Consider the following 57,671-nt stretch of genomic DNA (forward strand, 5'->3'; position numbering starts at 1 on the left):
CGGTGATAAAAGCATCGACTTTGATTATTTCTTTGTTCGTAAGGTAATGTTTGTGAAGTATTCACAAGGCTTTGTTGTACTTCCTGGAGGGTTCGGGACCTTAGACGAACTTTTTGAATCGATCACGCTTATTCAAACCCATAAAATTGATAAGTTCCCCATCATTCTTGTAGGTACTGAATATTGGCAAGGACTTTTTGATTGGATTAAAAATACATTGCTAGACAAATTCAATACGATCAGCCCGGGAGATATTGATCTCTTACATCTTGTAGATACCGAAGATGAAGTACTTGAGGTGCTAAACAACTTCTACAATGAATATGAGTTGAGTCCTAATTTCTAAATAGAAAAACCATAGCGCTTCTATTTGCGTTGGTATAGTAATTGATTCATTCTAAAGAAAAACTGCCCGCGTGCTCATCTCAACTTTTTTACGCCTACATATTCAATCGAGCTTATGAAGACGTTGCTTCAAGCGCTTCTTCTCTGTTTTGGCCTGTTTCCTTTTACAAGCGAAGCACAGAATCGTATTGAGATAACGGCACGCTTGGTAGAAGAAGAAAAGTCGCTCTTTATTCAGCAGGATATCTATTTTAAGAATACTTCAAAGGATACGCTAACGGAACTTTTCTTCAATGACTGGGCACATAGTTTTTCATCAAAACAATCTAAACTCGGCAGGCGCTTTGCTGAGAATTACGACCGAAGGTTTCATCTTGCGAGTGATGATGCGCGGGGCGCTTCAAAGATCAATTCTATAATTGGGGAAAGCTTCAGAAATCTAACATTTACGAGACTTGAAGACGCTGAGGACGTCATTCAAGTAACATTGATAAATCCACTAGCTCCGAGTGAAACTACGCAGTTAAAACTCAATTACAATATACGTATTCCTGATGCCAAGTTTACCGGTTATGGGGCGCTGGAAAACGGAGATTTTAATCTAAAATATTGGTTTATTGCACCGGCGGTTTACGATGGGACTTGGCATTATTACAGCAATAAAAATCTGGATGACCTTTATATGGCGCCCACAGATTTCTCTATTCAATTTTCGTTTAAAAAGAATTATCGATTTATCAATGAACTTGAGCAAACCAATGCTACTGTAAGTGCTCAGAATAATTACAAGACCGTTTATTTAGAAGGCAATTCCAGAAATAACACTACAATTTATTTACGGCAGATTTCTGAATTTCAGATCACTGAAACAGATGATCTGACGGTGGTTACCAATATCACAGACGATAAGGTTATTGCCGAAAGAGAAGCTTTGATAATTGACAAAATCAGTCATTTTCTTGTTGCCGAATTGGGCGAATATCCTTTTAAGCAATTGGTTATTTCAAATATAGATTATGCCGAAAATCCGGTGTATGGCTTAAACCAGCTACCTGACTTTTTGAGTCCGTTTCCTGAAGATTTTAAGTACGAACTTAAAATTCTAAAAACAGCTATAGATAATTTTATAGATCGCACCTTATTTATCAATCCTCGAGATGACCGTTGGATCGCCGATGGAATAAAAATGTACACCATGATGAAATACATGGATCATTTTTATCCTAATTTAAAAGTGGTAGGTACGTTGAATCGATATTGGCTGGCGCGGCAATTCCACCTTTCAGATCTTGAATTTAATCAGCAGTACAACTTGCTGTATATGCATATGGCACGTATGAATCTAGATCAGCCGCTGACTACGCCTAGCGATTCGCTGATAAAATTCAATAAAAATATCGCAAACGCGTATAAAGCTGCTGCTGGTATGAACTACCTCTCAGAATATTTAGGTAATACTTTGGTTGAACAAAGCATTGACCAATTCTATTTAGAAAATAAATTAAAGCTCACCTCTTCAACAGCGTTTGAACAAATTCTCAGAGCTAATACTTCAAAAGATCTCGATTGGTTCTTTAATGATTATGTGAATTCACGTAAGATTATAGATTATAAATTCAACGAAGTCAAAAGAGAAGGCGATAGCATTAAAATTGAACTGAAGAATAAGACCAAAAGTCAGATGCCTATTCCCATTTATGGGATGAATAAAGATAAGATCGTCTCTAAAACTTGGGTTGACGGTTTTGAGAAAGAGCAACACCTTAGTATTGCCGGTGATAGTATTGATCGCGTCGTTATCAATGCTGAAGGTTTTGTACCAGAATACAACAGACGTAACAATTACAAGAAAATCAATCCGTTTCTTGGGGTGAATAAACCGTTTCAGTTTAAGTTATTACAGGATCTTGAAGATCCTTCTAAAAACCAGGTGTTTTTTATGCCGGTAGTAGAATACAACTTTTATGACGGCTTAAAACTGGGCGCTAAAATGTATAATAAAACGCTGCTTTCTAAAGCGTTTAATTACCGCATAGAACCGCAATACGGGTTAAAATCAAACAAGTTGACCGGTAGCGCCGGCTTTACCTATACGCAAAACGTAAATGAAGGTAATCTATACGCGATACGCTACGGAATTTCGGGCTCACTTTCTTCTTATGCGCCAGATGCTTTGTACAAGTCCTACAGTCCGTTTATTACATTTGGCTTTAGAACAGACGATTTTAGATCAGACAAAAGGCAGTTTCTCACGGTAAGCAATATCAATGTTTATAGAGACGAGTCTGATGTGATCACCAATGACGACCCTAATTATAGTGTATTTAACGTACGCTACACCAATAGTGATCCGGGAGTGATCAATGCGTTTACTTATGATACAGATTTTCAGCTGTCGCAGAAGTTCAGCAAGTTTGCACTTACCGCTAAATACCGCAAAGTATTTTTAAACAACAGGCAGTTTGATTTACGCTTTTTCGGTGGAATCTTTTTATACAATGATACGCGTTCTCAGGGGGATTATTTTAGTTTTGCACTAGACCGCCCTACCGATTATTTGTTCAGATACAATTATTACGGAAGGTCTGAAAACTCAGGAATATTTAGTCAGCAATTAATTTTAGCCGAAGGTGGATTCAAGTCAAAACTCGACACCCCTTTTGGTAATGAGTGGCTAACTACCGTAAATACCAGCACCACACTTTGGAATTTCATTCACGGATATGCAGATATAGGTCTGGTGAAAAATCAAGGCAGTTCTGCACGTTTCTTATACGATAGCGGTATACGTACGGTGTTGGTTGAAGATTACTTCGAACTCTTTTTCCCGGTGTACTCTTCTAATGGATGGGAAATTGGTCAGCCCAATTATGATCAAAAAATTCGTTTTATCGTTACCCTAGACCTGCGCACCATGTTGAGCTTATTTACTAGAAAGTGGTACTAGACTAAACACCCCGACAAAGCTCCTTCCATTTAAAAATTATTAGCAGAACAGATAATTTTCGCCTTGTTTTTAACAAAAATTCAATCAAAACGATTTTTATTAAAAATTTATCATTTTTTAAAGAAATTATTGAATTGTGTATAACGTGAAATTTCCGTACTTTTACACAAACTGATTAAAAATTATGCACACGCAATCTGAGCCTACTTCTGAAATTTCATTTGATGATTTTAAAGCCACAGTCCTTAATGACTATAGAATTGCAGTCACCAGCCGTGAATGCAGTTTATTAGGTCGTAGAGAAGTATTAACCGGGAAAGCAAAATTTGGAATTTTCGGTGATGGTAAAGAAGTCCCTCAGTTAGCGATGGCTAAAGCCTTTAAAAAAGGAGATTGGCGCTCGGGGTATTACCGCGATCAAACCTTTATGATGGCGATAGATCACTTTACCATCGAAAACTTTTTTGCCGGTTTATACGCCCATACGAGTCTTGAAAATGACCCTATGAGCGCCGGAAAACAAATGGGTGGTCATTTTGGTACGCATAGTTTAGATGAAAACGGTAAGCTTAAAAATCTTTTAGAACAATATAACTCTAGTGCAGATATCTCGCCTACCGCCGGTCAGATGCCGCGCTTATTAGGTCTTGCGCAAGCTTCAAAATTGTTTAGACAAGTTCCTGAAATGAACACAGACGGACTTTCTAACGAGGGTAATGAAGTCGCTTGGGGAACTATTGGTAATGCCAGTACTTCTGAGGGGATGTTTTTTGAAACCATCAACGCCGCAGGAGTATTGCAAATCCCGATGGTGACTGCAATTTGGGATGATGACTACGGAATTTCAGTACACGCGAAACATCAGACTACCAAAGAAAATATTTCTGAGATCCTGAGCGGTTTTCAGCGTAATGAAGAAGAAAATGGCTTTGAGATCATTCGCGTCAAAGGTTGGGATTATCCCGCACTTATAGATGCTTTTGAACAAGCCGGAAAAATAGCGCGTGAACAACACGTTCCTGTACTTTTACACGTCACCGAACTTACTCAGCCGCAAGGGCACTCAACTTCCGGATCGCACGAGCGTTATAAAAGTAAAGATCGTTTGCAATGGGAAAAAGAACACGATTGTAATACTAAGATGCGCGATTGGATGATCAACAACCAGATCGCCACTGATGAAGAACTTACTGATTTAGAAAAAGACATCAAGCGTAAAGTGCGCGAAGGAAAACGCAGAGCTTGGGAGTCTTTCTTAAATCCGATTAAGGCAGAAAAAAAGACGGTTGTAAGCTTGATAGATACCATCATTTCTGAAAGTGAAAACGGTCAATTTATTAAAGGGATCAAGCAAACTTTAGTTGATGAGAAAGATCCGCTGAAGTCTGATGTACTGATCGCTGCACGCAAAACATTACGTTTTGTAGCCCAAGAACAAAGTGAAGCGATCTCAGCATTAAAAGATTGGGTGACTAAATTTATCGCTAAAGAACAGCCTAATTACAGCAGTCACGTGTTTAGTGAATTTGACTCTAAAGCCACTAATATTGCTGAAGAACTTCCGCAGTATGCTGATGATGCAAAAACAGTAGATGCGCGCATTGTACTGCGAGATAATTTTGATGCGCTATTCAGTAAATATCCTAACAGTGTTGTATTTGGTGAAGATACCGGTACCATTGGTGATGTTAATCAAGGTTTAGAAGGACTTCAAGATAAATACGGCGAATTACGTGTTGCTGATGCTGGAATCCGCGAAACAACGATCATTGGTCAAGGAATAGGTTTAGCCCTGCGCGGGTTACGCCCTATCGCCGAAATTCAGTATTTAGATTATATACTTTATGCGATGGCAACCTTGAGTGATGATTTGGCCACGTTGCGCTATAGAACTCACGGTAAACAAACGGCTCCATTGATCGTAAGAACACGAGGACATCGTCTAGAAGGGATCTGGCACAGTGGATCTCAGATGGGAGCGCTTCTAGGCTTACTTCGCGGAGTGTATATTTTAACACCGCGTAATATGACCAAAGCGGCCGGTTTTTATAACACTTTAATGCAAAGTGATGAACCTGCGGTGATCGTAGAATGTCTTAATGGATATCGATTAAAAGAAAAGCTGCCTACTAACTTGGCGGAATTTAAAACACCAATAGGTAAGGTTGAAGTATTACGAGAAGGAACAGATATTACTGTGCTTTCTTATGGAAGTACCCTCCGATTGGTAGAGCTTGCTGCTAAGGACCTACAAGCGGTAAATATAAGTGTTGAAGTAATCGATGCGCAATCATTACTTCCTTTTGATTTGAATCACGATACGGTAAAAAGTATTGCAAAAACAAACCGAATCTTGGTCGTAGATGAGGATATGCCCGGTGGAGCTTCGGCGTATTTACTACAGCATATTTTAGATGAGCAAAAGGCTTTTAGACATCTGGATAGTGCGCCACAAACTCTTGCTGCAAGACCACACAGACCGGCTTATGGTACTGATGGGGATTATTTCTCTAAGCCTTCCGCAGAAGATATTTTTGAGAAAATATATGAGATTATGCACGAGGTAAATCCTAATGCATATCCGCAAATCAGATAAGGTTTACATCCAGGCTTCTCGCGAAACTTCAACGCGATACAGCGCATAGTTGATGTATCGCTGTGCTTCAGCACTCGTTACCGGAAAAGATAAATCACCGCCTGCGGTATGAAACGTGTAATTATAAAGATCACGCTTTTTATACCACACCGGTTGACTAACGGTTACAGATTGTAGCTTGAATAGTTCTATAATCTCAGTTTTCTGATTCCATACGCCTTTCCTAAGAATTACAAATTCAGGTGTAATTTCGAGCGCCAAGGCCTTGTACCAATAATACTGATACGGAATGATTAGCATCCCAAAAATGATAAAGAGAATGCTGAGAATTTCGGTCATATAATTAGGTACCAAAAATGAAGCGACAAGCGCGGTTAAAAGAAGCGGCAAACCTGCTATAATAAGCAAACGCACATATAAAATGAATGCCGGTTTAAATATACGGCCGGGACGCATTTGATGACTGAACAAAAAGCGTTTTACTTTTTCTACTTGAGCCCGCTCCAACCCCGGAATCGCAATTTTAGCTTTATTGAGATCATCCTGACTACTGGCAATTGCGATTTGCGCCTCGTTAAGATTTAGTCTTTTTTGAATAGGATTAGTAACCACGCGCATCAATTGCACTCTGCGCGGTTTTAAACTCACCTTAGTATTGGTTTTAAGCCCCATTGCCAATTCTAAGCTTTCTTTGGTCTGTTTAAGATTAAGATCAAAGTATTTGATAAAAATCTCGATACAGGAGATGAGCATTCCCAAAATAAAAACGCCGACAAATACTAAGGCGGTAAGTAGAAAAAGTTCAATGGGCTTACTGTAAGCGTCAAAATAGCCCCTAATTCCTTCTGTATATTGATCATCTTGCAGCAACTCAAAATCTCCCAATTGTTGGTATAAAGACCCCACAAAAAGTAGAATGAGCCAAACCCCTCTAAAATAATTACTGGTGATGCCCAATTTCAATAAGGCTAGAGGACTTAAACGGTGCGTCCAGAGTGCTTCTGGCTGTTTGCTAGCAGTTTCTTCCGATTGTGGTTCATTTGATTCACTAGCTTCAGAAGTGCCGATTTCTTCCTTAACAGCCTGCATCAGTACCTGCTGCAACTCCTTACCATCTTCATCAGACAAGGCTTTAATATCAATTTCCTGAGCGCTGCTTCCTGCGGAATCCACAATGACACTATTTACGCCGATCACGCGCTGCAATAATGAACGCTTAAAATAAACCTGCTGGATCTTAGAAAATGGTATCGAAGTAACTTTTGTCGCAAATACGCCTTGCTCTAGAATGAATTCAGCATTCTTATAATCTATATAAAACCGAAACTTTTTATACGATAAAATGCTATATCCTAAAATGGCCAGAAGCAATACAACCAACCCTATACTTATGGGCAGTACAACTTCTGAAGGAAATCCTTTAATGAGAAAATAAAGAAATGCAGCGCCAAAAGCACGCAAAAATTTATAAGCCTGAGATAAAAAAATGAAAAGAATCCCAAGCTTTGATTGTAATTGTGGAGTCTCAAACGGTTTAGACATCGGCTTCGGTTAGATGTTGAGCCACTTTATCTTTAAGGCGTGCCGCCATATCGGGATTTAATCCGGGAATATTGATATCACTTCCTGATCCACCAGCTGTAAAAATATTCAGATTAGCGATTTTGAAAGCCTTGTCTAAAACACCTGCAGAGGTTGAAATATGCTGAATTCTATTAAATGGAATAAGCGTAATCTTTTCAAAGATCACTCCGCGCCGAAACGCTATATCGTGTTCTCGCAGCGCATAGCCTATCTGTTTTTGCAATAAAAACTGATAACCTGCCATCAGCATAAACACGAAAGTCACCCCAATAAATAAAGCGGGAATTAAATACTTTACGTCAGAAACCGTACGCAAAAGCAGAATACCAATGATCAAGACAATATAAAACAAACCTATAACGAGTAAGGCTTTATAAAGTCTAGCTTTTAAAGTGGGCGTATAAAATAGCTGTTGATGATCAGGTAAGGCATCTAGGTCTACCGGGGCATTTGTAAACTTATATTCCATTGAGAAGTTTTTGACTGCGTTCTTTTAAAAATACTAGAACGTGATCAATTTTTCTGCTATGGAATCCATTTTTTATCAAAATTGGGTTTTCTTTTTTCTAAAAATGCGTTTCTCCCCTCTTTGGCCTCTTCGGTCATATACGCTAATCGTGTGGCTTCACCTGCAAAAACTTGCTGTCCAACCATTCCGTCATCGGTTAAGTTCATAGCAAATTTGAGCATCTTTATTGATGTTGGTGATTTTGCTAAAATCTCTTGAGCCCACTCGTAAGCCGTGGCTTCTAATTCGTCGTGCGGAATTACAGCATTGACCATTCCCATTTCAAAAGCCTCCTGTGCTGAGTAATTTCGACCTAAAAAGAAAATCTCACGCGCTTTTTTCTGACCTACCATTTTAGCTAAATAAGCAGAGCCATAACCTCCGTCAAAACTAGTAACATCAGCATCTGTCTGTTTAAAGATCGCATGCTCTTTACTTGCCAAAGTAAGATCACAAACTACGTGTAAACTATGACCTCCTCCTACTGCCCAACCGGGAACCACTGCAATTACTGCTTTAGGCATAAAACGAATTAAACGCTGCACATCAAGAATATTCAGGCGATGATACCCATCTTCGCCTACATAACCCTGATCGCCACGCGCTTTCTGATCACCCCCGCTACAAAAACTATACACACCATCTTTTGGCGACGGTCCTTCCGCAGAAAGCAATATCACACCTACTGACGTATCTTCTTGAGCGATGTGAAAAGCATCTAATAATTCTGACGTTGTTTTGGGTCTGAATGCGTTGCGTACTTCGGGCCTGTTGAAAGCGATACGGGCTACTCCGTTTGCTTTTTTAAACGTAATATCTTGATATTCTTTAACCGTTTCCCAGTGAGGTTCTTGCATAATGATTTGCTATTTATATGGACTTGGAGTTGTAATATTTCACCTTGATTTTGTTTAAATACTAAGGCTAAGCGTCTTTGTTGGTCAACTCGATACCTTGATCTGTAATTTTAATTTGTCGGTCTTTATATAAGGCGCCGATGGCCTTTTTAAATAACTTTTTGCTGATACCGAAATACGCATTGATATCTTCAGGCGAACTCTTATCGTGTATGGGTAAACTGCCTCCGTTTGCTTTGAGTTCGTCGTAAATAAACTGTGCATTAGGCTCAATACTCTTATAGCCTTCAGGCTGAAGCAATACATCGATCTTTTTATCTTCTCGCACACGCTTAATGTATCCCGGAAGCCGGTCACCTACCCGAATGTCTTCAAAAATAGTATCCTTATGAATCAAGCCTTGATGGCGCTCGTTAATAATCACATGCGCCCCGTGTTCTGAAAAGTGCGAGATGATCAAGTCAACTTTATCGTGCTTCTGAACAGTAACATCAGTATTATCTAAAAATTTATTGAATTTCGATGACCCCACTAACCTATTCGTACGCTCATCTAAATACATATAAACTAAATACCAATTACCTTCGTGCATAGGTGTCACTTGGTTAGAAAAAGGCACAAACAACTCTTTATCTAATCCCCAATCTACAAAAGCACCTATCTTAGTCACCGAAGTACATTCTAAATAGGCAAAACCATTTTTTTCAATATAGGGTTTAAGCGTGGTCGCTACCGGTCGCTCCTCATTATCGAGGTAGACAAAAACTTCAATTTCATCATCTAAAGCGAAACCTTCGGGAGCATATTTACCGGGTAATAACACCTCATTTTCTTCTTCATCCCTCAAATATAAACCGGGACTTACGTCACGATCAATTATCATTTTATGGTATTCTCCCAATTCAAGCATAGTTGTTATTTAAGACTTCAAAAATAACAAAAATCGAAGGATTAGTTTTAACGAAATGCGCTCCTTTATATTTAAAATTAGCTCAGATCAAAGCATAAAAAAACCGCTTAATAGAAGCGGTTTCAATATTATTAGAAGTTGAGATTAACTGTAAACCTCTTCTTTACCAAAATGCTTTGTAAGTAAATAATACACAACAGCTCTATACTTGTTGCGATTAGATTTCCCGTAATCTTCTAAAACTTTATGTAATCCTTCCATCAAAGCCGGACCATCTTCAAGACCTAATTTTTTAATCAAGAAATTTTTCTTCACCGTTTCAAGTTCTGATTCGCTTCCGGCAGAAACCGTAGCAGAATCCTTATTGTAAATTGAAGGGCCACAACCAATAGTCACTTTAGTTAGCAGGTCCATATCTGCATCGTGTCCCATTTTTTCTTTTAGATCGGTCGCGTACTTTGCGATCATTTCATCTCTTTTACTCATAAGATATTCTGTTAATTAAGGTTTTAAATTTTAGCTCCTTAAATATACATAAAAATCAAAATTTTTTATCTATTTATCGCAAGTACTTAAAATACCCTAACAAAACCTGATCATTCTCGATACGTGGAGTCTTAATTTCAAGTAAACACGGGCGGTCGTTTTCGGCGTAAAAAGCGTCCTGAGCTTCAGCTAGCTCACTTTCATTTTCAGCTGAAAAATAGGCTAACCCATACATCTTGCATAAATGCGAAGCATCTAGATTATGAACCGTTTCAAAATAGTTTTCAAAGGCTTGAGAAGTTTTATCCCCGGGTAAAATCCTAAAAATCCCACCCCCGGAATTATTTACGACAATGATCTTAAAATCTTTTGGGAGGTGTGCATTCCAAAGGGCATTGCTGTCATAGAAAAAACTAAGATCACCTGTAATAAGTGTAGTGGGCATAGCACTTCCCACAGCAGCACCTACCGCCGTAGATGTGCTGCCGTCAATACCACTGGTTCCACGATTGCAAAAAACCTTTAGAGTTTTATCTATATCAAAAAGCTGCACATAACGCACGGTTGAACTATTACCTAACTGCAATTGGCTGCAGTGACGCAGTCGAGAAAGAATGCGATCAAAAGCTTTAAAATCGCACCAACCCATATTTTGTATGTACTCTTGATGTTTTAGATCTCGCTGAGTTCTCACCGCAAGCCACTCCTTCTGATAATCGCTGGCAACTGATGAAGTTTGTGGTAAAAATTGATTCCAGAAATAATTTACAGGAACTTTAAAATGCTTATTAAGACAGAAAAACGTATCATACGCTTTTTTAGGGTCAATGTGCCAATGCTGATCAGGTTGATATTCTCTCAAAAAAGCCTTGATCTTCTTTGAGATAATCATTCCACCGATGGTTACCAGTAATTCCGGCTGAAGGTTTTTAAATCCGTTATCGTCTAGCGAACCAATAATATTATCAATTCTTGTAAAAAAATTGGGATGATGCAGATTAGAGGTAGTTTCGGTAAAAACCAGAACACTAGGATCTTCTCCTAGAGTATCAAGAAATTGCTGTTCAATCGTATTGGGATGTAAAACGCCCACGATGACTAGTTTCCGCTTCGCGGTATTCCATTTTTTAACAAACGGCTGTAAATAATCCTCGGTCAACTCCATCGATTTTACCGGTTCTTCCACAATTATTGGATTTACCAGTTTTTCTTCGGTGGTATTGTAAAGCGGCTCGTAAAAAGGCACATTAATATGTACCGGACCTTGACCACTTAACGCTTCGTTTAAAGCTTTATTGATCTCCTGCTGGTTATGCTTAGTGGCCTCCCTCTGCTTCTGAATGAGTTTGGGATCGGTCAACGTGCTATCTGGTACATATTCAGAATATAAATTTGCCGAATACAAAATGTGATTTTCAAACACATTACGCTGCCTAATGGTTTGCCCATCGCCTATATCAATACGCTCAATTGGCCTATCTGCCGAAATTACCACCAAAGGAATATCGCTGTAAAAAGCCTCAGAAATCGCCGGGTAATAGTTTAAAACAGCACTCCCTGACGAACAAACCAACGCCACGGGCTTTTGAATTTGTTGCGCAATTCCCAATGCAAAAAACGCTGCTGATCGTTCATCGACCACGCTATAGGTTTTCATTTCAGGATGATGCGTAAAGCCGATTGTTAATGGGGCATTTCGCGATCCTGGGGAAATTACAATGTGGTTGATTCCTTTTTCTAAACAAAGTAAAACCACAGATTGAGCGACGGGGATACTAGAATATTTCATTGGAATTCAAAAATACGACAAAGGCCAAATCTTAGAGAATACTGGCAATAGTTTGTGCTTTATTAACAGTTTCTTGCCACTCTTGCTTGGCGTCAGAACCCGCAGTTATGCCACCGCCAACATAAAGCGATGCCATTTGAGGTTTAAACTGCATACACCTCAAATTCACATATAATACTGAAGTTTTCTTTACGGTTTTGTAGGCCAGATTCTCAACGTTTCTACGGGTTCGCCGTTTAGAATGATCCTGCAACTGATTGATCTCTCCTAAAAAACCTGTGTAAAACGCACGATCATAACTTTCGTGCTCTAGAATGAACAACTTTGCAAGATCGCGTGGCAATCCACAAACCGCAGGTGTGGGATGCAATGCACTTAGCAAAGCTTTAAGTGGGTTTTCAGTAGGTGCTAAATTCCCGGTAATTTTGGTTCGTAAATGCAAGAGTCCACCGGCTCTGTAAGTTTCCCTATCGTGAACTCTAAAGGACTTAAAGTCAAAGCCTGCAAGTTTACTCGCAATTTCATCGGTTACCATTTGCTGCTCTTCTTGCTCCTTAAAACCCCAAACGACATCTGTGGATCCAGAATAAGATTGAGTTCCCGCAAGTGCCATCGTTTCTAGACGTTGACCTTTTAACGCTAATAAGGTTTCCGGAGTTGCACCTAGCCACGTGCCAACCTCAGGATGATGCCATAAATAGGTAAATGCCGTTGGATATTTTTGATTGAGTCTAAAAAATAGCGGTATTGGCGACGAGGCTTCAATTGAAATGTTTTGCTTTCGCGAAAGCACAACTTTCTTCAAATCTGAATCAGTGATTGTTTCAATCGCTTTTTCAACTAATGCAATATGCTGATCAGCATCCTTGGTTTCAATAGTTTTTTCAACTGAATTGAATTCGACAGCAGCGCTAGAAACGATAATATCGTTGGGCTTACCTTTAATAAGAATTCCGGGCTGATTGCTATCAAACGGAGCAAACACAAAACCTTCTTCATCATAAGTCAAAGTGGTATGTAGCTTCTTATCCTCTTGAAAGATAACCTGAAGCGCGGCAGCACCAGGTTTGCTGTAAATAACAAAAGGCAATTGCTTTTTAAAATGATTTTCTAATTGAGATGCTAATTCTTCCTGAGACATTCTTACTTTTTTGGTAAAGCAATCGTAGTTAGCTTGACTAAGGATATTAGGTCACCTGCGGTATTGGTAATCTTTATTTGCCAAAGCTGAGTGGTACGCCCTTTATGCAAATAGGTCGCTTTTGCATACACATCACCTTCAGAAATACTTTTTACATGGTTTGCAGAAATCTCAATTCCTCTTACAAAAACTTTTTCAACGTCAAGAAACATCATACTTGCTGCACTCCCCACACTTTCAGCCAGAGCGACTGATGCACCGCCATGCAACACGCCATCCGGTTGATGCACTTTTGAAGTGACCGGCATTCTTGCGGTAAGAAAATCCTCACCAATATCAATAAACTCTATCTGAAGCGTTTCCATCAATGTATTTTTACAAATCGCGTTGCAACGTTTAAGCGCTTCTTCTTTATTATCTTGAAACATATCTATTTGTTTATCCTTCCTTTGCAGTACCTTAAGCAATACGTTTTATAAAAACTTGCTCAATGCTATAAAACAAGTAAAAAAAACTAAAATTAAGCTCCTTACAAACCAGTATTTGCTCTTCTAAAACATATACAATTAAGAGCAATTATCCCTTAAACTTTTCTTACTTTCTCACTGAGTAAAGATACTTAAAGCAAAATGATGAACGAAGAAAAAAGCGTTAGCTACACTACAACAAACACCTACCAGACCTTGAATACTTTAAATGATCAAACCAAGAATATTTGGATTGTTTGTCACGGTCTGGGCCATTTGAGCAGCTTTTTTATAAAGCATTTTGAAAGTTTAGCTCCAGACACAAACTATATAATTGCGCCACAAGCCCCAAGTAAATATTATCAGGATAAACGTTATAAATACATAGGTGCCTCGTGGTTAACTCGAGAAAATACTGAATTAGAGATTGAGAACGTGTTGAACTATTTAGATCAGGTATATAATAAAGAACTGAGCAGCATAGATCTTCAAAAGTATACTGTAGTATTGATGGGTTTCTCGCAAGGCGTTTCTGTAATAACCCGCTGGATTGCGCGTAGAGAAATCCCTTGTGATGTTTTAATACTGCATTCGGGGAAAATACCTGCTGATGTCAAGCATATTGCGAATCAACCTAAACGTGTCTTTTCTATTTATGGCAACGAAGATCCATTAATCAGTAAAGAAGCGTTACGCCAACAGCAGCAGTTAGCAAAGTCTTTATTTAACGCCTATATGGAAGGTGTGATCTTTGATGGTTCTCATGTAGTACACGAAGCTAGCCTTCAGCAAATTGCTACTACAGTATTGAACACGTTGTAATCAAATCTGCTTCATTCTAGATCAGCCAAGGCGACTTGATCAATGGGTTCCTTTAATATCTTAGTATTTAAAATATTACAACGCACTTTACAAAATCTATTTTTGTGTATTTCAACGAATTAATTTGTTTTTAACGGAATTAAATCGCTATCTTAGAAGAAGATAACACAAAGAGTCCCTTACTCAATTCTGAAATTCGAGCTGGTATTACTTGTCGAGTTAGTTTGTTGTTTGTTTATATATTAGTTTTTAGTTGGTAGAGAGTCTGATTTTATATAAGTCAGACTCTTTTCATTTAGACAAACTACCACAAACAACATAAATATTTGATTTAAGTAGGAATTAACTTACTTTAAAATAAGTTGCAACTAGATTTTGTCCTTAAAAGCACCATAAAACCAGCTTGCAACCCATTAATAAATTGTATAAAATCACTAATTTTTAATTGTACAAAACAACTATTTGGATGAAATCGGTATTTAATCGTGTATTTCAACGAATATAATTGCATTTAAAGGTTTAACTACACTATATTTACGTCGTTAAACCAATTAATCAACCCATATGAAATCAATTTTTACTCTTTTCGCAGTTGCATTTCTAAGCTTAACAGCTTTTGCAGAGGTTTCTAATACTCAGAAACAAGCTTTGATTGATTTATATAATGCCACTAACGGTTCTGAATGGAATACTACCTGGGATCTTAGCGCTGATGTTGCTACTTGGCACGGGGTACGCGTTGTAAATAACAACGTTGTTGGTCTTAACTTAAGTATGAATAACCTCAATGGTCAATTACCAGAGACCTTAGGAGATCTTGACAGCTTAGTGACTTTAGAGTTATTCTTCAATAGAATTCAAGGTGAGATTCCTGCTTCTATAGGAAATTTGAAAAATCTTAAAGTACTTGTTCTTAACGGAAATATGCTTGACGGTAAATTACCTAAGACTATTTACAACTTAACCAAGCTAGAGCAACTTATGTTGACCAGCAATAACTTAAGCGGAAGCATTTCAAATGAGGTAAGCAACCTTAAAAATTTAGAGATCTTAAATCTTTTCGACAATAACTTAAATGGAAACCTTCCTTTAGCAGTTTTAAAACTTGAAAATCTTAAAGAATTAAATCTATCAAACAATCAATTAGCAGGTACAGTACCAGCAGGTATTAAGAGTATGAAAAACCTTAAGACTTTGGCACTTGCTGCTAATAATTTTGAAAACTATAATGAGGGTGTAGCATTTAATGAAGATTTAAATACTACAAATCCTTTAGCATCAAACGAATAATTTATTCCCCAAATCATAATAAATTAGTTTTAAGTTGGTAAAAGGTCTGTGCTTCGGTGCAGACCTTTTTGTTTGTATTTGCTCGCAAAGGATAAGGAGCTATCTTTAATATAGTAAGACAATGCTATTACAGGACTTTTATGTATCCCAATAGATCATAAATAATTCTTAGGGAATAGAACCTTAAACACACCAAATCATTCTTCAGCATAATAATACTTTCTCTTCTCAAATACTATGATACTTTATTCTGAAAGGTGTTCTGTAGTTATACTGATACAGCGAATTACAATAACTAAGATTGTTTTAAAACCTGCACTACTCCAATTGTAATCGTAGATAAAATTAGTTTTGAGGAACTTGCATTCTTCTTGGCTTAACTACAAACGGGGTAAACCAGTCCCAAGTTAACCCAATTGAAAATCGCGGATAACTATCTACAAAGCGATAATTATAATCGTCAAAACCAAAGCTAAAGCGCGCCATAATTCCAAGGTCTCCATCCCATGGATAGAGGGTCGCACTAGTTTCTGATCTATATAATTCTGCTGAAGGGTGTACGTCAGGATGCAAAAATACACGCTGCGTCAGGCTATAACGCATCTTTTTAAAATGTGCGGTAAATTCGTACCAGGCCTCGATTTGATGCCTTCCATAAATATCAATATCTTCAGGATTATATCCTCCAAATTGAAACACTCCCAAAAATCGATTATGATAAATCTGATAAGCCATTGTAAAGGAGTGTGATTGTAAGGGGTAGTTATCCTTATCAAACGTATTGATGCGGTAGTTCAAAGACAGCCGTGTAAGGTTGGTAGAAAAATTACCGGAAGATCGATTTAAAATTTCAGAGAGATTGGTATCATCTGTAATATCATCGTAAAGTGCCCTACTCTCCGGAATGTTATCTTCAAAATCTTCGCTAAAAGCAGATTTGCTTTGTCCGTTTGAGTAATGGCCTGTTTCGATCGCAGCGGTAAGAAAATTATTGTTTTCCGTTTTAATAATAGATTGCCATCCAATAAAAGCTTTATACGACGGCGTTTTTACCGGTTTTGAATTTTCATCATAAATACGCAGGTGCGGTTGAATACTCAAATAAACCGCATCACCCGCCACAATGGTATCTCTATTAAGCGCTTCACGTATATCATTATAGATGCTGTAGTAAACCACAGGTTTGGCTTCAAGTAAAATACGTTCGTACGGATTGTTTCCGGTTCCTGCCGCTAAAAATGGACGTTCTGCAATAGGGAAATAGTCTTTAAAACCTTTAGCAGACTTACTGTTTTGTGCACTTAAGAGTTGAAATGATACTATGCTGAAAAAGATACTGAACTGAAGTAGACGTTGATTCATAAGCTTAGGGGTTAAATAACACGAACTTGTATCAAGTTAAAAGTTGTAAAATTGCAAAGAACCATTATATTACGGGTTCTGTTTAAGAATATTTTGAGTTTTGGCTCAAATATTGAAACACCGTATACTGAACAGCGTCTTTAAGACGCATAACTAGAATAAATGAACATCGTTAATTCCCCAAAAATGAAATTTAAACACCTCGCCTTCCTCCTAGCTTTTTTTATTGCAACTACACTTAGTGCACAAGGAACTGTTGCACATATCAATATGGAAGAAGTGATCAATCTAATGCCGCAAACTTCTGAAGCCGAAGCAGAGCTTAATCGCTTAAGACAAGCGTATCAACGCGATTTTGAGACTTCGTATAGAGAGTATCAGGCAAAGTTTGTGAAGTATGAGGATGAAGCTTCTACTCTTTCTCCTGCGGAAAATGAAAAGCGGAAAAGCGATCTCGAACTTATTGAGCGTAATCTGGCGCAAACGCAACAAAATATTGAAAAACAAATCGCAGAAAAACGCAAACTATTATTCGAACCCGTAAAACAACAAGCTAGAGATCTTGTGACTAAAGTAGCCGATAATCTTGGTTTTCTCTACGTACTGGATTCTTCTAAAGATGCTGGTCTTGTTATGGCAAAAGGGAAAGATCTTATGCCTGAGGTTAAGCGTACTTTAGGGATGTAAAATGTACTTACCACGCTAAGCAATTCTGCAATTATTTTTTAAAAGCAGATCCTTTACAGAGACAAGACTTAAAAATTAATACCCGTAACACCAATAAAAAACCCCGATGCATTTGCATCGGGGTTTTTAGTATTAAACAACCAAACTAGTTGGTTTCTCTTTAATTATGAAGGCTTATTTAACCTCTTCAAAATCTACGTCTTCTACGTCACTTCCAGAAGCTCCTTCAGCGTTACCACCGCCCGCTTGACCTGCATCAGGTCCAGGTTGTGCTCCACCTTGTGCCTCAGCTTGAGCTTTGTAGATTTCTTCAGAAGCAGACTTCCAGATCTCATTTAAGTTATCTAAAGCAGGCTGCACTTTTTCTACCTCACCGGTAGCGTGCGCTTTTTTCAATTCTTCTAAAGCACCTTCAATTTTGGTCTTATTATCAGCAGATAATTTATCACCAGATTCTTTCAATAGTTTTTCAGTTTGGAAAACCATTTGATCTGCTTCATTCAATTTATCTACTTTCTCTTTAGCCTTTTTATCTGCTTCAGCATTTGCTTCAGCTTCAGACTTCATCTTTTGAATTTCTTCTTCTGTCAAACCTGAAGAAGCTTCAATTCTGATATCTTGTTTCTTACCAGTCGCTTTATCTTCTGCACTTACTTTGATGATACCGTTAGCATCAATATCAAACGTAACTTCAATTTGAGGAGTACCACGCTGTGCTGGTGGAATACCGTCTAAGTGGAAACGACCAATTGTTTTGTTGTCATTTGCCATAGGACGCTCACCTTGCAATACGTGAATCTCAACACTTGGTTGATTATCAGCTGCAGTTGAGAATACCTGAGACTTCTTCGTTGGGATCGTAGTGTTTGCTTCGATCAACTTAGTCATCACACCACCCATAGTTTCAATACCTAAAGAAAGTGGTGTTACATCCAATAACAATACATCTTTTACATCACCAGTTAATACACCACCTTGGATTGCTGCACCTACTGCTACAACCTCATCTGGGTTTACTCCTTTACTTGGCTTCTTGTTAAAGAATTTTTCAACAGCTTCTTGAACCGCAGGTATACGTGTAGAACCACCTACAAGAATGATCTCGTCAATATCGCTCTTAGAAAGACCTGCTGCTTTAAGCGCAGACTCACAAGGCTCAATAGTTCTTTTTACTAGATCGTCAATCAACTGTTCAAACTTAGAACGGGTAAGCGTACGTACCAAGTGTTTTGGTCCGCTTGCAGTAGCCGTTACGTATGGCAAGTTAATTTCAGTTTGGTTTGAAGAAGAAAGCTCGATTTTTGCTTTTTCAGCAGCTTCTTTTAAACGTTGAAGTGCCATTGGATCTTTACGAAGGTCCATATCTTCCTCAGCCTTAAATTCTTCAGCTAACCAGTTGATGATTTTGCTATCTACATCATCACCACCTAAGTGTGTATCACCATCAGTAGCAAGTACTTCAAATACACCATCACCTAATTCTAGAATAGAAACGTCATGTGTACCACCACCAAAGTCAAATACAACAATCTTTTGATCACTGTCTTTTTTATCAAGACCGTAAGCAAGAGCTGCAGATGTTGGCTCGTTGATGATACGCTCTACTTTAAGACCTGCGATCTCACCAGCTTCTTTTGTTGCTTGACGCTGAGAATCGTTAAAGTAAGCAGGTACAGTAATTACCGCTCCGGTTACTTCTTGTCCTAAATAATCTTCAGCAGTTTTCTTCATTTTCTGAAGAATCATCGCTGAAAGTTCTTGTGGAGTATATAAACGACCGTCGATATCCACACGTGGAGTATCGTTATCTCCTTTTACCACTTGGTAAGCAGAAGCATCAACCTCTTTAGAAGACTCGCTAAATTTATTCCCCATAAAACGCTTGATAGAAGAGATCGTTTTGGTTGGGTTAGTTACTGCTTGTCTTTTTGCAGGATCTCCTACTTTAATCTCTCCTCCTTCTACAAATGCTATTACAGAAGGAGTAGTTCTTTTACCCTCTGCATTAGGTATAACCACCGGCTCGTTACCTTCCATCACGGCAACACAAGAGTTAGTTGTACCTAAATCAATTCCTATGATTTTACTCATTATATATAATTTTAAGTGTTATTAAATTTTATTCAGCCTGTTAAAGTCAATCTTTATGCCAGTAGAAATTTGCTGACAAGCTGTCATAAATTTAAATTTCATCTTTTATAATTCAGACAACAACGCACAAAAGGTCGATGCTCTAGTGTCAATTTTGTAGGTTTTAAGCCAACTCTTCAAAGACACGTGCTGCAGCTTCGGCACCGGGATCGGGAATTCCTTCTAAGGAATTTTTAGATAAGTAAGAAGACCTACCAAATTTAGTCTGCGTAATTTCTTTGGTCTTATCAGCGCCATTTCGGGCTGCGCTAGCAACTTCCGCAAGGCTTTTGTCTTCAGCTAGAGCTTCAAATGCCGGTTGCAAGGCATCTATCATCGTTCGCTGCCCTTCTTCGGCCCCGCCAAACTCTTTCATTTTGTCAAGTCCTTCTAACAAAGATTTACCTAAATGTTGTGATTCTTTATATGCGTTTCCTGCTCTGGTGAATAAAATAGAAAGTAATACACCGCTTGAACCTCCGGTTTCCCGGGCTAAAATACGGCCAATAGTAATAAGTAATTCTGAGTAATCGGCTAGCGGAAGTTGATCTAGTACTTCTTGAAGCTTCTTTGCTCCTGTGGCAAAAGTTGATCCGGCATCACCATCCCCTACTTTTTCATCTATAGCATTGAGTTCATCTTTTGATTCAATCAGCATCGTAGTTATCGTACTAATAGCTTTGGAAACCTCATTATTGCTAGAAGCTTTATAAGGAAGCGTCTTAGGCAACTCCGGACTTTTAACCGAAGATTTTTCGGCGTACGTTCTGATCATCCAAGCTGCCGGCTGTGCTTTTGCGGTTAGTGCTTCGGTAATCTCATCATCTAATTGCAGCACCGAAATAGAAACACCATTCATATTAAGTGAAGTCATTAACTGCGCCGGCCCAACCAACAGTTTAATATGTTTAGAAAGCTCACTTTTACTAATACTATTAAGCAGAATGCTCATCTCTAAAGGAGTGACACTTCCTAAATTATTAATTAATAAAGCATACTCCTGCTTCTCATCAGGTAAAAATTGTTTCAGCTTCTTCAACATTTTCTCCACCAGCACATCTGCATTTTGCATACTAATCTTTTCGACGCCGGGTTCACCGTGAATCCCAAGTCCTAATTCAGCCTCAGAATCTTCTAAACGCGAAGCTTCGGGATATTCAAACTTTTTACCTTCTTCTAAAGATAAACCTATAGACCACGTCTGGCTGGCTACTTTTTGAGCCATTGCAGCAACTTCTTCAAGATCTTTTCCGGCTTCTGCCAAATATCCTGCGACTTTATGCACAAATAGCGTTCCGGCAAGGCCCCGCTGCTCAACCTCTTCACCAAGTGCGATATCGTCGCCCACAATCACGGTTTCTACTTTATATCCCATTTCACGAGCTTGCTCTGCTGCCAGGCCAAAATTGAGTCGGTCGCCCGTATAATTTTTAATCACAAGTAAACAACCTTGATCTCCGGTTGTAGCCACGATCGCAGATAACACCGCATCCACAGACGGAGACGCAAAAATGTCGCCGCATACTGCAGCGGTAAGCATTCCCTCGCCTACAAATCCGGCGTGGGCCGGTTCGTGACCACTTCCACCTCCTGAGATCACAGATACTTTATTGGCATCGATCTCCTTTCTAAGCACGACCCGCACCTCAGGAAAATTATCAAGTTTAGTCAGTTTAGGATCAGTCAATATCCCCTCGATCGCTTCATTGACGACATTTTGGGGTTCATTTATAAAAAATTTCATGAGTGTAATTTGAATAATTTGCAGCTTCAAATTACAATTTAGCGCAGCCTTACACTCTTAAAGCTTCCTTATAAAAATGTTTAAATTTCAATTGACATAGCGCTCTACCTTGATCTACTGCAACTTAAACTTTGTCATTTACTCCTATTGATGCTCTAAATAAATTTGGTCAAATAATGACTTTCAATGCCGGTTAATTAATCAATTTACCTTACCAAAACAATTGATTTTTCAACCTATGACAACGATATAGCATCATCTAAAATCCTATATTTGGCGCCAAATAAAACCCTATAATTCGTTTTAAATTTACCCTATGAAAAAAATCGAGAGCATTAGCGTCTTTGATATGCTTAAAATTGGTGTAGGCCCTTCTAGTTCGCATACGCTAGGGCCGTGGCGCGCTGCTCGCAGATGGATTAGTAAACTAAAGGATAAGGGTAAATTTGACAACGTTGAGCGCATTACCGTAGAGCTTTATGGTTCGCTTACACTTACAGGAAAAGGGCACGCTACAGATATTGCGGTGTTACTTGGTTTAGAAGGTCTTGACCCGCAAAAATTTCCTATTGAAGATATTAGCGGTGTTATTGAGCGTATTAAAAAAGAGGGGAAACTGAGCTTTAATAGCGAGCGTTTACTAGATTTTGATTCGGAAACTCAAATTATTTTCAACAAAAAGTTTAAACCTTTTCACCCTAACGGAATCACGTTTAGAGCTCAGTTGAGTTCAGGCAAACGCACCACAGATACGTTCTATTCAATTGGCGGTGGTTTTGTCGTGCAAGAAGAACGCAAGCGCTCTAAGATAAAACAAGAACAACTTAAAGGTTTTCCATATCCTATACAATCAGGAAAAGAATTATTAGCCTATTGTAAGGCCGAAAATCTAAAAATCTCTGAACTCGTTCTTGAGAATGAGAAATCCTTGAATACTGAGGAAGAGATCAATTTTAGACTGAAGGAGATCTGGAATGTAATGCTGGATTCTATGTACACCGGTTGCCACACCGAAGGTACATTACCGGGCGGACTCAATGTACGTCGTCGGGCATTTGATTCGCATAAAAACTTAATCGGTGACAGTAATTACACCAATGCCGAAGAATGGATCACTGCAATTCGCGGTACCGAGGTTAAGTTTAGGCAAATTCTCAAATGGGTTTCCTGCTTTGCGCTTGCTGTAAACGAAGTAAACGCTTCTTTAGGTCGGGTGGTAACTGCTCCCACAAATGGTAGCGCGGGTGTGATCCCGGCGGTGATGATGTATTATATGGTTATTGAGAATCACGATGCCAACTTTGAAGACATCAGACAATTTATGCTGGTAGCCGGTGAAATTGGTAGCTTGTTTAAAAAAGGAGCTACTATTTCTGCCGCGATGGGAGGCTGTCAAGCTGAAATAGGAGTTTCAAGCGCAATGGCAGCCGGCGCCTTAACCGAATTAATGGGCGGCACACCGGAACAAGTTTTAATGGCAAGTGAGATCGCAATGGAACATCACTTAGGACTAACCTGTGATCCTATTGCAGGTTTGGTTCAAATTCCGTGTATAGAGCGTAATGCGATGGGGGCGATCAAGGCCATTAACGCTTGTGAAATGGCTTTAGACACAGATGCTCGCAATGCCAAAGTGCCACTGGATAAAGTTATTGAAACGATGTGGCAAACAGCAAAAGATATGAACTCTAAATACAAAGAAACCAGCGAAGGCGGTCTGGCGGTAAATGTTGCGTTGAGCGATTGCTAGCGGTAAAGGCTCTCTTTTAATAACTGTCTGATGGATTTGTCTTCGGCGTAATCATAAACTGTTTGCCGTTTAATGGTCTGTGCTTCAACAAGCCCTCCATTTGCGAGTAGTTTTTTTATGATCTCTGTGTTTTGATTTCCGCCTTTTACCGCCCAATGCAGTGGGGTCTCTCCTATTTTATTTTTCGCATTAATATTCAACCCGTAGTCTAGTAAGTCCTCAATAAGCTGAAGATCTTCTTTATCGCTTTTAAACACAACATAATGTAAGAGCGTATTTCCTTCAAGGTCCAGCACTTTGGGATCTAAACCGGCATCCAACAAAACGGGTACTGCTTCTTGAAAATCAGCACGCATTACTCTAAATAGATCTTGATCTTCTGTCATTGCTCCTTTGGCAATACTTAAGTTTAACATTTCAACCTGCTTGGTTTCTAGAGCCGCTTTATATGCGTAATCCGGATTAGAAACACGGTCAATCAAATGAGATACCACTTGAGGCATCCCGTTTTTAACTGCATTAAAAATCAAGGTATTTGTAAATAAATCATCGGCAGCGCGCTCGATCAACTTTAAGGCTATTTCTTCACTCTTTGAGTCAACAGCCGCGCGCAGTGCTGCTGCGTCAGCCTGAGCACCATAACTTAAATTTGTTTCTACCAGCTTTGCATCTTTCAACGCAATAAGATCTAGCATAATCGCATCAGGATCCATTTGACGTGTTTCAAGCAGTACTTTGGCCAACTCAATATTTTGGTTCTTTGACGCACTTTTTAAAAGAATTGGGTTTTCAACTAAAGCTCCCTTTTCAATCAAATAGTGCGTGATACTACTGTTGCCCGATTGGATTGCTGCGTCAACCGCCAGTTGTGGATCTGCACGTTTTGAAATCAAAAACTCCACTAGCTCCTGATTTTCATTTTTGACGACTTCCGTGAGGTGTACATTGGGATCTACTTCAGCTTCTTTCTGCTGAAAAACATACTTTGCAAAATCAGTTTGATTGTATTTAACCGCAACACGCAAGGCTGTTTTAGGATCTCCGTTAAAACGATCTAGACTTTCCTTAAAAAGTGTAAAATCATTTTCCGCTGCAGCGTAATCAAAAGCAGGGACTGCATTTGCACCGTGTTCAAGACTTAACCTAACCGCAGGCGTGTTCTTAAAAAGTATTGCTTGTTCTAGTGAAAAGTCTGCACGGTCTTCCTGATCTAACGCTTGACCCAAAATTGCCAAGTTACTATTGGTTATTGCTGTGGTAATCACTTTGTCTGAAAGTTGCGCCTCCCCTTGCTGCAAAAAATAAGAGAATAATGGAGTATCATCGGCTTGAGCAACAACCTCAAAGACCTGTGTAGATGTTGTAGTGACCTTTTTAATCTGATCTACGAGCTCTGAATCTTCAGACTTTAAGGCTTCTTCTAAAATAGTAGCATTAGCCTCCGCTCCAAATTCAATAAACTGTTCGACGAGATCGGCATCCGCATTAGTTACGGCCAGCGCCAGCATTTCGGTATCAGCAGTAAAATTAGTGATCCCATCACTCATCAGCGCTTTGACTGCTTTATAGTCTTTGTTTCTAACGGCGAAAGCAATATCATTATTCACGGGTTTTGCCCCTTCTCTAAGCAGTGCATAAATCACCTCAGAAGCTTTGTAAGCAACTGCTTTAAAGATCATATTGTTCTTAGGTTTTGCGCCCCGTTCTAGTAATGCCAATGCCTTTTCTTTACTGAAATAATCCGGATCAAAAACCAGATCCAGATCACTGGTTTTAGGTTGCACGCCAAAATCAAAAATTGTATTCAGCACAGCTGCATCTTCAAAATTCTGTACTGCTGCGGCAATAACGCCGTCCACTGCCCGGGATGCCCCGGCTAGGTATTTTTCTACGATTGCTAGCGTATCTCCTCGTGCCGCAGCAGCGACCAATTCGGAGTCTAAAGCATAATTATAAGGATTCCCGGAAGCTACAATTGGCGTATGTTCTTTAAGTTGTTCTAAACTGTATTTGATGGTAAACACATCATTATCAATTGTAGTGATCTGAACTTCTTTAAATACAGGTTGTACCAGAGCTTCCTTAAAAGCCGTTCTTGCAGTCTCGGGTCCGCTAATAAATAAAGTGGTTCGGTTTTCACCTTTAACCAACTTTTTAGTATCATCCCAAATGCTGACGTAAGATCCCTTTAATTCTTCAGGCGAAATTGTAAAATCAAGAATCTTGTTGAGTGCAATTTCTTCATCTGTTAGCAATGTATTCAAGTCTATCCCCTGATACTCAATCAAAGGTTTAGTGTTCATAGGTTCACCATTAGCATTAAAACTTCCAAAAAAAAGATCGCCAACATAATTGGTTCTTGAAGACTCTTCTGCCGTTCCCATACTGTTTTTTACAACAGAGATCGCTTTTTGCCGAAAGCGCAACGAATATTTCTGAAAGAATGAAGAACTATGCTCTTGCGCTTGCCAGTTTTTGACTCTGGATTCCGCAAGTGCAAGGGCAGTCTCGAGCAAAGCTCTTTTTTCTGCTATATCATCAAGCTCCGGAAAGTTTTGAGGAGTTAGTAAGGTCGTCAGCGGCTTATAGGTTGCTTCGATTATTTGAGCATTCTCAGGAGTTACGGTTTGCTCCCAGCGCTCGTCCCAGATCTCTTTAGAGTCGCCACCTCGTGTAAAACGTTGTGGAGGACCTAACTGAATATAAGGATCTGTAAGTGTATCGCCACGTTGTTGCTCGCCGACTGCGATGAGTAATTTGGTTTTAAATTCTTTTTCTGAATAGGGAGAATTGACAAAGTTTTCAGACCGAATAATATTACGGGTTAGAAATAGTCCGCCATAGGTTACGCGGGTGGTATAGTGTGTTCCAAACCAACTGAGAAAACCTTCGGCTGTCAAATCGCGACCAAGCCGAGCGACCGCATCTTTAAACTTTTCAGAAATCTGATTCTGCTGAAGCTCTTGCGCAAATAAGCTCTTTTTACGTAACGTATAGACATACAACAGCTGATCTTTTTTCTCAGCATCGGCAGTACTATTATACGCTTGTGAAAAATTTGCCGAAGCCACTAAATCTTCAGCATCTAGCCCCAGAATCTTTTGCTCAAAATCATAAGCAGTTTGTACAAATTCATAGCGCAACTCTGAAGCATTCTCAAGAAGAAGCACTGCATTCGACTCATTTTTAGTCTCAAAAACATTGAAAGGAACTGAGCGAATAACTGATTTACGCCCGGGATCAAGAAGATCTAAAAAACGCATATCAACGGCAAATCCGGGTGTTTGCAACGTATCAATAGTTTGCTGCCCGAAACAAATCTGGAAACCAAATAGTACAAGAAAATAACAGAAGTAACAGGAGCCCCTCACGGTTTATGAATTTAAAATTAACGCTACGAGGGGATTATTAAGGGAGTTTGAAGATAGTTAAATCCCTGAAAAACACAAAGCTATTTAATCAATAATCGAGACTTAAATGTCGCAAGGCCCGTCCCGAATTCAATAGCAGTTATATAAAATAGCTTATGCGTTAACACAAAAGCAGATTACTTACAACCTTCTTGATGTCTGGTATCAACAATGTAAAAAATCTTCCAGGTATTGTCATCCCAGATCATCTGAAAATTATTGACTCCGCAGTGGCTCATTTCGTCGTTTATATAGAATTCATAGGGCGTCCATAAATTAGCCATCAGTGCATCAGCACGAACTTTGTAATCCAGAATGCGTTCTTCAAAATTTACGGTATCAGGAATCCCGGCGATCGATTGTAAGAAGGAATCAAAACTGCTAGTTGAAAGTTTTACCGAGCCTGATTTAGACAACCCAATAGATTGCATTTTAATCGAATCATAAACCAATTCTTTCATAGCTAAAGTATCTTGCTGATGAAATGCATTAAAAAATGCAATTATCACCTCTTTAGCCTGTTCCGGCTCTTGAGCTTTTACACAGCTAAATGAAATAATAAAAACGAGCGTAATAATTCTTTTCAAAGTGATGGTTTTTAGTAGCGGTTTGACAGTTAAAATACTAATGCATTAACACCCTTGCTTTTATATTCAAAGCTTTCTTTTTGGGGCAAAACGTGAGTAATTTACTACTTTTACGCGCATTTAAAAATTGTGCTATGTCAGCAGCAAAAAAAGAATACAAAAGAATTACGGTTAAATCTTTAACCGAAATGAAAAGTCAAGGCGAAAAAATCGCAATGCTTACCGCATATGACTATACTACAGCTAAAATTCTAGACCGTGCCGGTATCGATGTAATTTTAGTTGGCGACTCAGCCTCTAACGTTATGGCAGGTCACGAGACCACGCTACCGATCACTTTAGATCAAATGATTTACCACGCATCGTCGGTTATTCGTGCAATAAAACGTTCGCTTGTGGTAGTAGATCTCCCCTTCGGAACCTATCAAAGTGACCCTAAAGAAGCACTTCGTTCTGCAATTCGCATTATGAAAGAAAGCGGCGGTCACGCATTAAAATTGGAAGGTGGAAAAGAAATTAAAGAGTCTATCAAACGTATTCTACACGCTGGAATTCCGGTGATGGGACATTTGGGGTTAACACCACAGTCTATTTATAAATTTGGTACGTACACCGTACGCGCTAAAGAAGAAGCTGAAGCACAGAAGCTTAAAGAAGATGCATTACTTCTAGAAAAATTAGGCTGCTTTGCGGTGGTTTTAGAAAAAGTACCAAGCAAATTAGCTAAAGAAGTAGCCGAAAGTCTTACTATTCCTGTAATTGGTATTGGCGCCGGTAATGGTGTTGACGGTCAGGTTTTGGTAATGCACGATATGCTGGGAATGAGCAAAGAATTCAGTCCTCGCTTTTTACGCAGATATTTAGACCTGCACACCTTGATGACCGGTGCATTTGAGCAGTATATTACTGATGTAAAGGCTGTTGATTTTCCTTCTGAAGATGAGCAATACTAAGTCGTCTTTCCTCTGAAAAATCAAGCAATACATAGCACAAAAGAGAATCTTCAAGTCCTTTATGAAGACAACCATATTATTGTCGTCAATAAACGGCCTGGAGATATCGTACAAGGTGATAAAACCGGAGATAAGCCACTTAGCGAAGTGGTAAAAAGTTATATCGCAGAAAAGTACAATAAACCGGGAGCTGTTTATCTCGGCGTCGTGCATCGGTTAGACCGCCCTACGAGTGGCATTGTGATCTTTGCACGTACGTCGAAAGCCTTACCGAGACTCAATAAGCTGTTTGCGGCAAAAGAGGCAAAAAAAACCTATTGGGCGTTAGTAAAGGAAGACCCGCCTAAAACTTCAGATAGGCTTGTTCATTATTTAAAACGAAATCCTAAGCAAAACAAGTCGTACAGTCACATCAACGAAGTGCCTGACAGTAAAAAAGGAATTTTAGAATACCGTGTACTCAAAAAATTAAATACGTATTCTTTATTGGAAGTCGATTTACATACCGGACGCCATCATCAGATTAGATCCCAATTATCAGCGATTGGATGCCCGATCAAAGGAGATTTGAAATACGGTTTTGCCCGAAGCAATCCTGACGGAAGCATACATTTACACTCACGCAAATTAACGTTAGTACATCCTGTACAAAAGAAAGAAATGACTTTTATTGCAGATCCGCCACTAGATGATAATTTGTGGAGAGCCTGTTTAGATGATTAATAACTCTAGCTTTAATTGGAATTGCTGCTACTTATAAGTTAACTGCCTCTGGGCAAATACTTGAAGATTTACTTGGATAATAATTTTTATTTCGAAGCCTCCCGATAGCTAGTCTTACATCCTATTTAAACATTTGGCGATGCCAATAAAAAAAGCTCTTTCTTGCGAAAGAGCTTTACTATATAATTTTATAACTTTCAGAAAATTAAGCTGCATTGTTATGCGGAGCCCAGTGAGAGCATAGCATTTCTGGAGCTGCTTTCTGAGGATTTGCACAAGTAGGACCGTGAAAACGAGCACAGTTAGCGCAATTAGGATCATTTTTAAGTTCTGCTTTCATTGAAAAACTATCACAAGTGTAACCTGCAGTTACTTGTACATCGTGAAGTTTACATTGATTTGATGCTGTTAAATTTTCGCAATTTGAACAACTATTTCCGAGTCTGATAGCCATAACGTTTCTTTTTTGGATTAATACTGAAGTAAAAGTACAGGCTATTCTAGCAAGAATGAATTTAAATAGCTGATTTTGAATGATTTGTATTTAGATTGTTTAAAAACAATTATTCCTTTATACTCACAGTCAACCGTTTAGGCTTTCGGTTTAACATTACGTAAACTTTCTATGATCACTGCACTAATGATCAAAACTCCGCCAATTATAGTGCTCCATTGCGGCATTTCCCCTAAAAGTAAAATCCCTAAAGCGATCCCATATACCGGCTGCACACTACTTATAATACTTGCAGTAGTGATCGAAAAATGTCTAAAAGTCAATAAAAATAAGGTATGCCCTAAAGCTGTAGTGAGCAACGCTAAGGCTAAGAGCCAGAAGAGATTTTCCTGAAGTGCTTCAACACTGGTTTGAAAACTCAACGGAATTAATGCAATTCCTACAATAAGTGCTTGATAGGTCATTAATAAACTACCGTGATATTTTTCCACCTGTTTTTTCATCAAAATATTACGCAAAGCATACGCCAATGCCGAACCTAAGCCAAAAGCTACCGCCTGTGTATATTCATTCTCAAAATCCAGATCAGGTATTAAGAACGCAATACCGGCAAGTACCAGCAATCCTAAAAATAAATGGATTTTCTGAAATGGAAGTTTCAACAACAATGGTTCTAAAATACTGGTTAACGCGGGATAGGTGAAAATGGTAAGCATCCCAATAGCGACATTACTCAGTTGCAATGCTTTGAAATAAGCGACCCAGTGAATGCCCATTAAAATTCCGCCTAAAATCACCTTAAAACGATCTTCTCGATCTATTTTTAGACTGATCCTTTTCCATTTTAAAAATATAAACAGAAACCCTACTGCTAAGAGTGCCCGCCAGCCAATGGTTACCACAGGTGGCAAAGTGACCGCTCTCCCTAAAACACCACTGGTACTCACTAAGAGCATTGCCAGATTAAGCTGCAAAATATTTTTGAAATAGGAATTTTGGGTTTGGGTCAAAACAAGAATTTTCTTCGAACACTAGCGATTAAGCAAAGATGCTTTTTCTTTAATAATATCGGCAACAGGGCGGTTTTCAATTCGGCTATCCAACCAAGAAAGAATATCAAGGTATAAAAATGCCCGGCGCTCATACGGATCATCTTCATAGACTTCTAGCCTATTCCGTAATTTTTTGAATTCGTTTTTCAATTCGCCCGGGAAGATCTCACCTAGATTTCTTAGGAATTTGATCATCTCTTTTTGCACCTCGTGCAGGTCATCCATTTTGATCAAAAACTTATAAGTGCTTCGTAAAAGCGTTTCTAAATGATAATCCATTCCGGCTTCATAATGCGCCACAAGATTAAGAATACGTGCAAAACACATCAAATCTTCGCGCATTTTGAGCGATTTATTGTTGATGATTTTTCCAAGATACTCGATGCACTTTTTATTCTGACCATTTCCAAAATACAGACTAGCGATCTTGTAATAAAACACCATTATATGGTGTTCATCCATGCGTTGCCCCGACTGCTTCAGGTATTTTTCAATTTTTTCTATGAGTCCGTCATCTGTACTGAAATCACCCACCATAAACTTATGATTCAGCTTGTGCGAGTACACATATAGAAATTCTAAAATCTCCAAATTATCACTGTGCGGAAAGTCTGTAGAGGCTAAACGAGTTTCTAGTCGAGCAAGGACTTCTTCAAATTTGGTGTGATGTTTCAAGAAGAATAACGACTCTAGCAAATAATGATTTCCCTTAAGATAAAACACCGGATTACGGGCGATCATTGACGGTGTTTCTTCAAACAGCTCTACGTAGCGCGTGGCATATTTAAAGCAGCTTAAAAAATCTTGAATTAAAAAACTATACCAGAGGTAGGCCTTATTCAGCCAGAGCTTCTCTCGAAATCCCAGATCGCTCATTTTATACTTGGGCATCGATTTTGTAAAAAATTGAGTGATCTCTCGTTTCTCTTCATCACTACGCACATATCCCGTTTTCAACATCAAACCATACAGCTGAAGCGATAAATTAGAGAGTTTGCTGGTCATCAGATTCTGCTGACTAAGGATCTTAGCTTCGTTTGCCAACTCTTCAGAGCGGGTGCTCATACTACGCGTGATGTATTGACTTTCGATCACTTTTTCAAGCTCAACGATCTCATACGCCACATTTTTTTCTTCATTCTCAATTGCCATATGCTTGGCTTTCTCCAGAAGCTTTAAGCTTTGTTGATACAAGCCTTTTTGATAAAGCACCGTAGCAAAGTCCAACTGTTCTCGTATTTGAACACGTATATTTTGATGCGCCGGACTCAAGCGCAGCGAGATTAAAATCTGCTTATAGAGATGCGCTTTTAGATTAGACAGCTGTTGTTTCTTGACAATATTCTGCTTAAAAATTTCGCTTTCATCATAGGTATTCATTTTATCCAGCAGGTTAAAAAGCTGTAAATACTTAGAATCTGCGTTTCCGTCCAGGCGACCTACGTAAAGTTTAAATTGTCGTTTTTCAGACTTTGATAACGACTTGATGAGCACGTAAAGCGAATCTTTTGAATCATTTGCTGTTGTAATGATTTTACGCATAAAATATTGTTTATCAGTACTTTAAATAAAGACGTTTTTGCTTAAACATCGTAGGTTATTTTGCTTTGGTAACCTCAAAAGTACTACCAATATATATATTCACACTTAAATTGAGAAAAAAAGCACTATGACCGATAACAAAGTCCAAATTTTTGACACAACACTACGAGACGGGGAGCAAGTCCCGGGCTGTAAATTAGACACCCAACAAAAGCTAATTATTGCAGAACGTCTCGACCTGCTGGGTGTTGATGTTATTGAGGCCGGTTTCCCTATCTCTAGCCCCGGTGATTTTAAATCTGTTGAAGAAATTTCGCGTTTGATAAAAAACGCAACGGTATGCGGTCTTACCCGTGCCGTTAAAAAAGATATTGAAGTAGCTGCTGAAGCTTTAAAACATGCTGTAAAGCCACGTATTCACACAGGAATTGGTACCAGCGACTCACACATTAAATACAAGTTCAAATCAAATCGTGAGGACATTATTAAACGTGCTTACGATGCTGTGGCTTATGCAAAAACCTTTGTAGAAGATGTAGAGTTTTATGCTGAAGACGCTGGCCGTACAGACAATGAGTATCTGGCACGTGTATGTGAAGCTGCTGTAAAAGCAGGTGCTACGGTCCTTAATATTCCTGATACTACAGGATACTGCTTACCCGAAGAATACGGAGCAAAAATGAAATACCTTATGGAAAACGTAAAAGGTATTGACAAAGCCATTCTATCTTGCCACTGTCATAACGATCTGGGCCTTGCAACTGCCAACTCTATTGCCGGTGTGGTTAATGGTGCGCGACAGATAGAATGTACTATAAACGGTATTGGCGAACGTGCCGGAAATACCGCTCTTGAAGAAGTCGTGATGATCTTACGTCAACATCCGGACTTAGGTTTAGATACTAACATCAATTCTCGTCTACTTTGGGATACCAGCAAAATGGTAAGTGACAAAATGGGAATGCCGGTACAACCTAACAAAGCGGTTGTCGGCTCTAATGCTTTTGCTCACAGCTCAGGGATTCACCAAGACGGTGTGATCAAAAACCGCGAGACTTACGAAATTATGGATCCAGAAGAAGTTGGTGTTACCGAAAGCGCCATCATTCTTACTGCTCGTAGCGGTCGCGCAGCTTTAGCGTATCGTTCTAAAAAAGTAGGGTACGAATTAACCAAGCTTCAGTTAGATGATGTTTATGAGGTCTTTCTTAAATTTGCAGATAAGCAGAAGGAAATTCACGATGAAGACATTCACGAAATCATGAAAGAAGCGAAAATTCAGACGCAAGTCGAAGCATAACACATTATAAATTAAACTATTAAATAAGGATTCTTGAATTAGAATCCTTATTTTTTCATATAATCTAAGTGTTCTCAGGAACCAATTAAATTAAAATGGCAGGAAAAACCCTATTTGATAAAGTCTGGGATGCACACGTGGTTGACACGGTGCCTAATGGACCACAAGTACTTTATATTGACAAACACCTTATTCACGAGGTTACCAGTCCGCAAGCTTTTTCAGAATTAGAAGAACGCGGCATCCCCGTAGCACGCCCTGATCAGATCGTGGCGACTGCAGATCACAACACACCAACCGTAGATCAACACTTGCCGGTACGTGATGTATTATCAAGAAATCAGCTGAAGCAACTTTCAGAAAACTGTGAGAAACACGGGATCACGCTTTATGGTCTTGGTCACAAATACAACGGAATCGTACACGTGATGGCTCCCGAATTAGGAATCACACAACCGGGAATGACGATGGTTTGTGGGGATAGCCATACTTCTACTCACGGCGCATTTGGCACGATCGCTTTTGGTATTGGTACCAGCCAGGTTGCTCAGGTTTTTGCGAGCCAGTGTTTATTATTGACTAAGCCAAAAAGTCTACGAGTAAACGTAAACGGAAAATTAAAACCTAACGTGCTTCCTAAAGATGTAATTCTTTATGTGATCTCAAAAATTGGCACCAACGCTGGTACTGGATATTTCTGTGAATATGCCGGAAATGTTTTTGAAGAAATGTCTATGGAAGGCCGTATGACAGTTTGTAATATGAGTATCGAAATGGGTGCGCGAGGCGGAATGATCGCTCCAGACCAAACTACTTTTGACTACGTTCAAGGGCGTGAGTTCGCTCCGGAAAGTGCAGAATGGGAAGAAAAGTTGGCCTACTGGAAAACGCTTCCTACAGATGCTGATGCGGTTTTTGATAAAGAATACTCGTTTGATGCAGAAGACATCGAGCCAATGGTTACTTACGGTACAAACCCGGGAATGGGAATTAAAGTTACCGGTACCATTCCTGATAAAGAGGATGTAAATTTAGATAAGGCACTCGCTTATATGAACTTTAAAAAGGGGGAAAGCCTTATTGATAAACCTATCAATTATGTATTTATTGGTAGTTGTACCAATTCACGTATTGAAGATTTCCGCATTGCGGCAGATTTTGTAAAAGGAAAACAAAAAGCACCAAATGTAAACGCTTGGTTAGTTCCGGGATCGCAGCAAGTTGCTAAGCAACTCGTAGAAGAAGGACTGGATAAAGTCTTTACTGAAGCCGGATTTGCATTGAGACAGCCCGGTTGTTCTGCTTGTTTAGCGATGAACGATGATAAAATTCCGGAAGGTGAATATTGCGTTTCTACTTCAAACCGAAACTTTGAAGGACGCCAAGGACAAGGCGCTCGTACGATTTTAGCGAGTCCGCTAATGGCTGCCGCCACCGCCGTTGCCGGAAAAATTACAGACATTACAAAACAATTAAACTAGATGGAAAAGTTTACAAAACTTACCGATACTGCTGTTCCGTTACCTATTGAAAATATAGATACAGACCAGATCATACCTGCACGCTTCCTAAAGTCTACCGACAAAAAAGGCTTTGGCGATAATGTTTTTAGAGATTGGAGATTTAAACAAAACGGTGAAGTAAATGAGGATTTTGTTTTGAACGATCCTACGTACAGCGGTCCTATTTTAGTTGCCGGAGATAACTTTGGTTGTGGTTCTAGTAGAGAACACGCCGCCTGGGCGATTGCAGGATATGGTTTTAAAGTAGTGATCAGCAGTTTCTTTGCAGATATCTTCAAAGGAAACGCGCTTAACAATGGTATTCTTCCTATTCAGGTAACTCCGGAATATTTAAAAGAACTTTTAGCACTTGTTGCTGAAAAACCGGATACCAAACTCACCATCGATCTAGAAAACCAATTATTGAGTACCCCTGCGGGCGAACTCGAGTTTGAGATCGATCCGTATAAAAAGGTTTGTATGATCAATGGCTATGATGACATTGATTTCTTGATCAGTAAAAAAGATAAAATCGAAGCTTTTGAACTTGAACGCAGCTTCTAACTAATAAACGATAAAGTAGCACTTATGAAATTTGATATAGCACTTTTAGCAGGAGACGGTATTGGCCCTGAGGTCACTGAGCAAGCCGTGAAGGCGCTTGATGCGATCGCAGACGTTTACAATCATACATTTAAATTTAACAAAGCGCTGGTAGGCGCTTGCGCTATTGACGAGACGGGAGACCCGCTTCCTAAAGATACGATCAAGTTGTGTCAGGAAAGCGACGCGGTACTTTTTGGTGCCATTGGTCATCCTAAATACGACAATGATCCTTCAGCAAAAGTTAGACCTGAACAAGGTTTATTAAAGCTGCGTAAGTCGCTTGGTCTATTCTGTAACATCAGACCGGTAAAAGCTTACGAGCGCTTGATCGAAAATTCTCCTTTGAAAAAAGAGATCATCAGCGGGACCGATATTTCTATCTATCGCGAACTTACCGGGGGAATTTATTTTGGATCAAAAGAATTAAGCGAAGACGGACAAGTAGCAAGCGATGGTTGCTCCTACTCTGTTGAAGAAATCACGCGTATTGCGCATCTAGCCTTTAAAGAAGCACAAAATCGAAGAAAAAAATTAACGCTTGTAGATAAGGCAAACGTATTAGAAACTTCGCGTTTATGGCGTAAAACCGTTACCGAGATCGCTAAAGAATATGATGATGTAGAACTCGACTTTTTATTTGTGGACAACGCAGCAATGCAAATGATCTTAAATCCGAGTCAGTTTGATGTGATCTTAACCGAAAATCTTTTTGGAGATATCATTTCTGATGAAGCATCAGTAATTGGTGGTTCTATCGGGCTATTGGCTTCTGCATCTATCGGAAGCACTGTAGGAATGTTTGAGCCTATTCACGGCTCATTCCCGCAAGCTACTGGTAAAAATATTGCTAACCCGCTGGCTTCTATTCTTTCTGCAGCAATGATGTTACGCCATTTGGATCTTCACAAAGAAGCAGATGCTATAGAAAAAGCAGTAGAAAAGTCATTAGAATTAGGGATCACTACTGGCGATATCAATCCTAAAAAGCCATATAGCACAACCAAAGTGGGTGACTTTATCGCTGACTACATCACACATCCCGAAGATTCTAATCGTAATTTTAGAAACATTCACGCGGGACAAAGCACGATTATCTAGGGATAAATTTTAGAATAAAAAAAAGCGACCAACTTAGGTCGCTTTTTTTATTCTAAAATTTTTGGTTTCTAATTATCCTCAAGAATTTCCTTGAGATTTTTGAGTCCGGCTTCAAAATCTTTGCCTACCATTTTATCCATACTCATAAAATGCGTCATTACTGTAAAGGGAAACTTATTCTTTCCGCTAAAACCCCAAGCAACGTTAGTGATCCCGGGATTAGGTGTACTTACCGCTAACCATGCATCGCTGGTACTTTTCATAGGTTTAATAAAGCGCAACTGACTTTCTATACGTTTACCGGGAATGATCCCTGTAATCTCTTGTTCGCCACTTCCTACTTCTTTATTTCCATCCCATTTAGAAACAAAGCCTACGGTACCATCTACCCCTTCATAGACTTTCTTCATATCTGGATCCTTTCGGCTCCAAGGAGACCAATGATCTTGATTTTTTAAGTACTTTAAATACTCAAAAACTTTATCTGCTGGTTTTTGAATGTTGATATCACGCTTTACTACGTATTGCTTTTTGGCTGTCAAATGCAGAATAGCGATTAAAACTAAAATTCCGATGAGGATATAGACGAATAACATATCAGGTTGTTTGAGGTTGCTACAGACTAAAGTAGAAAAATTTTAAATGTAATTCTCAAACTTTTATAAACAACCACTTCCAAAACCATATTTTGTGTCTTAATTGATTTCAATAAAAAACCGCCCGGGACATCACCACCGGGCGGTTTCTAGTTTGCATGCTTCCGATATCAAAAGAAGCGATGCAAACAACCTCAACACTAACTAAAAACTAGTTCCAGCCGCCACCTAGCGCCTGGTACATATGCACATAGGCATTCATTTGAGCCATTTTAGTTTCCACTAAATCAAAATTAGACTCTAACGCATCGCGCTGCGTCATTAAAACTTCCATATAATCAGCTCTTGCCGAAGAGAACAACTGCCCTGAAATATTCACCGAACGATTTAAGGCATCTACTTCTTGCGACTTCAGCGCAAAACTCTGTTCTAAATTATCAACCTTCGCTAATTGGTTAGCCACTTCTATATATGCATTCAACACGGTTTGCTCATAATCAAAAACCGCCTGAATTTGTTTCGCATTTGCACCTGCGTAAGCTGCTTTGATCTCGTTTCTATTGATCAAAGGCGCTGTCAACTCTCCTGCGATCGAGTACAATAAAGACTCCGGAGTGTCTAGCAAATACTTCGGGTTGAACGCTTCAAAACCTACTCCGGCTGAAATACCGAGGGAAGGATAAAAACGTGCTTTTGCCACTTTTACGTTAAGCTTAGCTGCTTCAAGCGCTAATTCGGCTTGCTTGATATCAGTACGATTCTCTAAGAGTTGTGCGGGAACTCCAGACTGAATAACCGCAGGTTTCATTGCCATCAGATCTTCAGAACTGCGGGCAACGTGCTGCGGAAAGCGACCCACCAGAAAATTAATTCGGTTTTGAGCTTCTACAATGCGTTGCTGAATATCAAACTGCAAACTTTTAGTGTGCAATACCTCTGCTTCAAATTTACTTACCGCAAGACCGGTTGCGCGTGCAGCCTCCTTTTGAAGTCTTACAATACGGTATGCATTACTCTGAATTTCAATATTTCGGTTAACGATCGCAAGTTGATTATCTAAGGCTAAAAGTTCGTAATAGCTTTCAGCGATTTCACCTACGAGTTGTGTAACCATAAAATTTCGACCTTCAACACTTGATAGATAATTGAACACGGCTGCTTTTTTTGCATTGCGCAGCTTTTTCCAGATATCTAACTCCCAAGTCGCATGCAAACCAAATTGATAATTGGGTAAGGGTTCAGGAAATTCAACACCTTCTTTAATATCGGTGTTGGCATCGTTTGCTCCTTGACTGGTGTATCTACCAACTTTTTCAGTTTCGGCACCGGCGCCAAAGCCTACAAAGGGTAAATACTCACCTTTTTTTGCTTTGATCTCTGCTTTTGAAATCGCAATTTCTTGCAGCATAATATTTAACTCTTGGTTATTTGCCAGAGCAGAATCTATAAGCACGGTTAAATAAGGATCTGTAAAATACTGCTTCCAGTGTATCAAAGCAGTGTTGGTCGTATCAGTCACCGCATAGTTGGTATAGCTTTGTGGGAGGTCTTTTAAATCGACCTCCCGCTCTGCTAAACCTGGTGCTTTACAGGCAGAAAATGCCAGTATGAACAACACCATTACGGTATATAAAAATTGCGTTTTATTTATCTTCTTGATCATCTTCTTCTGAATTTGAAAAACTATCTATTTCGTGTACAAAGCCTTCGGTTAAAGAACTGTCTTCTTCGTCTCTAATTAATTTTCTTCCGTCTGCGAGAGAGCCAAAAATAAAGTACAATCCGGGCACGATAATTACCCCGAAAATGGTACCGAATAACATTCCGCCTAATGCCGAAGCACCAATCGTATGGTTACCAATCGCTCCTGCTCCTGATGCTAATAGCAACGGAATTAAACCGGCGATAAAGGCAAACGAAGTCATTAAAATAGGTCTGAAACGTACCTTTGCACCTTCTATCGCAGCATCGAGTATCGTGGCGCCCTGAGAGCGTTTTAATACCGCAAATTCTACAATAAGCACAGCGTTTTTACCCAGAAGACCTACTAACATTATGAGACCAATTTGAGCATATATGTCATTTTGTAGTCCCATCATTTTAAGCACCATAAATGATCCAAACACCCCAACCGGAAGCGAGAACACTACCGATAACGGAATGATAAAGGATTCGTACTGTGCAGCTAAAACAAAGTACACAAAGACTAATACAATCAAGAAAATATAAACAGACTCATTACCGCGGTTAGCCTCGTCATAAGAAAGACCTTCCCAGCCAATGTCATATCCTTTGGGTAAGGTTGTCACTGCTACTTCACGAATTGCTTCAATCGCGTCTGCTGTGGTATATCCGGGAGCCGGAAGACCGCGTATTGCCGCAGAATTGTACATATTGAAACGCGTTACCTCGTTAGGGCCCTGTGTTTTTTTCAAGGTCATAAATGCAGAATACGGAACCATTTCGCCATCCTCATTCTTCACAAACATATTGAGCACATCTGAAGGTAATCTTCTGAATTTAGGATCAGACTGCACATATACCTTAAAGAAGCGACCAAACTTAATAAAGCCTTGCTCGTAGGTACTACCTATCATAATGTTCAGATTTTCCATAGCCTTACCTATTGAAACACCTTTTTGCATGGCAAGATCATTATTGAATTCGAGTTCATATTGCGGATAATTTGCCGCAAAGAAGGTAAATACACCGGTGAGCTCTTTACGCTCCTTTAAATGATCTACAAACTCTTGGTTCACCTTATCAAAATCTTGATAATCGGTCTCCGTATTTTCATCTAGCAAACGCATTGAGAAACCACCAGAAGAACCAAAACCAGGGATGGCAGGCGGTTCAAAGAATTCAATTACGGCACCTAGCCCTTTTGATTTCTCCTCAAGCTCTTCCATAATTTCGGTCACATCGTGCTCGCGTTCAGACCAAGGTTTTAAGTTGATCAAACACGTACCTGCGTTAGAACCACGACCTTCGGTCATAATCTCATAACCCGCAAGCGAAGAAACCGACTCGATACCGTCAACTTCTTCAGCGATTTTCTGAAGTTCAAGCGAAACTTTATTGGTTCGCTCTAAAGTTGCTCCCGGAGGTGTTTGGATGATCGCATAGATCGTACCTTGATCCTCACTAGGAATAAACCCTGACGGAAGCACTTGACTTTCTAAGAAAATACCAATACAAAACGCGATCAAAATTCCGAAGGTTAACCATCTTCTACTCACGATACGCTTCAGTACTGCAACGTATTTTCCGGTGAGTTTATCAAAACCACTGTTGAATTTATCCAGCGCACGTGTAAAGAGATTACGCTTCTTCTCTTTTCCGTGGTTGTTCTTTAAAAGCATCGCACACAATACCGGCGTCAGCGTCAACGCGATCAATGCTGAAATTACAATGGAACTCGCCATAGTAATGGAGAATTGTCTATAGAACGTTCCTACGGGACCAGACATAAATGATATAGGTAAGAATACCGAAACCATTACACCGGTTATCGCTATAATCGCTCCGCTTATTTCACCCAAAACTTGTTTAACGGCGAGATACGGCGATATATGCGGATGCTCTTCAAACTTGGCGTGCACCGCCTCGACGACAACAATCGCATCATCCACCACAATACCAATAGCCAGCACGAGTGCAAACAGCGTCACCATATTTATCGAGATCCCAAAAAACTGAATGACGAAGAACGCCCCGATTAAAGAGACCGGCACCGCGATGATAGGGATTAACGTGGAGCGCCAGTCTCCTAAGAATATAAATACTACTAAGGCAACTAAAATAAAAGCATCTCGTAAGGTATCTATTACCTGTTCAATAGAAGAATCTAAGAATTTAGAAACATCATAACTGATTTTATAATCCATTCCCGGAGGGAAATCAGCACGCATTTCTTCAAGCTTTTCCTTTACTTCATCAATAACGTCACTGGCGTTACTTCCGTAGTTTTGCTTCAATACGATCGCCGCAGAAGGGTGACCATCTAAGTTGGAGTAGATATCAAAGAATTCACTTCCCAACTCTACTTTACCAATATCTTTCAGGCGAATGCTTTCCCCTTCAGAATTGGCTCTAATAATGATATTTTCATATTGTTCAGGCTCATTATAACGGCCTTTATAGGTCAACACATATTCTAATGATTGTGCCTCTATACCAGAACTTCGTCCCAAGCGTCCGGGACGTCCCACGATACTTTGCTCCTGCATCGCTTCCATCACTTCATCAACCGAAACATCATAAGCACGCATACGATCTGGATTTAACCAAACACGCATCGCGTATCTACGACTTCCTAAAATTTGAGAACGCGCAACCCCTTTTAGACGGTTGATCTCAGGAATCATTTTTACGTTAGCATAGTTGTACAGAAATTTTTCATCCATACTTTTTTCCTTAGAATACAGGTTCACATACATCAACATACTAGGCTGTATGGGTGTAATCACTACCCCTTCTCGCTGAACCAATTCGGGCAAGAGGGGCATCACCTGGTCAACCCTGGTCTTGACCCTCACCACAGCTTGGTTAGGATCTGTACCGGGTTCAAAAATGATTCTAAGCGTGGCCTCACCTGCACTGGTAGCATCGGTAGCCATATAACGCATTCCTTGAACCCCGTTAATCGAATTCTCTAAGGTTACTAAGGTTGATTTTACTAAAACATCTGCACTCGCACCGGGATACGCGATAAAAATATTTACCGTGGTAGGCGCAATTTGCGGGAACTGTGATATAGGCAGCTGCTTGATCGCGAGCGAACCTATAAACACGATAATAATCGAAATTACTATCGCAAATACGGGTCTGTGAATAAATCTACTAAACATTATTTTCCTTTTTTAGAAGAAGTGCTTACTCAGCGTAAAGAGCTAATTCAGCCATCGCTTCACTAGGATCTTCTACTTCATATTCTACTTTATCATTCTCTCTTACCAATCGTAATCCTTCAAGAAGAATTTTATCATCGGTGCTCAGACCGTCGCTCACAGCATACAAGTGCGGCATTTCTTCAGCGATGGTAATTTGTCTAGAGTGAACAACGCCTTCGTCATCTATCACATAGCAATACTTCTTGTCTAGGACTTCAAAAGTTGCTTTCTGTGGAATTAAAAGCGCATTTTCTAAAGGAATAGTAACGTGTACATTACCGGTTTCTCCGTGACGTAGTAGCGCGTCAGGGTTAGGGAAAGTAGCTCTAAAAGGAATATTACCCGTTTCGTTATTGAAGTCGGCTTCAATGGTTTCTACAATACCTTTGTGACCAAAGTATTTGTTGTTTGCCATAAGCAATTCAACTTCTGGTTTTGTAGCATCTTTCAGCGCAGCTTTATAATCAAGATACTCTGCTTCAGGAACATTGTAGTACACCCACATAATATTATTATCTGAAAGATTGGTGAGCAATTCGCCCTCATCTACCAGACTACCTAAACGCACGTGGAAGCGGTCAACGATCCCGTCAAATGGTGCTCGTATCTGAGTAAATTCAAGATGTACTTGGGATAGCGCAAGCTCTGCATTGGCCTTTTCTAACTTGGCTTTAGCCATAGCCAGTTCGTTAGGCGCAACCACATTGCTATCGGCGAGTTTTTTAGTGTTTTGGTATTCAATATTGGCAAATTGTGCTTCGGCTTTTGCTTTTTGCATTTCTGCTTCATAAAGCTTCGGCATAATTTGAAAAAGAAGCTGTCCTTTTTTTACGGCTTGACCTTCGTCAACAAATATTTTCTGAAGATACCCGCGCTCCTGAGCACGTAATTCAATATGACGACTTGAGTGAATTTGGGCAACGTAATCTTTTGTAATTACCGTATCCTTTCGCATAGGATTAGTAACATAAAAGGTAGTTTCTTCTTCCTTTTCGTGGTGTTCTGACTTGCAGCTTACGTGGAACAACATAGTCCCCAAGCCCAACATCATGAGAATCTTTTTCATGTGATGTGAATTTTACTTTAAAAAATTAAATGGATTTAAAAGCTTTTCCCGAACGGAAAAAACATAGGAATGTCTCGGCTTCTTGGCTAAGTGTGAGGCACCAAAAAACTGAAACAGGTTTAGCCCAAACAATGTGGGCTTAAAAGTTTAAATCAAAGTCTAAATACCTGGAATAAAAGGTATGGCTTTACTGAAGCGCTTAAAGAAGAACGCGCCTTAGTTTTTAAATGTTTGTATTTAAAGTAAAAACATCTGGGAACAGATGTCTGTGTAGCGAGGGCTGCGGTTGCAAGGCTTTGGCTTGTTTTAGAAATTGAACGATCGCTTTCTTCAATTTCAAATTCTGCGATTCTTAATTCTAAGTTTTGACTGTGAACCACATCAAAATGTGGTTGATTCAAATCATTGACGAAGGTTTCTTCAGAAGCATTGGATTGCATTGCTGAATCAGCCGGCAGGTAAGAACTACCTGAAAGCTGCACAAAGCCAGCAAAGAATACAATAATTGAAAAAAGAAACTTCATAAGTCCTTTGAATTAAGACGAGACAAAATTAACAGAAGACTTAGCAAACCACCAAAAATTGTAAACGAAAAGTTTTAAGAAAAATCATTTTCTTAGCTTTTCATCTAAACACAAAGTGATCTCATAAAAAAAGTGGCATAAAAATAACTTTATGCCACTTTTTAGCTTAAAAGCTTACGCAATGCTATTTAATATCTAAAGCGGTGGAAACTTTGCGCATTTTAGCCTTAATTTCGGCAAATCCCGGATTATGAATGCTCCCTATGTGAGTATGATTTTTTCCGGCTTCCGGCTTGTACGTCCCATCTTGTACCTGGCCTCCTATTTGTTGATAAGCCTCTCTAAACGATTTACCTTCTACTACCAAATCGTTAATGCTATCAACAGTAAACAGGTATTTATACTTCTCATCGTTCAGGTCAATTTCTTTAACGATCACCTGACCAATCACATAATCAAAGATCTCTAAAATGTCCTTGATGGTCTCAACCGCGCTTATCGTATTTTCTTTCAGCAACTGATAATCTCTATGATACCCGCTGGGCAAATTGTTAGTGATCAAGACCATTTCGGTACTTAAGGATTGAATCTGATTACACTTCCCTCTAATCAACTCAAAAACATCAGGATTCTTTTTATGCGGCATAATACTGCTTCCCGTAGTCAGATGCTCCGGAAAACTCACAAAGCCAAAATTCTGACTCATATACAAGCACACATCCATCGCAAAACGGGATAGTGTGTTGGCTAAACTTCCCAAAGTAGAAGCCAATGTACGTTCACTTTTACCGCGTGCCATTTGTGCTGCAACCACGTTATATTTCATCGTGGCAAAACCCAATTCTTTGGTCGTCATCTGACGATCTATAGGAAACGAACTTCCATAACCTGCCGCAGAACCCAGTGGATTTTGGTCAACAATATCCTGAGTCGCATTGATCAATATTACATCGTCGATCAATAATTCGGCATACGCTGTAAACCAAAGACCAAAACTGCTAGGCATTGCAACCTGTAAATGTGTATAACCAGGCAACAACTTATCTTTATGCTTTTCACCAAGATGCATTAAGGTTTCAAATAATGAAACCGTACGTGCTTTTATTTGCTGTAACTGTTCTTTATAATACAACTGAAGCGCTACCAAAACCTGATCGTTACGCGAGCGCGCAGTATGTACTTTTTTACCGGTATCACCTAGAATAAGCGTTAATTCTGCTTCTAGTTTAGAATGAATGTCTTCATATTCGGGCTCTATAAAGAAATCCGGATTTTGCGTATGCGCTTCTAAAATATCAAGCTGCGGAAGCAAACTTTTCAATTCCTCATCGGTGAGAATGCCTATTTTATTCAGCATTTTTACGTGCGCGCGTGTCGCTTGCACATCATATTTAGCAATATGCACATCGATCTCACGGTCGTTACCCACCGTAAAATCGATTATCTTGGTATCTATATCGGCACCTTTGTCCCAAAGTTTCATATCTCTTGTTTTTTATTCCCTAGGTATAGGGAATCTAATTATTCCGCGAAGGCGGAAATCTTAAAGTATACTTTTCAGCAAATCTATATAAATTTCGATTCCTTCTTCTATTTCATTTACATAGATAAATTCGTTAGCACTATGTGAACGTGTGCTATCACCGGGACCCAATTTAAGCGAAGGACAACTCAACACCGCCTGATCACTAAGTGTAGGCGAACCGTAAGTACTTCTTCCTAGCGCAATACCGGCTTTAACCAAATCGTGATCTACAGGAATTGAAGAAGAGTTCAATCGCAAACTACGCGGAATAATCTCGTCGCACGGTGCTTTTTCCTGAAGTAGATCGGCTATTTCTTTATTGGAATACGCATCATTCACGCGTACGTCAACAACCAATTCCACATCTGCTGGAACCGCGTTATGTTGCTTCCCTCCTTTGATCTGCGTAACGGTCATTTTTACATCGCCCAACGCATCTGAAGATTTATCAAATTTGAAATTCTTAAACCATTCTAAAACTTCAATACAATTGTAAATCGCGTTGTTATCGTTAGGATGCGCTGCATGAGAAGGTGTTCCTTTCACTTTGGCGTCAAACACCACAAGACCTTTTTCAGCAACTGCAAGATTCATCAAGGTAGGTTCACCCACGATTGCAACATCAACCGGCGGAATCACCTTCAGCATACTGTTCAAACCATTGGGACCGCTGCTTTCTTCCTCCCCACTGGCAACAATAACCAAATTGTATTTTGGATTTTTCTGCGCGTAGAAATAGGTAAAGGTTGCGATTAGCGAAACCAAACATCCACCAGCATCATTACTCCCTAAACCATACAATTTACCATCTTCTATATCGGGACTGTATGGATCGCGTGTATACCCATTATTAGGCTGCACCGTGTCGTGATGACTGTTAAGCAGCAATGTAGTTTTGCCTTCTTGAAAATCTTTATTGGTTGCCCAGATATTATTGGCCTGTCTTTTAAAAGGAATATCGTGCGCATTAAACCAAGCTTCAATTATCGCAGCGGTACCTTCTTCTTCGGAAGAAAAAGATTGGGTCGCGATCAATTTTTTAAGTAGCTCAATGGCTTCCTGTGTAAGTTGCTCTCTATTCATTACAGTCTTAAGGTTGTAAAATTAGCATCTTTATGGTGTAGCATTTCGGGTTTTCCTAAACGTACTTGCTGCACACCGCCTTTTAAAGCGTAAAAACAGTTTTCCATCTTCGGAAGCATTCCGTCTGCTATAATTTTTTCTTCTAACAATTCAGCATATTTGGCCAAATCAATGTCTTTAACTACTGAAGTATCGTCGTTAATATCGAGTAAAACACCGTTCTTTTCAAAGCAATAATTCAATGTAACCTCATAGTTTGTTGAAAGTCCACGTGCCAATTCGCATGCGATCGTATCTGCATTGGTATTGAATAATTGCCCGTTTCCGTCGTGTGTTATCGCACAAAATGCCGGCGTAATCCCAATACTCAAAAGCTTATCGATCATCTCTGAATCTACAGCTATCACGTCACCTACAAAACCAAAATCGATTTCCTTAACCGGTCTTTTTACAGACAAGATCGTATTCCCATCTGCGCCCGAAAATCCAATGGCATTACAATTTCTGGCTTGCAAACCGGCGACGATGCTTTTGTTCACTTTTCCTCCGTAAACCATCGTGATTACTTCAACCGTTTCGGCATCGGTAATTCGACGACCATTCACCATATTTACCGGGATTGCCAATCGCTCAGCTAGCTGACTTGCCAGCTTTCCGCCACCGTGCACTAAAATCTTCGGCTCCGGAAGCGCTGCAAAAGCATCTAAAAAAGACTGAAGATCTTCTTCTTTCTCGATAATGTTTCCACCTACTTTGACGATGTTTAGCTTTTTCATTTTCGGCGTTTAATTCAGGTTTTCTAATATCTTTTTCAAAACCACCTGGGCTGAAAACGTACGATTATTTGCCTGCTCGATCACCACAGATTGTTCGCCATCTAAAACTTCGTCTGCAACGATCACATTACGACGTACCGGCAAACAATGCATAAATTTGGCATCACCCAGTTTTTCATCGGTGATCGTCCAACTGCTGTGCGAATCTACAGTTGCTAAAACTTTACCGTAATCCTCATAATTACTCCAGTTTTTAACATAAACAAAATCTGCATCTTTTAAGGCCTCATCTTGATCATAAACCACAGGCGTATCCTTCATCGTAGCATCGCTCAGTTCGTAACCTTTAGGATGCGTAACGGTAAGGTCAACATCCATTTTCTGCATCATCCCAATAAAGGAATTGGCCACCGCATGCGGTAATGCTTTAGGGTGTGGCGCCCAGCTCAATACCACTTTCGGCTTTTTCTTTTGAGAAAGCTCCGTGATGGTAATAGCATCTGCCAAAGCTTGTAACGGGTGTGCCGTTGCACTTTCCATATTTACCACCGGTACTGTGGCGTATTTTACGAAATTGGAGATCACGTATTCTGACTCGTCCTTGGCTTTATCAGTCAAGGTTGGGAAAGCACGTACCGCAATCACATCACCGTATTGCGAGATCACTTTTGCCGCTTCTTTCACGTGCTCAGAAGTATCTGCATTCATCACAGTGCCGTCTTCAAATTCTAATTTCCAGGCGTCGCTGTTAAAGTTCATCACCGTAACATCCATTCCTAAGTTACTTGCTGCTTTTTCTGTACTTAGACGCGTGCGCAAACTCGAGTTGAAAAACAGCATCACCAGGCGCTTGCGCTTTCCTAAATGTTCATATGCATAGGGATTTGCTTTTAACGCGCGTGCTTCTGCGATTAATTCCTGTAGATCTGTAATGTCGTCTAAACCGGTGTATTTTTTCATTAGTTGATTCCTGTCAAAATGTTAGTTAGCAGCCGAAATCTCTGCTAGAGTTATGTTTATTATAAGTTGTTTAATTCTATTTTAAGTGCTTCAAAAAACTGATCAATATGCTCGTTCTGAACCGTTAACGGTGGAAGAATGCGTATCAAGTTTTTATTTTTTGCACTTCCTGTAAAAATATGCTGATCGTAAATCAGCTTTTTGCGTAAGGCTGCCGTATCAAAATCAAATTCGATTCCCAGCATCAAACCGCGACCTTTTACCGCTTTGATCTGCGGAATTTCAGTAGTTTTTGCTTTAAAATGATCTGAAACACGTAACGCGTGCGCCATCAAATCTTCTTCTTCTAAAACTTCAAGAACAGTCAAGGCTGCGGTACACGCCAAGTGATTTCCCCCAAAGGTGGTTCCTAGCATTCCGTATTCTGCTTTGATCGAAGGGTGAATAAGAATTGCTCCAACCGGAAATCCGTTCCCCATTCCTTTAGCCATCGAGATCAACTCAGGCTCCACGTTATATTCTTGAAAAGCAAAGAATTTGCCGGTACGGCCAAAACCTGCCTGAACTTCGTCTGCAATAAGGCAGGTGCCAGTTTCCTTGCATAGTTTATCAACGCCTTCGTAAAATTCAGCAGTACTGATGTCTAAACCACCAACACCTTGAATAAACTCCACGATTACCGCACAAACATCGCCCTTTGCTAAAACTGCGGCTAAAGCGTCCAGATCTCCTAGGGGTAAAAATTCAACTTCTTGCTGTGCGTTAATAGGTGCGACAATCTTAGGATTATCGGTCGCGGCGACAGCTGCTGAAGTTCTTCCGTGGAAACTGTTATGAAAAGCGACTACTTTTTTTCTTCCGGTAACGAAAGATGCCATTTTCAGTGCATTCTCATTAGCCTCAGCCCCACTGCTACACATAAACAATTGATAACCGAGACAGTTTGCCTGAAGTGGTAATTTTTCGCCTAAAGCTTCCTGTAATGGGTTTTTAACCGCATTGCTATAAAAGCCGATATCGCCCAATTGCTTGGTAAGATTTTCTACATATTTAGGATGTGCGTGACCTATAGAGATCACTGCATGACCTCCATATAAATCCAAATATTTGGTAGGCGCTGCATCATAAACCCAGACGTCCTGAGCTTTAATGGGTGTCACATCATAAAGTGGATAAACATCAAATAAACTCATTATTTCGATCTGTTTTTATAACATTAATTTTATTGAAAGATGCAACCATACCTTGAATCAATGACGAACTCAAGCCTTTATGCTCCATCTCGTTCAATCCTTCTATGGTACAGCCTTTTGGTGTGGTTACACGATCGATCTCTTCTTCCGGATGATTCCCGGAATCGATCAATAATTTTGACGCACCGTTACAGGTATGCATCGCCAATTCTTGTGCTTCTTTAGCATCAAATCCTAATTGAATTGCTGCCTGTGTTGTGGCACGAATTAAGCGCATCCAGAATGCAATTCCGCTGGCGCAAACTACTGTTGCTGCTTGCATTTGTTTTTCAGGAATGATCAAGCTGTTTCCTAATCTGTTGAAAATAGCTTCGGCGATCTTAATACGCTTCATTCCTTTCTCGTTACTCGCCAAACACGTCATCGACGCACCAACCGCAATCGCCGTATTCGGCATCGCCCGAATGATGAATTGGTCAGTCCCCACAATATCTTCAATTTGCGAAATTTGATAACCTGTGATGGTTGAGATCAACACGTGTTTATCTGTCAATTCATTTTTGATATCGTGTAAAATATTTGCCAATTGTGCGGGTTGCACTGCAAAAATCAAAATATCAGATTTTTGAACAGCCTCAACATTATCTGAAGTAACAAAAACATTTTTATATTCGGCGTACGACTCAATTCCCGCAGGATTACGACGGGTCATATATAACGAAGTGATCGCATTATTGGTAATTAAACCTTTAGCTATTGAAAGCCCCAAATTACCTGTACCTATGATTGCTATTTTCATTTTTAATATCTTTTTATCATTTCCGTGAAGACGGAAATCTTTTTATACGCCTCTCTAAAGGCTTAGAAATAACTTCCTTTTAAATTCAAGCCTTCGGTTTGTGGTAGGCCGAAAATCAAGTTCATATTCTCTACCGCCTGTCCTGAAGCTCCTTTTAAAAGATTATCAATACAACTGGTGATCAATAATTGATTTTCATGCTTGTGCAAGTGAATCAGACATTTATTGGTGTTCACCACTTGCTTCATATGAATATCCGAATCGGAAACAAAAGTGAATGGTGCTTCGGCATAAAAATCGGTGTAGATTTTTTTAATAGCTTCCAGGTCTCCTTCAAATTTGGTGTACGCGGTTGCGAAAATTCCACGAGAGAAATTCCCACGATTTGGAAGGAAGAAAATCTCCTTGTCAAAACCGCTTTGCAAACTTTTAACCGACTGATTGATCTCACCCATATGTTGGTGGGTAAACGGCTTGTAATATGAGAAGTTATTATCTCTCCAAGTATAATGCGTCGTTGCCGAAAGTGAGGTTCCCGCGCCGGTAGCACCGGTAACCGCATTGATATGAATGTCTGAAGTAATATTTTTTGAATCTGCTAACGGAAGTAACGCCAACTGGATGGCAGTTGCAAAACATCCCGGATTTGCAATAGAACCCGCTTGTTTGATCTCGTCTTTATTCAGTTCTGGAAGACCGTAAATGAATTCCCTTCCTTGAAACTCAGCGTCTGGTTTTAGCCTGAAATCATTACTTAAATCAATAATGATGGTTTTTTCAGAAAACACATTTTTATCTAAAAAAGCTGTTGAATTTCCGTGTCCTAAACACAAGAAAACCACATCAACATTAAAATCAACCGTATCAGCAAACCGAATATCAGTACTTCCTAGTAGGTCTTGATGCACATCGCTTAAAAGATTTCCGGCATTTGAAGTACTGAAAACAAAACTTAGATCAACATACTTATGATTCAGTAAAATTCTGATTAACTCTCCTGCCGTATAACCGGCTCCACCAATTATTCCAGCTTTGATCATGAGTCTCCGTTTACGTGGTTATAAATTTTATTTTGATTCCCGGTGATTTTGATAAAGCCTTTAGCATCATCTGCCGTCCAGCCTTTGTTCATCTCACCATACGCACCAAACGAAGCATTCATCAAGTCGTGATCAGACTTTATTCCTTCTAATGTGAATCGATACGGTTGAAGCGTCACATACACTTCACCTGAAACATTCTTTTGACTATCGGTTAAAAATGCTTCCAAGTTGCGCATTGCGGGATCAAGATATTGTCCCTCGTGCAGGTGCATTCCATAGAAATTAGATAAATAATCTTTGTGCTGCATTTGCCATTTTGTAAGCGTGTGCTTCTCTAGCAAATGATGCGCTTTTAAAATAATCACAGGTGCAGCAGCTTCAAAACCTACACGACCTTTAATCCCAATAATCGTGTCACCCACGTGAATATCACGACCGATACCAAACGGAGCCGCAAGTTTTTGTAAAGCTTCAATATTTTCTACAGGAGATCCTAATTTGCCATTTACAGCGGTAAGTTCGCCCTTTTCAAAGGTCAAGGTTACTTTTTCTGCTTCAGATTTTTCTACCTGAGAAGGAAAAGCAGATTCCGGCAAACCTTGGTGTGAAGTCAAGGTCTCACTTCCGCCAACAGAAGTTCCCCATAGTCCACGGTTTATAGAGTATTGTGCTTTTTCCCAAGACATCTCCACCCCGTGACTTTTTAAATAATCGATCTCTTCCTGACGTGAAAGTTTTAAATCTCTAATAGGTGTGATGATCTCAATCTCAGGTGCCAAAGTTTGAAAGATCATATCAAAACGCACCTGATCGTTTCCTGCTCCCGTGCTTCCGTGAGCTACGTATTCTGCCCCAATAGATTTCGCATAATTGATGATCTCAACCGCCTGAATGATACGTTCTGCACTTACCGAAAGCGGATAGGTATTGTTTTTCAAAACATTTCCATAGATCAAATACTTAACTACTTTGTCATAAAAGCGGTCTACCGCTTGTACATTTTTGTAAGTTTTTGCACCGATCTTTAAGGCTTTAGATTCGATTTCGTCAATCTCTTCTTGCGTAAAACCACCGGTATTAATGCTTACCGCGTGAACATCAAATCCTTTTTCTTCTGAAAGGTATTTTGCACAATAACTGGTATCTAATCCGCCGCTGTAGGCGAGAACTAATTTTTTCATTTTATTCTATTTATTCTGAAAACGCTCGGTAAGTGAGCTTAAGGTTTTTATTCTTCTTTTTTTTTATCTTTTTTCAAAAACAAGTGTTCTTTGATGCTTTTTAAGCGCGTAAATGCTTTAGGATTCACCTCCTCTTTCTCACGAACTCTTTGATTGATTTTCTCTTCAATTTCCTGCTTTTTCTTTTCTTCTTTTTCAGGATCATAAAGCATTCCTGTGCACAAACACATTTTTTGCTCAGTACGTTGAAGAATGTCATAGTTTCTGCAGGTTTGGCAACCTTTCCAAAAGGTAGGATCATCTGTCAATTCTGAGAAGGTCACAGGGCGATATCCCAAGTCTGAATTGATCTTCATCACGGCAAGACCGGTAGTGATTCCAAATACTTTAGCATCAGGATATTTAGCTCTGGAGTGATTAAAGATCGCTTCTTTGATCTGGCGCGCGAGTCCGCTACCTCTATAATCCGGATGTACTATAAGTCCTGAATTAGCAACAAACTTACCGTGGCCCCAAGCCTCGATGTAGCAAAAGCCGGCAAATTTCTCACCGTCAAGGGCGATCACTGCATTGCCGTTTTCCATCTTGGTAATGACGTATTCAGGTGTACGCTTGGCGATTCCGGTGCCGCGTACTTTTGCAGATTCTGCGATGGTATCGCAAATATATTGTGCATATCCCGCATGGGATTTGTTAGCAATAATAATTTCCATATTCAATTGAATTGGAAGTTAGAAAAAAGTGAAATTGTAATTTGAATCGAAAGTTGGAACCGGACTCACCTAAGTTCCCTAAAAATATGCACCCACTAGGGGCGGCGGCGCTCACGGCGGCGTACAGGAATATAAACCAATGTAGTGTTGGTTCTGTTAACTGGGTATAAAGAATTAAGCAACGCATTTACCGCTTGCTTTAGCTCTGTTATATGTCTTTTTATTCCCTTCATTGTTGATGCTAAAATACAAAGTAGATTTAAATGAACCTCCAGATTTTACTAGAAATATCAAATAAATCTACTTTTTTAAATATTCTTCAGTTTTCAATACAAAAAGCACTTTTCACTGATTGATTCATAATAAACCAAATCATTTTTGAAGGTTACAGCAAGTAATCTGTACTTACAAAGTTTGATTTTTTGGTATCCAACAGCTCATTAAGGATCGCATTGTTGTATGCATTGTCTTTAGAAGCCACAAAGGTACGTATGGAGAACGAACGCAAGGCATCGTGTACGCTTAATGTACTCACCGCTGAATCCTTTCTACCTGTAAACGGATAAACATCTGGACCGCGCTGACACGAACTGTTTAAATTCACACGACATACTAAATTAACCAAGGTGTCTATCAAGGGAGCAAGTGCTTTTACATCTTTACCGAAAAGACTTACTTGCTGTCCGTAATTCGATTCAGCCATATCATCTAAAGGTTCGTCGATGTGTTTAAACGTCAACACCGGAACTACAGGGCCAAATTGTTCTTCTTTGTAAACCTCCATTTCTTTAGTCACCGGAAACAATACTGCCGGCCAAATAAAGTTTTCTGAGCGCTCCCCGCCTTTTGCGTTGATCACTTTTGCGCCTTTGGCTTTAGCATCATCAATCAATTGCTGAATATAATCAGGTTTTGAAGGTTCTGGGAGCGGCGTAAGTTTCACATCATCTTCCCAAGGCAAACCAAATTTTAAAGCATCAACAGCCTCAGCATATTTTCTATTGAAGGTTTCTGCGATATTTTCATGTACATAGATCACTTTCAACGCTGTACAGCGCTGACCATTAAAAGATAGTGTTCCGGCGATGCATTCTGCAACTGCAAGATCTAGATCAGCATCCGGTAAAATTATTGCGGGATTTTTTGCTTCGAGACCTAAAACTAAGCGCAAACGGTTTTGTTTTGGGTGCAATGCCTGAAGCGAATTGGCCGAAGAACTATGACCAATTAAAGCTAGAACATCCACCTTTCCGGTTTTCATAATTGGTGTTGCCACGGCTCTACCTCTACCAAAAAGAATGTTCACCACTCCGGCAGGGAAACTTTCTTGAAAAGCTTCAAGCAACGGCGTGATTAATAGAACGCCATGCTTAGCCGGCTTGAACACAGCCGTATTTCCCATAATCAATGCAGGAATCAACAAACAAAATGTCTCGTTAAGCGGGTAGTTATAAGGACCTAAACAAAGCACAACGCCTAAAGGACCTCGTCTAATATGCGCGTGAATACCACCTTCTTTATAGAATTTAGCACTCTCCCGATCCATATTCTTATAATCTTCGATGGTATCAAGAATATATTCAACTGTGCGATCAAACTCTTTTTGCGAATCCGGGTAATTTTTACCAATCTCCCACATCAGCAGTTTTACAATGAGTTCGCGCTTTTCTTTCATTTTTGTAACGAAAGTTTCCATACACTTAATACGGTCGGCAACTTTCATTGTGGGCCACAAGCCCTGACCGCGATCGTAGGCTTTGTGCGCAGCATCAACTGCTGCAATAGCTTCAGATTCGCCCAAAGAAGGAATAGAGCCCAAACGAGTTGGTTGACGCTCTCCATCTTTTTCTGTATGAATGCTTGAGAAAACATCTGCTACTTCACCATTCCAATTGTGCATTTTCCCGTCAATTAGATAGGTGCGCTGCTCAATAGAGTCAACTTTAAACTGATCTGGAATATCTGTGGGTAATTGTTTCATAGGTTGATTAGATTTTGACAAAATGAATTGACTTTAAGACTGCTATATTGAAAATATACAACTTAAAGAGCTAAGCGGTAGGTTATTAAATCTTTAAATCAGGAATTCAAACAAGTCTGGTTTATCATTGAGATATTCTCCGAAGAAATTTCTACTCTTCATTCGGGCTATTAACGGGTCAAGATCCTTACGGTCTTTCAGCTCTATGCCTACCACCGCAGGGCCATCTTCACGAGAGGTTTTCTTCTTATATTCAAAAAAGGTAATATCGTCTTCCGGACCTAGGATTTCATTTAAGAACTCGCGCAATGCACCTGCGCGCTGTGGGAATCTTATGATGAAGTAGTGTTTTAATCCTCGATACAAAAGGGCACGTTCTTTAATTTCGGCAGTACGGGTGATATCGTTGTTGCTTCCGCTCACGATACATACTACATTTTTACCTTTGATCTCATCAGCAAACTGATCTAGCACCGATAAAGTTAAAGCCCCAGCCGGTTCAACTACAATCGCTTCTTTGTTATAAAGATCAAGTATAGTCTGGCAAACCTTCCCTTCAGGTACAGTTACCATTTTCTCCAAATATTCTTTACAGATAGCAAATGTGCGATCTCCTACGCGCTGTACAGCAGCACCGTCAACAAACTTTTCGATCAGCGAAAGCGTCGTATTTTCCTTATTAAAGATCGAAGTGCTCATTGAAGGAGCGCCTTCGGGCTCTACCCCTATTACTTTAGTATTGGGCGAAAGCAAATGAAAAACCGTACTCAACCCGGAAGCTAAACCACCACCACCTACGGGAACAAAAACATAGTCTATCTCTTCTTTACTCTGTTCAATAATTTCTAAACCAACGGTTGCTTGACCTTCAATAATCTTTTCATCATCAAAAGGATGTACAAAGATTTTACCTAGCGCATCGCATTCAATTTTAGAAGCTTTATAGGCATCGTCAAAAGTATCTCCGGTAAGCACTATTTTAGCATATTCACCACCAAACATTTCTACCTGCTCGATCTTTTGCTTAGGCGTAGGTGACGGCATAAAAATAGTACCGTTGATCTTCAGCTTGGCACAAGCAAAAGCCACGCCTTGCGCGTGATTTCCTGCACTGGCACAAACAATTCCTTTGGCGCGCTCTTCATCGCTAAGCGAATTGATCTTATTGAATGCTCCCCGAATTTTATACGATCTTACCTGTTGCAAATCTTCACGCTTCAACATAACATTGGCGTCAAACTTGCGCGAATAGTTTAAACTCGGCATTAAAGGAGTCAACGCAGCAACCCCTTCTAAGGTTTTGGCTGCTTCCCTTATTTGCTCCAGGTCAGGAAAAAATGTAGTTTTTAAATCGCCCAAAATAAAAGTATTAGGATTAAGTAAGCCTGTCTCAAAATGCATTGTGACAGGCTTATTCTATATGAGTTAAGAAAATTTTTAAGCTGTCACAGCCTCTCCAGAAGCTACGGTCTTAATATCTTTCATCGCAGTCATTGACTCACGTAACCAAGCTCCAACCGCTTCAACTTCGTGTTCACGAATCGCATCGTTTACAGCAATAAGTGTTTTGTTATCAACACTATTGTCTGTCGCATACGCTTTACCAATCACATTGGTATCAATACCTTTCATAAACTCAGTAAGCATTGGTTTACACGCGTGATCAAATAAATAACAACCGTATTCTGCAGTGTCAGAAATTACGCGGTTCATCTCGAATAATTTCTTACGTGCAATAGTATTTGCGATAAGTGGCGTTTCGTGAAGAGACTCGTAATAAGCAGATTCTTCAATGATTCCGGCTTCGGTCATGGTTTCAAAAGCGAGTTCTACACCGGCTTTTACCATAGCTACCATCAACACCCCGTGATCAAAGAATTCCTGCTCGCTGATTTCCTGACTTCCTGCAGGTGTTTTTTCAAAAGCAGTTTCTCCTGTTGCTGCTCTCCATTTAAGAAGATTCGCATCATCATTAGCCCAGTCTTCCATCATTGTTTTTGAGAAATGACCAGAGATGATATCATCCATATGTTTGTGGAATAATGGACGTGTGATATCTTTAATTTCTTCAGCAAGTTCAAAAGCTTTGATTTTTGAAGGATTGTTCAAACGATCCATCATATTGGTGATTCCACCGTGCTTTAACGCTTCGGTAATGGTTTCCCATCCATACTGAATCAATTTTGAAGCGTAACCTGCATCAATTCCTTTTTCAACCATTTTGTCAAAGCAAAGAATAGAACCGGTCTGCAACATTCCGCATAGAATGGTTTGCTCCCCCATCAAATCACTTTTTACTTCAGCAACAAAAGAAGATTCAAGAACACCTGCTCTGTGACCACCGGTTGCTACAGCATAAGCTTTTGCCTGATCAAGACCTTTTCCTTCAGGATCATTCTCAGGGTGTACCGCAATAAGCGTAGGTACACCAAAACCACGCTTGTATTCCTCACGTACTTCAGAACCAGGACATTTAGGCGCGCACATAATAACGGTTAAGTCTTTACGCACTTGCATTCCTTCTTCTACAATATTGAAACCGTGGCTATATGCCAAAGTAGCACCTTCTTTCATCAATGGCATAATCGTATTCACCACTGAAGTATGCTGCTTGTCTGGAGTAAGGTTACAAACCAAATCTGCAGTTGGGATGAGTTCGTCATAGGTTCCTACGGTAAACCCGTTATCTACAGCATT

The 57,671-nt window shown here is 39.7% G+C and carries 46 protein-coding genes (2 of these 46 running past the window's edge); 13 read left to right on the forward strand and 33 right to left on the reverse strand.

Translation table 11 applies throughout. The features are described 5' to 3' along the window. The 3 genes from HCN54_RS08020 to HCN54_RS08030 form a co-directional block, all read left to right on the forward strand. Window positions 1–346: the 3' portion of a TIGR00730 family Rossman fold protein gene (locus HCN54_RS08020; RefSeq protein ID WP_072979333.1), read on the forward strand. Its footprint begins 344 nt before the window's first position; only the last 346 of its 690 coding nucleotides appear in the window; the start codon falls outside the window, past its left edge; the stop codon is at window positions 344–346. Between the two features lie 114 nt (window positions 347–460). Then, window positions 461–3,292: a M1 family metallopeptidase gene (locus tag HCN54_RS08025; RefSeq protein WP_167597289.1), complete on the forward strand. Its 2,832-nt coding sequence runs from the start codon at window positions 461–463 to the stop codon at window positions 3,290–3,292. A gap of 184 nt (window positions 3,293–3,476) precedes the next feature. Continuing rightward, window positions 3,477–5,888: a thiamine pyrophosphate-dependent enzyme gene (locus HCN54_RS08030; protein ID WP_167597290.1), complete on the forward strand. Its 2,412-nt coding sequence runs from the start codon at window positions 3,477–3,479 to the stop codon at window positions 5,886–5,888. A 3-nt stretch (window positions 5,889–5,891) separates the two neighbouring features. Here the strand turns inward: HCN54_RS08030 and HCN54_RS08035 are convergent, their stop codons facing one another. From HCN54_RS08035 to HCN54_RS08070, 8 genes are all read right to left on the reverse strand, one after another. Next, window positions 5,892–7,430, reverse strand: coding sequence for a PH domain-containing protein (locus tag HCN54_RS08035; protein WP_167597291.1), 1,539 nt, complete (start codon window positions 7,428–7,430; stop codon window positions 5,892–5,894). Continuing rightward, window positions 7,423–7,941 carry a PH domain-containing protein gene (locus HCN54_RS08040; RefSeq protein WP_167597292.1) on the reverse strand — a complete coding sequence of 173 codons (519 nt, stop codon included), beginning with the start codon at window positions 7,939–7,941 and terminating at the stop codon, window positions 7,423–7,425. The genes HCN54_RS08035 and HCN54_RS08040 overlap by 8 nt, the downstream gene beginning before the upstream one ends. Window positions 7,942–7,997: 56 nt before the next feature. Then, a complete protein-coding gene (locus tag HCN54_RS08045; RefSeq protein ID WP_167597293.1) occupies window positions 7,998–8,837 on the reverse strand; it encodes a 1,4-dihydroxy-2-naphthoyl-CoA synthase in 840 nt (279 codons plus the stop codon). 67 nt (window positions 8,838–8,904) lie between these two features. Continuing rightward, window positions 8,905–9,747: a S1 RNA-binding domain-containing protein gene (locus tag HCN54_RS08050; protein WP_167597294.1), complete on the reverse strand. Its 843-nt coding sequence runs from the start codon at window positions 9,745–9,747 to the stop codon at window positions 8,905–8,907. A gap of 144 nt (window positions 9,748–9,891) precedes the next feature. Further along, window positions 9,892–10,233, reverse strand: a complete 342-nt coding sequence (locus HCN54_RS08055) for a DUF2853 family protein (protein WP_072979347.1) — start codon at window positions 10,231–10,233, stop codon at window positions 9,892–9,894. A gap of 73 nt (window positions 10,234–10,306) precedes the next feature. Further along, window positions 10,307–12,022, reverse strand: a complete 1,716-nt coding sequence (gene menD, locus HCN54_RS08060; protein WP_167597295.1) for a 2-succinyl-5-enolpyruvyl-6-hydroxy-3-cyclohexene-1-carboxylic-acid synthase — start codon at window positions 12,020–12,022, stop codon at window positions 10,307–10,309. A gap of 31 nt (window positions 12,023–12,053) precedes the next feature. Beyond that, complete coding sequence (locus HCN54_RS08065) at window positions 12,054–13,163, reverse strand: chorismate-binding protein (protein WP_167597296.1); 1,110 nt, start codon at window positions 13,161–13,163, stop codon at window positions 12,054–12,056. 2 nt (window positions 13,164–13,165) lie between these two features. Beyond that, window positions 13,166–13,591, reverse strand: coding sequence for a PaaI family thioesterase (locus HCN54_RS08070; RefSeq protein WP_167597297.1), 426 nt, complete (start codon window positions 13,589–13,591; stop codon window positions 13,166–13,168). A 201-nt stretch (window positions 13,592–13,792) separates the two neighbouring features. On the opposite strand from HCN54_RS08070, the gene HCN54_RS08075 reads away from it, so the two are divergent. Together HCN54_RS08075 and HCN54_RS08080 are read left to right on the forward strand one after the other, a co-directional pair. Next, window positions 13,793–14,452, forward strand: coding sequence for an alpha/beta hydrolase (locus HCN54_RS08075; protein ID WP_240924964.1), 660 nt, complete (start codon window positions 13,793–13,795; stop codon window positions 14,450–14,452). A 564-nt stretch (window positions 14,453–15,016) separates the two neighbouring features. Next, window positions 15,017–15,742, forward strand: coding sequence for a leucine-rich repeat domain-containing protein (locus tag HCN54_RS08080; protein WP_167597298.1), 726 nt, complete (start codon window positions 15,017–15,019; stop codon window positions 15,740–15,742). A 345-nt stretch (window positions 15,743–16,087) separates the two neighbouring features. On the opposite strand, the gene HCN54_RS08085 is transcribed toward HCN54_RS08080, so the two are convergent. Beyond that, entirely contained in the window at window positions 16,088–17,104 is a 1,017-nt protein-coding gene (locus HCN54_RS08085) for a hypothetical protein (RefSeq protein ID WP_167597299.1), read from the reverse strand. A 186-nt stretch (window positions 17,105–17,290) separates the two neighbouring features. On the opposite strand from HCN54_RS08085, the gene HCN54_RS08090 reads away from it, so the two are divergent. Beyond that, window positions 17,291–17,791: an OmpH family outer membrane protein gene (locus HCN54_RS08090; protein WP_167597300.1), complete on the forward strand. Its 501-nt coding sequence runs from the start codon at window positions 17,291–17,293 to the stop codon at window positions 17,789–17,791. Window positions 17,792–17,965: 174 nt separating this feature from the next. Here the strand turns inward: HCN54_RS08090 and dnaK are convergent, their stop codons facing one another. Both dnaK and HCN54_RS08100 read right to left on the reverse strand, forming a co-directional pair. Further along, window positions 17,966–19,882: a molecular chaperone DnaK gene (gene dnaK / locus HCN54_RS08095; RefSeq protein WP_072979363.1), complete on the reverse strand. Its 1,917-nt coding sequence runs from the start codon at window positions 19,880–19,882 to the stop codon at window positions 17,966–17,968. A 163-nt stretch (window positions 19,883–20,045) separates the two neighbouring features. After that, a complete protein-coding gene (locus HCN54_RS08100) occupies window positions 20,046–21,665 on the reverse strand; it encodes a dihydroxyacetone kinase subunit DhaK (RefSeq protein WP_167597301.1) in 1,620 nt (539 codons plus the stop codon). A gap of 316 nt (window positions 21,666–21,981) precedes the next feature. On the opposite strand from HCN54_RS08100, the gene HCN54_RS08105 reads away from it, so the two are divergent. Then, window positions 21,982–23,415, forward strand: a complete 1,434-nt coding sequence (locus HCN54_RS08105; RefSeq protein WP_167597302.1) for an L-serine ammonia-lyase — start codon at window positions 21,982–21,984, stop codon at window positions 23,413–23,415. Here the strand turns inward: HCN54_RS08105 and HCN54_RS08110 are convergent. Both HCN54_RS08110 and HCN54_RS08115 read right to left on the reverse strand, forming a co-directional pair. After that, window positions 23,412–26,705 (reverse strand): ankyrin repeat domain-containing protein, encoded by a 3,294-nt coding sequence (locus tag HCN54_RS08110; RefSeq protein ID WP_167597303.1) that lies wholly within the window; start codon window positions 26,703–26,705, stop codon window positions 23,412–23,414. The genes HCN54_RS08105 and HCN54_RS08110 overlap by 4 nt on opposite strands. A 257-nt stretch (window positions 26,706–26,962) precedes the next feature. Then, on the reverse strand, window positions 26,963–27,412 hold the full coding sequence (locus HCN54_RS08115) for a nuclear transport factor 2 family protein (protein ID WP_167597304.1): 450 nt from the start codon (window positions 27,410–27,412) through the stop codon (window positions 26,963–26,965). Between the two features lie 134 nt (window positions 27,413–27,546). Here HCN54_RS08115 and panB point away from each other — a divergent pair, with 134 nt between their 5' ends. Both panB and HCN54_RS08125 read left to right on the forward strand, forming a co-directional pair. Beyond that, the gene (panB, locus tag HCN54_RS08120) at window positions 27,547–28,365 is read left to right on the forward strand and encodes a 3-methyl-2-oxobutanoate hydroxymethyltransferase (RefSeq protein ID WP_009780553.1); all 819 of its coding nucleotides are present in this window, start codon (window positions 27,547–27,549) and stop codon (window positions 28,363–28,365) included. A gap of 12 nt (window positions 28,366–28,377) precedes the next feature. Then, complete coding sequence (locus HCN54_RS08125) at window positions 28,378–29,088, forward strand: RluA family pseudouridine synthase (RefSeq protein ID WP_167598862.1); 711 nt, start codon at window positions 28,378–28,380, stop codon at window positions 29,086–29,088. A 205-nt stretch (window positions 29,089–29,293) separates the two neighbouring features. Here the strand turns inward: HCN54_RS08125 and HCN54_RS08130 are convergent, their stop codons facing one another. The 3 genes from HCN54_RS08130 to HCN54_RS08140 form a co-directional block, all read right to left on the reverse strand. After that, on the reverse strand, window positions 29,294–29,542 hold the full coding sequence (locus tag HCN54_RS08130; protein WP_072979377.1) for a hypothetical protein: 249 nt from the start codon (window positions 29,540–29,542) through the stop codon (window positions 29,294–29,296). Between the two features lie 137 nt (window positions 29,543–29,679). Then, on the reverse strand, window positions 29,680–30,552 hold the full coding sequence (locus HCN54_RS08135; protein ID WP_317172015.1) for a DMT family transporter: 873 nt from the start codon (window positions 30,550–30,552) through the stop codon (window positions 29,680–29,682). 21 nt (window positions 30,553–30,573) lie between these two features. Continuing rightward, window positions 30,574–32,136, reverse strand: coding sequence for a hypothetical protein (locus tag HCN54_RS08140; protein WP_072979381.1), 1,563 nt, complete (start codon window positions 32,134–32,136; stop codon window positions 30,574–30,576). Window positions 32,137–32,263: 127 nt separating this feature from the next. Here HCN54_RS08140 and HCN54_RS08145 point away from each other — a divergent pair, with 127 nt between their 5' ends. The 4 genes from HCN54_RS08145 (at window position 32,264) to leuB (ending at window position 36,642) form a co-directional block, all read left to right on the forward strand. Further along, entirely contained in the window at window positions 32,264–33,436 is a 1,173-nt protein-coding gene (locus HCN54_RS08145; RefSeq protein WP_167597305.1) for a 2-isopropylmalate synthase, read from the forward strand. Window positions 33,437–33,531: 95 nt separating this feature from the next. Continuing rightward, a complete protein-coding gene (leuC, locus tag HCN54_RS08150; protein ID WP_167597306.1) occupies window positions 33,532–34,917 on the forward strand; it encodes a 3-isopropylmalate dehydratase large subunit in 1,386 nt (461 codons plus the stop codon). Beyond that, complete coding sequence (leuD, locus tag HCN54_RS08155; protein ID WP_167597307.1) at window positions 34,918–35,502, forward strand: 3-isopropylmalate dehydratase small subunit; 585 nt, start codon at window positions 34,918–34,920, stop codon at window positions 35,500–35,502. Between the two features lie 24 nt (window positions 35,503–35,526). Further along, window positions 35,527–36,642 carry a 3-isopropylmalate dehydrogenase gene (gene leuB, locus HCN54_RS08160; protein WP_167597308.1) on the forward strand — a complete coding sequence of 372 codons (1,116 nt, stop codon included), beginning with the start codon at window positions 35,527–35,529 and terminating at the stop codon, window positions 36,640–36,642. 68 nt (window positions 36,643–36,710) lie between these two features. On the opposite strand, the gene HCN54_RS08165 is transcribed toward leuB, so the two are convergent. The 17 genes from HCN54_RS08165 to ilvC form a co-directional block, all read right to left on the reverse strand. Next, the gene (locus HCN54_RS08165; protein WP_167597309.1) at window positions 36,711–37,238 is read right to left on the reverse strand and encodes an SRPBCC family protein; all 528 of its coding nucleotides are present in this window, start codon (window positions 37,236–37,238) and stop codon (window positions 36,711–36,713) included. A gap of 211 nt (window positions 37,239–37,449) precedes the next feature. Next, a complete protein-coding gene (locus HCN54_RS08170; protein WP_167597310.1) occupies window positions 37,450–38,901 on the reverse strand; it encodes a TolC family protein in 1,452 nt (483 codons plus the stop codon). Further along, window positions 38,882–42,088, reverse strand: a complete 3,207-nt coding sequence (locus HCN54_RS08175; protein ID WP_167597311.1) for an efflux RND transporter permease subunit — start codon at window positions 42,086–42,088, stop codon at window positions 38,882–38,884. Before HCN54_RS08175 ends, HCN54_RS08170 begins: the two co-directional genes overlap by 20 nt. Window positions 42,089–42,113: 25 nt before the next feature. Continuing rightward, a complete protein-coding gene (locus HCN54_RS08180; protein ID WP_167597312.1) occupies window positions 42,114–43,196 on the reverse strand; it encodes an efflux RND transporter periplasmic adaptor subunit in 1,083 nt (360 codons plus the stop codon). Window positions 43,197–43,348: 152 nt separating this feature from the next. Next, the gene (locus tag HCN54_RS08185; RefSeq protein WP_167597313.1) at window positions 43,349–43,720 is read right to left on the reverse strand and encodes a hypothetical protein; all 372 of its coding nucleotides are present in this window, start codon (window positions 43,718–43,720) and stop codon (window positions 43,349–43,351) included. A gap of 184 nt (window positions 43,721–43,904) precedes the next feature. Continuing rightward, on the reverse strand, window positions 43,905–45,203 hold the full coding sequence (gene argH, locus HCN54_RS08190; protein WP_167597314.1) for an argininosuccinate lyase: 1,299 nt from the start codon (window positions 45,201–45,203) through the stop codon (window positions 43,905–43,907). A gap of 60 nt (window positions 45,204–45,263) precedes the next feature. After that, window positions 45,264–46,328, reverse strand: coding sequence for a M20 family metallo-hydrolase (locus HCN54_RS08195; protein WP_167597315.1), 1,065 nt, complete (start codon window positions 46,326–46,328; stop codon window positions 45,264–45,266). Further along, window positions 46,328–47,104: an acetylglutamate kinase gene (argB, locus tag HCN54_RS08200; protein WP_167597316.1), complete on the reverse strand. Its 777-nt coding sequence runs from the start codon at window positions 47,102–47,104 to the stop codon at window positions 46,328–46,330. The genes HCN54_RS08195 and argB overlap by 1 nt, the downstream gene beginning before the upstream one ends. A 9-nt stretch (window positions 47,105–47,113) precedes the next feature. Next, window positions 47,114–48,064, reverse strand: coding sequence for an N-acetylornithine carbamoyltransferase (locus tag HCN54_RS08205; protein ID WP_167597317.1), 951 nt, complete (start codon window positions 48,062–48,064; stop codon window positions 47,114–47,116). A 59-nt stretch (window positions 48,065–48,123) separates the two neighbouring features. Further along, the gene (locus HCN54_RS08210; RefSeq protein WP_167597318.1) at window positions 48,124–49,257 is read right to left on the reverse strand and encodes an aspartate aminotransferase family protein; all 1,134 of its coding nucleotides are present in this window, start codon (window positions 49,255–49,257) and stop codon (window positions 48,124–48,126) included. Further along, window positions 49,244–50,056 carry a pyrroline-5-carboxylate reductase gene (gene proC, locus HCN54_RS08215; protein WP_167597319.1) on the reverse strand — a complete coding sequence of 271 codons (813 nt, stop codon included), beginning with the start codon at window positions 50,054–50,056 and terminating at the stop codon, window positions 49,244–49,246. The genes HCN54_RS08210 and proC overlap by 14 nt, the downstream gene beginning before the upstream one ends. Before the next feature lie 62 nt (window positions 50,057–50,118). After that, on the reverse strand, window positions 50,119–51,096 hold the full coding sequence (argC, locus tag HCN54_RS08220) for an N-acetyl-gamma-glutamyl-phosphate reductase (RefSeq protein ID WP_167597320.1): 978 nt from the start codon (window positions 51,094–51,096) through the stop codon (window positions 50,119–50,121). Continuing rightward, on the reverse strand, window positions 51,093–52,280 hold the full coding sequence (gene argG, locus HCN54_RS08225) for an argininosuccinate synthase (RefSeq protein WP_167597321.1): 1,188 nt from the start codon (window positions 52,278–52,280) through the stop codon (window positions 51,093–51,095). Before argG ends, argC begins: the two co-directional genes overlap by 4 nt. Before the next feature lie 47 nt (window positions 52,281–52,327). Beyond that, the gene (locus HCN54_RS08230; protein WP_167597322.1) at window positions 52,328–52,993 is read right to left on the reverse strand and encodes a GNAT family N-acetyltransferase; all 666 of its coding nucleotides are present in this window, start codon (window positions 52,991–52,993) and stop codon (window positions 52,328–52,330) included. 385 nt (window positions 52,994–53,378) lie between these two features. Further along, window positions 53,379–54,974 carry an NADP-dependent glyceraldehyde-3-phosphate dehydrogenase gene (locus tag HCN54_RS08235; protein ID WP_167597323.1) on the reverse strand — a complete coding sequence of 532 codons (1,596 nt, stop codon included), beginning with the start codon at window positions 54,972–54,974 and terminating at the stop codon, window positions 53,379–53,381. A 93-nt stretch (window positions 54,975–55,067) separates the two neighbouring features. Continuing rightward, entirely contained in the window at window positions 55,068–56,375 is a 1,308-nt protein-coding gene (gene ilvA / locus HCN54_RS08240) for a threonine ammonia-lyase IlvA (protein ID WP_167597324.1), read from the reverse strand. 36 nt (window positions 56,376–56,411) lie between these two features. Next, window positions 56,412–57,671, reverse strand: partial view of a ketol-acid reductoisomerase gene (gene ilvC / locus HCN54_RS08245; protein WP_167597325.1) — the 3' portion only. 240 nt of this gene lie beyond the right edge of the window; the window shows 1,260 of its 1,500 coding nt (coding positions 241–1,500); its start codon lies off the right edge, out of view; its stop codon occupies window positions 56,412–56,414.

Source organism: Leeuwenhoekiella sp. ZYFB001 (assembly GCF_011784865.1).
Classification (GTDB): Bacteria; Bacteroidota; Bacteroidia; order Flavobacteriales; family Flavobacteriaceae; genus Leeuwenhoekiella; species Leeuwenhoekiella palythoae.

What these genes read in the sequence shown, in the direction of transcription:
- HCN54_RS08165 (WP_167597309.1), bottom strand. Translation starts at nt 37,238, where the DNA reads ATGTTATTCGTCTATATCCTCATCGGAATTTTAGTTTTAATCGCTATT.
- panB (WP_009780553.1), top strand. Translation starts at nt 27,547, where the DNA reads ATGTCAGCAGCAAAAAAAGAATACAAAAGAATTACGGTTAAATCTTTA.
- HCN54_RS08070 (WP_167597297.1), bottom strand. Translation starts at nt 13,591, where the DNA reads ATGTTTCAAGATAATAAAGAAGAAGCGCTTAAACGTTGCAACGCGATT.
- HCN54_RS08055 (WP_072979347.1), bottom strand. Translation starts at nt 10,233, where the DNA reads ATGAGTAAAAGAGATGAAATGATCGCAAAGTACGCGACCGATCTAAAA.
- HCN54_RS08205 (WP_167597317.1), bottom strand. Translation starts at nt 48,064, where the DNA reads ATGAAAAAATACACCGGTTTAGACGACATTACAGATCTACAGGAATTA.
- HCN54_RS08045 (WP_167597293.1), bottom strand. Translation starts at nt 8,837, where the DNA reads ATGCAAGAACCTCACTGGGAAACGGTTAAAGAATATCAAGATATTACG.
- leuB (WP_167597308.1), top strand. Translation starts at nt 35,527, where the DNA reads ATGAAATTTGATATAGCACTTTTAGCAGGAGACGGTATTGGCCCTGAG.
- HCN54_RS08105 (WP_167597302.1), top strand. Translation starts at nt 21,982, where the DNA reads ATGAAAAAAATCGAGAGCATTAGCGTCTTTGATATGCTTAAAATTGGT.
- HCN54_RS08085 (WP_167597299.1), bottom strand. Translation starts at nt 17,104, where the DNA reads ATGAATCAACGTCTACTTCAGTTCAGTATCTTTTTCAGCATAGTATCA.
- argG (WP_167597321.1), bottom strand. Translation starts at nt 52,280, where the DNA reads ATGAAAAAATTAGTTCTCGCCTACAGCGGCGGATTAGATACCAGTTAT.
- HCN54_RS08180 (WP_167597312.1), bottom strand. Translation starts at nt 43,196, where the DNA reads ATGAAAAAGATTCTCATGATGTTGGGCTTGGGGACTATGTTGTTCCAC.
- leuD (WP_167597307.1), top strand. Translation starts at nt 34,918, where the DNA reads ATGGAAAAGTTTACAAAACTTACCGATACTGCTGTTCCGTTACCTATT.
- argH (WP_167597314.1), bottom strand. Translation starts at nt 45,203, where the DNA reads ATGAAACTTTGGGACAAAGGTGCCGATATAGATACCAAGATAATCGAT.
- HCN54_RS08195 (WP_167597315.1), bottom strand. Translation starts at nt 46,328, where the DNA reads ATGAATAGAGAGCAACTTACACAGGAAGCCATTGAGCTACTTAAAAAA.
- HCN54_RS08185 (WP_167597313.1), bottom strand. Translation starts at nt 43,720, where the DNA reads ATGAAGTTTCTTTTTTCAATTATTGTATTCTTTGCTGGCTTTGTGCAG.
- HCN54_RS08065 (WP_167597296.1), bottom strand. Translation starts at nt 13,163, where the DNA reads ATGTCTCAGGAAGAATTAGCATCTCAATTAGAAAATCATTTTAAAAAG.
- argB (WP_167597316.1), bottom strand. Translation starts at nt 47,104, where the DNA reads ATGAAAAAGCTAAACATCGTCAAAGTAGGTGGAAACATTATCGAGAAA.
- ilvA (WP_167597324.1), bottom strand. Translation starts at nt 56,375, where the DNA reads ATGCATTTTGAGACAGGCTTACTTAATCCTAATACTTTTATTTTGGGC.
- HCN54_RS08140 (WP_072979381.1), bottom strand. Translation starts at nt 32,136, where the DNA reads ATGCGTAAAATCATTACAACAGCAAATGATTCAAAAGATTCGCTTTAC.
- dnaK (WP_072979363.1), bottom strand. Translation starts at nt 19,882, where the DNA reads ATGAGTAAAATCATAGGAATTGATTTAGGTACAACTAACTCTTGTGTT.
- HCN54_RS08075 (WP_240924964.1), top strand. Translation starts at nt 13,793, where the DNA reads ATGATGAACGAAGAAAAAAGCGTTAGCTACACTACAACAAACACCTAC.
- HCN54_RS08030 (WP_167597290.1), top strand. Translation starts at nt 3,477, where the DNA reads ATGCACACGCAATCTGAGCCTACTTCTGAAATTTCATTTGATGATTTT.
- HCN54_RS08210 (WP_167597318.1), bottom strand. Translation starts at nt 49,257, where the DNA reads ATGAGTTTATTTGATGTTTATCCACTTTATGATGTGACACCCATTAAA.
- HCN54_RS08175 (WP_167597311.1), bottom strand. Translation starts at nt 42,088, where the DNA reads ATGTTTAGTAGATTTATTCACAGACCCGTATTTGCGATAGTAATTTCG.
- HCN54_RS08025 (WP_167597289.1), top strand. Translation starts at nt 461, where the DNA reads ATGAAGACGTTGCTTCAAGCGCTTCTTCTCTGTTTTGGCCTGTTTCCT.
- HCN54_RS08230 (WP_167597322.1), bottom strand. Translation starts at nt 52,993, where the DNA reads ATGGAAATTATTATTGCTAACAAATCCCATGCGGGATATGCACAATAT.
- HCN54_RS08170 (WP_167597310.1), bottom strand. Translation starts at nt 38,901, where the DNA reads ATGATCAAGAAGATAAATAAAACGCAATTTTTATATACCGTAATGGTG.
- HCN54_RS08100 (WP_167597301.1), bottom strand. Translation starts at nt 21,665, where the DNA reads ATGAAATTTTTTATAAATGAACCCCAAAATGTCGTCAATGAAGCGATC.
- HCN54_RS08145 (WP_167597305.1), top strand. Translation starts at nt 32,264, where the DNA reads ATGACCGATAACAAAGTCCAAATTTTTGACACAACACTACGAGACGGG.
- HCN54_RS08050 (WP_167597294.1), bottom strand. Translation starts at nt 9,747, where the DNA reads ATGCTTGAATTGGGAGAATACCATAAAATGATAATTGATCGTGACGTA.
- proC (WP_167597319.1), bottom strand. Translation starts at nt 50,056, where the DNA reads ATGAAAATAGCAATCATAGGTACAGGTAATTTGGGGCTTTCAATAGCT.
- HCN54_RS08035 (WP_167597291.1), bottom strand. Translation starts at nt 7,430, where the DNA reads ATGTCTAAACCGTTTGAGACTCCACAATTACAATCAAAGCTTGGGATT.
- HCN54_RS08235 (WP_167597323.1), bottom strand. Translation starts at nt 54,974, where the DNA reads ATGAAACAATTACCCACAGATATTCCAGATCAGTTTAAAGTTGACTCT.
- leuC (WP_167597306.1), top strand. Translation starts at nt 33,532, where the DNA reads ATGGCAGGAAAAACCCTATTTGATAAAGTCTGGGATGCACACGTGGTT.
- HCN54_RS08130 (WP_072979377.1), bottom strand. Translation starts at nt 29,542, where the DNA reads ATGGCTATCAGACTCGGAAATAGTTGTTCAAATTGCGAAAATTTAACA.
- argC (WP_167597320.1), bottom strand. Translation starts at nt 51,096, where the DNA reads ATGATCAAAGCTGGAATAATTGGTGGAGCCGGTTATACGGCAGGAGAG.
- HCN54_RS08040 (WP_167597292.1), bottom strand. Translation starts at nt 7,941, where the DNA reads ATGGAATATAAGTTTACAAATGCCCCGGTAGACCTAGATGCCTTACCT.
- HCN54_RS08080 (WP_167597298.1), top strand. Translation starts at nt 15,017, where the DNA reads ATGAAATCAATTTTTACTCTTTTCGCAGTTGCATTTCTAAGCTTAACA.
- HCN54_RS08090 (WP_167597300.1), top strand. Translation starts at nt 17,291, where the DNA reads ATGAAATTTAAACACCTCGCCTTCCTCCTAGCTTTTTTTATTGCAACT.
- menD (WP_167597295.1), bottom strand. Translation starts at nt 12,022, where the DNA reads ATGAAATATTCTAGTATCCCCGTCGCTCAATCTGTGGTTTTACTTTGT.